Raw genomic sequence first — 57,671 nt, 5'->3', positions numbered from 1 at the left:
GGTGTACCAGACATAATAATATCATTATCCATCAACGTTAAAAAGGTCGCAATCTCATCAAGAATCTGCGCTGGTTTATAGATCATCACATCAACACCACCTTCTTGAACTAACACACCATTTAACCAGAGTTGCATAGAGAGTTTTGCAATATCAGAAGTTTCTATACCTACAAACGAACTCATAACAGCGGCACCATCAAATGCTTTAGAACGCTCCCACGGAAGCCCTTTTACTTTTAACTCACTTTGCAAAGCTCGGTTAGTTAAATCCAATCCAAAACCTACCCCTGCAATCACACCATGACGTATCATAAAGCAGATTTCTCCTTCATAATGTAAAGGTGTTTGTGGAAGTGTTAGCAGTTCCAAACTCAGTGCAGAATTAGGTTTTATAAATAAAACCATTGAAGTAGGCATTTCATTTTTTAGCTCATAAATATGCTCCACATAATTACGTCCCACACAGACTATTTTAGTAGGAGTGACACGCTCTTCATTAAAAAAAACTTTTTTCATTTCAATCTTTCATTAATGCATAAAATTCATTTTTAACATCTATGGTTGACTCTATCGTATAATCAACTCCTTTAAAATTAAACGAGAGCGAATAAGCATGTAAAAGAAGCCGTGAACTCAATGTCTTTTCATACTGTTCTTCTGCACTCATGCTTCCATCCAAATAACGCTCAGCATCTTCTTCTTCTACCCCATAAATCATATCACCCACAATGGGATGTTTCACGTGGAACAAATGAACACGAATTTGGTGTTGTCTTCCGGTATAGGGAAAAGCTTGTACCAGTGTCGCATCTTTATCTTCAAAATAGTGCAGGGGAATCACTTTGGTTTGAGACGGTTTGCCTCTCTCATCCACATGAACTTTCAGACGAATTTGACTCGTTTCCACATCACGCTTCAATTTTTCATCAATCAAAAGTTCCTCTTTCAGATGCCCTTTCACCAATGCGATATAACTCTTTTGAACTTTACGTGTTGCAAAAATCTCTTTAAGCGCAATTTCTGATTGCTTATGTTTTCCCACCAAAACCAACCCACTTGTACTTTTATCAATGCGATGCGCCGCATTGGCATCTTTACCATAAAGCGATTTAATCTCATCATTAAGCGTGTAACCATCGCTTCGCTTTCTTGGATGGATCATCACGCCACTAGGTTTATCAAACACCGCAAAATCTTCTGTTTCAAAAATAGGACGCAACCCTTTAGAATCTCCCTCAAACACAACCACACCAATCTTTCCAGAAATCAAAGTTGATTTGCGCATGAGCTGTTCATCTTCAACAAAGACCCGTCGCTTATCAATAATTTTTTGCGCTTCTTTCATACTGATACCAAATGTATCCATAAGAAATCGAAAAGCAGGAGTGGGTTTTTCAAGAAAAAAGTTTTTCAAAATATATGCCAAAATTCAACCCTTTTTTAGTCCGAAATTGTTAAAATTTACCATCGCATAAAACACGATTTTATGGATAAACTCTCAGTATTTTATCACAGAAAAATCACAAACAGATAAGGAAAAACTATGGTAGAGCGTTACGCTAGAGAAGAGATGAAAAAGCACTGGACGATTGAGGCAAAATACGATGCATGGCTCAAAGTTGAGAAAGCCGCCACGAAAGCATGGAATAAATTAGGATTGATTCCTGATAGCGATTGCGAAAAAATTGTAAATAATGCAAAATTTGATATTGCACGTATTGATGAGATTGAAAAAGTTACTCGTCACGATGTGATTGCTTTTTTAACCAGTGTGGCGGATAGTCTAGGTGAAGAGAGCAGATGGGTACACTATGGTATGACTAGTTCAGATTGTATTGATACTGCCGTTGCACTTCAAATGCGTGACTCTTTACATGTAATCATTGATGATGTCAAAATACTTATGGAATCTTTGAAAAAAAGAGCCATGGAACACAAAATGACCTTAATGGTTGGACGAAGCCACGGTATTCATGGAGAGCCTATTACCTTTGGTTTGGTGCTTGCTATTTGGTATGAAGAGATTAAACGAAGTTTGACCAATCTTGAAAATGTCATGGATGTTATCTCCGTAGGACAAATCAGTGGCGCCATGGGCAATATGGCACACTCTCCGATTGAACTAGAAGAGTTGGTCTGTGAAGAGTTAGGTCTCAAACCAGCCCCCGTTTCCAATCAAGTCATTCAACGAGACCGCTACGCTGCTTTGATGAATGCGTTAGCGCTTTTGGCCTCAAGTTGTGAAAAGATTGCCGTAGCCGTTCGTCACTACCAACGCACCGAAGTGTATGAGTGCGAAGAGTTTTTTGAGCAAGGTCAAAAAGGAAGCTCTGCAATGCCTCACAAACGCAATCCCGTCCTCAGTGAAAACATAACAGGACTCTGCCGTATGATTCGCTCTTACGCCATCCCAGCAATGGAGAATGTGGCATTGTGGCATGAGAGAGACATCAGCCATAGTTCTGTTGAACGTTTTATCTTACCCGATGGATTTATTACCACCGATTTCATGTTACACAGACTCAACAGCGTTATCTCAAAACTTGTGGTCTACCCAGAAAATATGATGAAAAATCTTAACCTTACAGGTGGACTTGTCTTTTCTCAACGCATTTTACTTGAACTTCCTCTTAAAGGTGTTTCTCGTGAAGATGCTTATAAAATCGTTCAACGCAATGCCATGAAAGTCTGGGCAGATTTACAGCAAGGCAAACCAGCCCTCAATGAAAACAAAGAGAGCTTATACCTTCAAAACCTTTTAAGCGATGAGGACTTAAGAGCCAAACTTAGCGAAGAAGAAATTAGAGAGTGTTTTGACTATATGTATTACACTAAAAATATTGATAAAATATTTGGAAGGGTCTTTCTATAATGCTTACCGTACAAAAGCGTAATGGTCGCATAGAACCACTTGATATCTCAAAAATTCAAAAATATACCAGCTCCGCCATTAAAGGGCTGGATAATGTCTCTCAGAGTGAACTCGAAGTTGATGCGAAAATTCAATTTCGCGATAAAATCACTACCGAAGAGATTCAAAAAACGCTGATTAAAACAGCGGTTGATAAAATCGACATTGACCGACCCAACTGGACCTTTGTTGCCGCACGACTCTTTTTATACGACCTTTACCATAAAGTAAGTGGCTTTACAGGTTATGGCAGTTTTAAAGAGTATTTTGAGCGATGTGAAAAAGAGGGACGCATTGCCTTAGGATTAAAAGAAAAGTATGACCTTGCAGATTTGGAAGCCTACATTCAACCTGAACGTGACCTTCAATTTAACTATCTTGGCATTAAAACCCTTCATGACCGTTATTTGATTAAAAACAAAGAGGGAAAGCCTATTGAGTTGCCACAACATATGTTTATGGCGATTTCGATGTTCTTGGCACAAAATGAACTCAACTCACAAGATTGGGCAAAGAAATTTTACGATGTCATCAGTAAATTTGAAGTGATGCTAGCTACACCTACACTTTCTAATGCAAGGACAACACGTCATCAATTAAGCTCTTGCTACATTGGAAGTACGCCCGATAACATCGAAGGAATTTTTGACTCCTATAAAGAGATGTCACTTTTAAGTAAATTTGGTGGAGGCATTGGTTGGGATTGGAATTTAGTTCGTTCCATGGGTGGTATGATAGATGGGCATAAAAATGCCGCAGGTGGCGTTATACCGTTTCTTAAAATCACCAATGACATTGCCGTTGCGGTTGATCAACTAGGCACACGCAAAGGGGCTATCGCTGTTTATTTAGAGCCATGGCATATGGACATCTCTGACTTTTTGGACTTGAAGAAAAATTCAGGAGAAGAGAGACGTAGAGCCCATGAGCTTTTCCCAGCGCTTTGGATTAATGATCTCTTTATGAAGCGTGTAGAGAGTAATGCTATGTGGACACTTTTTGACCCAGCCCAAACGCCTGATTTATGTGAAGTCTATGGTGAAGAGTTTGAGCGACGTTATAGTGCCTACGAGCATGATGAGAGCGTAACAAAAGAGTATATTCTTGCTAAAGAGTTGTGGAAAAAGATATTAACCAGCTATTTTGAGAGTGGAAGTCCTTTCTTGTGCTTTAAAGACAGTGCCAATAAAGTCAATCCAAACGACCATGCAGGCATTATTCGAAGTTCTAACTTGTGTACCGAAATTTTTCAAAATACACAGCCTAATCACTACAAAATCAAAATTGTTTTTAACGATCAAACATTCATCACCTATGAAGAGAGAGACTTGGTCAAAGTAGACAGTGGCATTACCAAAGAGGCTAAAAAAATAACGGCATTGGATAGTATTGATGGCAAAGATATTTTTATTGTTGAAAAAGAGATGATTGAGGGAAAAACGGCTGTGTGTAATCTTGCCAGTGTCAATCTCTCTAAAATTCACACCAAAGAAGATATAGAGCGAGTCCTTCCGATTGCTATTCGAATGCTCGATAATGTCATTGACTTAAACTTCTATCCTCATGCAAAAGTCAAACACACGAACCTTAAATCCCGTGCCGTTGGTCTAGGCGTCATGGGCGAAGCGCAAATGCTCGCTGAAAAAGGGATTGAGTGGGGAAGCTATGAGCACTTTAGCAAAATTGATGAAGTGATGGAAGCAATTAGTTACAACGCCATTTTAGCCTCCTCAAATCTTGCCATTGAAAAAGGGGTTTACCCAGAATTTAGTGGTTCAAAGTGGAGTAAAGGCATTTTTCCTATTGACACAGCCAATGAAGAAGCAAAAAAACTGGTTGATAGGGGCGGGCTTTTTGGTTACATGTATGACTGGGAAAGTTTAAGAGAAAAAGTGAAAAATAATGGTATGCGTAATGGCTATCTGATGGCGATTGCACCGACAAGTTCCATCTCCATTTTAGTAGGAACGACCCAAACCATTGAGCCTGTTTATAAACGCAAATGGTTTGAAGAAAATCTCTCAGGAATGATTCCTGTGGTTGCACCAAATCTCAATCCAAATACATGGACATTTTACACACCTGCGTATGAACTCGACCAAAGAATTTTAGTCAAAGCAGGCGCCATTCGTCAAAAATGGATCGATCAAGGACAGAGCCTTAATATTTTCATCACACTCGATAAAGCCAGTGGTAAATACCTCAATGATATTTACATGCTTGCGTGGAAACTAGGTATTAAATCGACCTATTATCTCCGTTCACAATCGCCTGAAAACAAACTTGAAGCGATTGATCGTAGCATTGAATGTGAGGGATGTCAATAACTATTCACACACACCATACCTTAAAAAGTATGGTGTGATTCTTTACATGTAAAGGGCAAACATGAAAACGATCGGACTCATTGGTGGCATGAGTTGGGAATCAACACTCAGTTATTACACACTGCTCAATGAAGGTATAAAAGAGCGTTTAGGTGGGCTTCATAGCGCTAAAGTTGTCTTATACTCAGTTGATTTTGCACCTATTGCTCAGTTTCAAAAAGAGGGAAAATGGGAAGAAACAGCTCAGATTATTAAAGAAGCTGCTATTTCACTTGAACGTGCAGGTGTCGATATAATACTCCTTTGCACCAATACGATGCATAAAATTTTACCTCTTGTAACACCCTTCATTCAAACCCCTTTTTTGCATATCGCAGAAGCAACAGCCCATGCGCTAAATGAAAATGGTGCGAAAAAAAGTATCTTATTGGGCACAAAATTTACCATGCAAGAAACGTTTTATACAGACATTTTAAATCAACACTCCATTGAGATTATCATCCCAGATAAAAACGCTATTGAAACCATCAATCGCATTATCTTTGATGAGCTGTGTATCGGTAAAATAGAAACGGCTTCAAGAGACTCTTTTATTGAAATTATTCATGCGCTAAAACGTCAAAACGATGAAATTGATTCTGTCATTTTAGGATGCACCGAAATTGGTCTTTTACTCAATCAAGAAAGCTCTCATTTACCGCTGTTTGATACAACTCTTTTACATGTAAAAGAGGCACTAAAATACGTATTAAGCGAAAAATAAATAAAATATAAAAATTAGTTTAATACTTTTATATTTTATAAGAAAAAATTGATTTAATAATTGAAAAAATGGCTGTTAAATCAATTAATAAATTTTTAAAAAAATGCTCCATTTTAGAGCTGTGACATATTCGTTTCACCTTAATTATTAAGTTTCTTTAAATTTTAGTCTGACTATAATCAAGTTTACTTTTAAATCTAGGATAATCATGCTAACCAAAGTACTTAAACGCGATGGCACAACAGAAGAATTTCAACCTTACAAAATTGAAGATGCAATTAAAAAAGCTTTCAAAAGTGAAGGGGTGATGTACGACGAAAGTATCTACACAGAGATTCTAAAACGTATCGAAAAGAAACGTGTTGCAGCCGTTGAAGACTTTCAAGATATGATTGAACAAGAACTTTATAAAGCTCGATATTTTGATGTTATGCGCTCTTTTATTCTCTATCGTCACACGCACAAAATGCAACGAGAGCACATTTATGGACTCAGTGAAGATACCACCTATATCAATTCGACTCAAACCATTGAAGAGTACATCGGTAAAAGCGACTGGAGAATTAAAGCTAACTCAAACACAGGCTACTCCAATGCAGGTTTAGTGAACAATACGGCAGGAAAAGTCATCGCTAACTACTGGCTCGATAAAATTTACTCCAAAGAAGAGGGGTTGGCACACCGAAATGGGGATTACCATATTCACGATTTGGACTGTTTAACTGCTTATTGTGCCGGATGGAGTTTGCGTGTCCTTTTAGATGAAGGCTTTAATGGCGTTCGTGGTCGTGTAGAGAGTCGTCCTCCCCAACACTTTCGTGAAGCCCTTGGTCAGATGGCAAACTTTTTAGGTATTTTACAAAGTGAATGGGCGGGAGCTCAAGCGTTTAGCTCATTTGATACCTACCTAGCACCTTACGTTTTTAAAGATAAAATCTCCTACAAAGAGATTAAAAAGGCCATTCGAAGTTTTATTTATAATCTTAACGTTCCTGCACGCTGGGGACAAAGTCCTTTTACCAATATTACGATTGATTGGACGGTTCCTAACGACTTGGCTGACCAGATTCCAACATCAAGTCAACGCCATCTTTTTAAAGGCATCAACGATGCGGAGCTTTTAGAAGAAGCACAAAAACGAGGTATTCATTCACTTGAAGCAATGACATACAAACACTTTCAACCAGAGATGAATCTTATCAACAAAGCTTACTATGAAGTGATGACCGAGGGTGATAAAACGGGGCAACCTTTTACATTCCCAATTCCTACGGTTAACATTACTGAAGATTTTGATTGGGATGGAGAAAATACCGATTTATTGTTTGAAAACACTGCAAAAATTGGCTCCTCTTATTTTCAAAACTTTATTGGAAGCCAATATGTGAGAGATGCCGAGGGGAAATTGGTGGAGAATCCAAAAGCCTATAAACCAGGACATGTTAGAAGCATGTGTTGTCGTTTACAGCTTGATCTAAGAGAGCTTTTAAAACGTGGTGGTGGACTTTTTGGAAGTGCTGAAATGACGGGAAGTATTGGTGTTGTGACACTCAATATGGCACGCCTTGGGTATTTATACAAAGGTAATAAAAAAGAATTGATGGAACAATTTGAATACCTCATGGATTTAGCAAAGTCGACGTTAGAGAAGAAACGTGTATTTGTACAAGAGATGTACAACCGTGGACTTTATCCTTACACCGCACGTTACCTACCTGGATTTAACAGCCATTTTTCAACCATTGGGGTTAACGGAATCAATGAGATGATTCGTAATTTTACCGATGATAAACATAATATTGCGGATGAATATGGAATGGAATTTGCTCATGAAATCTTAGAATTTATGCGCAATAAAATGGTCGCGTATCAAGAAGAGACAGGTAACCTTTATAATCTTGAAGCAACACCAGCGGAGGGAACGACGTATCGTTTTGCAAAAGAAGATAACAAGCGTTATCCTGAGATTATTCAAGCAGGTTCGGGCAAGAATGTCTATTATACCAACTCTTCACAACTACCTGCTAATTTTACAGATGACCCTTTTGAAGCCTTAGATTTACAAGATGACCTCCAATGTTCTTACACAGGAGGAACGGTACTGCATCTTTATATGAAAGAGCGAATTAGCTCATTTGAAGCGTGCAAAAAGTTAGTCAAAAATGTCATCACGAACTATCGTATGCCATACCTTACGATCACACCTGTGTTTTCAGTCTGTGAAAAACATGGCTACATCAGTGGTGAGCACGAATTTTGCCCTAAATGCGATGAAGAATTGATTGAACAATTTAAAAAAGGAGAAGCCTCATGAGTCAAGCAGAGATTTTGGAACAGTTAAAAGAGAAACGTACAAAATGTATCGTTTACACCCGTGTTATGGGATACCACAGACCAGTGGAAAGTTTTAACGTAGGTAAAACAGGTGAACACAAAGAGCGTGTCCAATTTGTTGAAAAATGTTCTTGCCGATAAGGCAATCCACAGCATTACCAAATTTACAACGCTTGATTTTCCCGATCATCTAGCGTCTATTTTTTGGTTTGCAAAGTGCAATATGGCATGTCCTTATTGCTACAATCCTCAAATTGTACGAGGCAAGGGTGAAATCAGCCTTGCCTCGGCACTCGAATTTCTAGAAAGTCGTAAAGACCGCTTAGAAGGTGTTGTATTAAGCGGTGGTGAGTGTACACTTTATCCTCATCTTGAAAGCTTTTGTGAAGCGATTAAGCGACTCGGATATAAAATTAAAATTGATACAAATGGCACCAACCCTGCATTACTCAAACGTCTCATTGAGAGAACTTTAGTTGATTACATTGCCCTCGATTATAAGGCGCCCAAAAAGCACTATACTCGCATTACGCACCATCCACATTTTGAGGTTTTTGAAGAGAGTTTGCACTACCTGATTCAAAGCCATTTTCCTTTTGAAGCACGAACTACTCTGCACAGTGATTTATTGAGTGAAAATGACATCAATGCCATTATTGAAGATTTACATGTAAAAGGGTATCAAGGAATCTATTATCTCCAAAAATATTTACATGTAAACGAAACTCTAGGCGTTACAAAAGAGCAACAAAATCAGTTTGAAATGAGCAAACTAACCCCTTTACTCCCCATAGAATTAAGAAATTTTTGATACAATAATTTCTCACACGTCAAACCAGCAGAGCTCTTTTGACTGCACTTGCCGCTATGGCACTCAAGCTTGCCAACGCCATTGGCAGAATCCATTTTAAAACAAAAAATGATACAAGGAAACAGTCGTGGACCGCAAAAAAATCTATAATCCAAACTCTGATGAAAGCCTAAATGATCGTAAAGTCTTTGGTGGGAATCCCCATGGAATTTTAAACTTTACTAAAGCCAAATACACATGGGCACTTAAACTGTGGGATATGATGGAGGGCAATACCTGGTTTCCTAAAGAGGTAGATACCACCAAAGATGTCATTGACTACAACAAAAACCTTACTGATGCAGAAAAACGCATGTATGACCTTGTATGGTCTCAACTCATTAGCATGGACAGCTTTCAGACCAATAACCTAGCCGACAATATTAACCCCTATATCACTGCGCCTGAAATTAATGCGTGTCTCTCACGTCAAGCCTATGAAGAGGCAAACCATTCAAAATCCTATGCCGTTATGGTTGAAGCCATGTGTGATAACACCGACTTGATTTATGAAATGGAAAAACACGATGAAGTCTTGCGTCGTAAAAATGACTACATCTCCAGCGTCTATGAAGAACTTGCAGGGGACGTGACTGAAGAAAAACTGGTTTTAGCAATGTTTGCGAACCAAATCTTAGAAGGAATTTATTTTTACTCAGGATTTACGGCTATTTACGCCCTCGCACGTACAGGTAGAATGCTAGGGAGTGCACAAATGATTCGTTTTATTCAAAGAGATGAAATCACCCATTTGCTCCTCTTCCAAAACATGATTAATACCACCAAGAAAGAGCGCCCAGACCTCTTTACCGATGCGCTTAAAGCCAAAGTCTATGAGATGTTCCAAAAAGCAGGTGATTTGGAAATTGAGTGGGGAAAATACATTACCCAAAATCAAATTATGGGCTTCACCGATGATATTATAGAGACATATATTCACTATCTCGTGGATGACCGTTTAACCGCTGTGGGATTCGATAAACTCTACAATGCCTCACATCCAATTAAATGGGTCGATGATTTTTCAAAATTTAATGACCAAAAAACAAACTTTTTTGAAGGTAATGTCTCTAATTACAGTAAGGGAAGCCTCTCTTTTGATGACTTCTAATCCCATGCTCTGCGCCCTACAATTTGCCTACGAAGGGCGCCCCTTTAAAGAAAATTTTGATACCTTAAAAGAGCTCATCCTACAAACACCTAAAACAAGTATCGTTTTGGCACCAGAGCTTTGTTTAAGTGCCTACGCCTATGACAATCTTGATGCTGCCGCAAACTTTTCTGCCACGATTCTGCCTTATTTAGCAGAACTTTCTACATGTAAAACCATAGGACTCACGCTTGTTGAAAAAATAGAAGAACACTATGTCAATAACTTCAAACTCTTTCATCAAGGCACCCTCATCTATACCCGTTCCAAAGTTAAACTCTTTCCGCTGGGTAAGGAAGAGCACTATTTTCAAGCAGGAATGCCTGAGACTATCGAGCTAATTTCCCTCAATGGAATAAAAATTGCTGTACTTATTTGCTTTGAACTTCGCTTCCCTTCTTTATGGGAACAGATTAAAGGAGCAGATATTATTCTTGTTCCTGCTTATTGGGGAAAAGAGCGTAAAGCACATCTGAATATTCTTGTCAAAGCCTTAGCTATTGCGAATCAAGCTTATGTCGTATGTGCCAATAGCGCTGATGAAACCATGGCAAAAAACAGTGCGATTATCTCTCCTTTTGGTGAGAGCCTTAGCGATGATAGAAAAAGCCTTTTAATGCAGAGATTTGATACTCAAACCATCAAAAAAATGCGACGATATCTTAATGTAGGATTAGATACGAATGCCTCAATCGGCTCATTTTAAAGAAAAAATACGCTTTCAAAAAAATAAAAAGATGGCGGATGAAATTACCAAATTAATTCCACTCAGTAGTGATGTCTATGATGCTTTTTGCCAAAGCGAACGTGAACTTTTTGTTCCACAAGGCATGAGTTTACACGCCTATAAACTTGATGCTTTACCATTAGTTGCGAATCAATGGATTAGCTCCCCACTTACTGTTGCTAAGATGACAGAAGCACTTACATGTAAAGGAGCAGATAGCGTTTTGGAGATTGGATGTGGAAGTGGTTATCAAGCACTGATTTTAAGTAAACTCATTCGTCGTGTGTTTACGATTGAGCGGATTGATAGACTCTTAAAAGAGGCAAAAGAGCGCTTTAAAGCCTTAGGTGTTACCAACATTCATACCCGTTTTGATGATGGACAGAATGGTTGGAGAGAGTTTGCTCCCTACGATAGAATCCTTTTTTCAGCCTCAACGCCACATATTCCTGCTAAACTTTTTGAACAGCTCAAAATAGGAGGCATTTTAGTCGCCCCTATTGAAAAAGGGCAAAAGCAGATTATTACACGCTTTACAAAAACAGAAGAAGGTCTCATCTCTAAACCTTTAGAAGAGTGCCTTTTTGTTCCTGTAATTAACGGACGGGAGTTTTAAGAAGCACCTTAGTGCTTCTTAACGATTTGTTTTATCATCAACTGAGGCGTTACTAAACCCCGATAATCATTGCGGGAGAGGGTAAATAAGATATCAACCTTATCGCCTTGTTTCACTTTGGTATCGTAATTGAAAAAAAGTGCTTCAAGGGCATTACTTCCTTCTTGCAAAATCAGTTTTAAATGTTGTCCCTCTTTGCCAATAAGACGATCAACTTTCACGCCAATATTACGCAATAAAAAACTTGGTTTTGGATTTTTCTGCCCATAGGGTTCTTGATTTTCCAAAATCTCCAAAAGTTCAAAATCAATCTGATCTGCGCTAATTTCACCCAAAAGGTCATTATCGGCTTCTAACTCCTCTTGCGTTAAAACACTGGCTGCTTCCACCAATTTCTCTTTGAAATAAGGTAAATGATGCACTTCAATGGAGACACCAGCTGCCCCCTTATGACCACCATAGCCAATTAAAAATTTCTCTTGTGCCCGAATCAGTTCCAAGATATTCACACCCCCAACACCTCTAGCGCTTCCTTTGGCCTTGTCATCTCGAATCGAAAAAACAATCGCAGGTTTTTTGAAGCGTTTGGAGAGCCTTGAAGCAACAATCCCCACAATGCCTTCATGCCACTCTTCACCCCACACCACAATGATATTTTCATCCTCCCTGACAAAAGGAAGCGTGGCTTCAAATAAAAGACGCTCTTCTTCTTTTCTCGCCTCATTTAAAGAGACAATATAATCCAAAAGCTTGAGTGCTTCATCGACATTTTTGGACTTAATAAACTCATAAGAGAACCTTGCATCTTCCATTCGTCCAGAGCTATTAATCAGTGGAGCGATTAAAAAAGAGATATCATCACTCTCAAAAGTAGCTTTGCCATAATACTGCCTAATTGCCTCAAAAGCAGGGCGTTTAGAGCGATTGAGCTCTATGATACCTTTTTTGACCATCACACGGTTCATTCCCACAAGTTCCATCATATCCGCCATAATGGCAATGCAGAGCAAGTCTAAAAACGAGGAGAGGTCATACTCAATGCCCAACTCTTCTTTCAAAGCCGCAACCAAATACCATGCTACTTGCGCGCCACAAATCTCACAATGAGGAAAACAACAATCCTCTTGCTTAGGATTAACAATCGCATAGGCTTCAGGTAAAACTTCTGGAACATTGTGATGATCCGTAATAATCAGATCAATCCCTTGTTCTTTACAGATTTGGGCTGCTTCAAGCGCTGAAATGCCATTATCCACGGTGATAATCACTTGAGCATCTAATTTGGCAACAATCTCAGGATTAAGACCGTATCCATCCGTAAAACGATTGGGAATCACTAACGAATAATTTACATGTAAATCATCAAAAAACTGGCTTAAGATAACTGAGGAGATGACACCATCGACATCATAATCCCCAACAATCGCAATGCGCTCACCCTTTTGCATGGCGTGCACAATGCGCTTAGAAGCTTTGGCAATATCTTTTAAAGAAGAGGGCTTTGGAATCTCATTTAAACGTGTGCAATCATCATTTTCAAATCGACTTTGTAAAATCCGCCTAATCTCTTCTTTGCTCAGCAACCTAGCCATTTTGACGTTGAATCAACGCCGCTTTAGCAAACGCTAAAATGGTCTTATTTGGATTCGTAAGACGTGAAGTAAATTCAGGGTGAAACTGAACCCCTAAAAACCATGGATGCCCTTTAAGTTCAACCGCTTCAATCAACCCCTCACTCTCTCCACTCACGATCAAGCCCTCTTTTTCAAACGCTTCACGGTAAGCAGGATTGGCTTCATAACGATGACGATGACGCTCACGGATTGTCTTTTCACCCGCATAAACATCTCGAAGCAAAGAACCCTCTTTCGTTTCACACGCATAGCCACCCAAACGCATCGTTCCACCCAATGGACTTTGGAACGTACGCAGTTGTTTTTGACCACTCGCATCCATAAATGAGTCAATCAAATAGATAATAGGATTTTTACATGTAGGATTAAATTCTGCCGAATTAGCATCTTCAATGTGTAAAACGTTACGTGCAAATTCAATCATCGCAAGTTGCATTCCGAGGCAGATTCCAAGATAAGGGATTTTGTGCTCTCTCGCATAACGAATGGCTTGCATTTTACCCACGACTCCACGCTCACCAAAGCCACCTGCAACCAAAATACCATCCACTTCAGAGAGAATATCCTCACATCCTTTATCTTCAATGACCTCAGAATCTACCCAGCGAATTTTCACTTTCGCATTGAGGTGTGCACCTGCGTGAATCAAAGACTCTGTTAATGATTTGTACGACTCTTTTAAATCAATGTATTTACCCACAAAGGCGATTAAAAGCTCATCACGAGGCGCAATCACACGCTTCACCAACACATCCCAATCATCCATATGTGGGGTTAAAACGCCCAAATCTAAGGCTTCTGAAATCGGGGTTAAAATATTTTCTTTTAAGAAGTTAAGGGGTACTTGATAGATGGTGGTCGCATCCAAACATTCAATGACAGAATTTCGCTCAACACCGCATGAAAAAGCAAGTTTATTGCGTAACTCTCTAGGAAGAGGGTATTCAGAACGGCAAATGAGCATATCAGGTGTAATACCAATACGACGAAGCTCTTGAACAGAGTGTTGTGTTGGTTTGGTTTTAAGCTCACCCGCTGCTTTAATAAAAGGCACTAAAGTGAGGTGAATATTCATCGCTCTTCGCTTACCTACTTCACTTTTTAAAGAGCGAATCGCCTCTAAAAAGGGAAGCCCTTCGATGTCACCTACGGTTCCACCAATTTCCACGATTAAAATATCTTTACCTTTACCTGCCTCTTTAATACGGTTAGCAATCTCATCAACGATATGTGGAATCACCTGAATGGTTTTACCCAAATAGTCCCCACGTCGCTCTTTTTCAATAACAGCAGAGTAAACACGTCCTGTGGTAAAGTTATTGGCTTGTGTTAAATTTTCATCTAAGAAACGCTCATAATGCCCCAAATCAAGGTCGGTTTCTGCGCCATCGTCCGTGACAAAAACCTCACCATGCTCCAAAGGACTCATGGTACCAGGATCAACGTTAATGTAAGGATCAGCTTTGAGGATGCTGACTTTAAAGCCAACATTTTTTAAAAGAGTAGAGATGCTAGCCGCTGCGATACCCTTGCCAAGGGAGCTTAAAACACCACCTGTAACAAATATATATTTCGTTTCCTGATTGGACATAATCTTTCCGCCTGTCTGTTATTTTTTTGGAAAGATTATATCTCAACTAAGATAATAAAGGGTTTATCTGCTTAGTTTGCTTTGTTGTAAAAGTAGTTTGTCGCTTCCACAAATCCTTCAATAGAACCACAATCAAAACGTCTTCCATTGAATTTATAGGCGATCACTTTGCCTTGTCGAGCGAGTTCTAAAAGAGCATCGGTAATTTGAATTTCTCCGCCTTTGCCTGGCTTTGTATTTTCAATGACTTCAAAAATATCAGGTGTTAAAATATAACGTCCAATAATCGCTAGATTTGTTGGGGCATCTTTAGGATCAGGTTTTTCAACCATGTTAGAAACACGTAAAACCGACTCATTTCCATCGACGATTCTGCCATCAATCACACCGTATTTATTGGTCTCTTCTTTGGGTACTTCTTCAATGGCAACGACACAACAACGGTATTTTTCATACACTTCAACCATCTGTTTAAGCACAGGATCTTCATCTTGATTGTCACAAAGGTCATCGGCCAAAATAACCGCAAATGGCTCATCACCAATCAACGTTTTACCCGTTAAAATAGCGTGTCCCAACCCCTTCATCTCAATCTGTCTGGTATAACTAAACGTACAATTATCAATGAGATTTCGAATTTCGGTCAAGTAACTCTCTTTTGAGGTTCCTCGAATCTGATGCTCAAGCTCATAGCTTACGTCAAAATGGTCTTCAATCGCTCTTTTACCACGGCCCGTAACAATCGCCATCGTATCAATACCCGCACTTACGGCTTCTTCCACACCGTATTGAATAAGAGGTTTAGTTAAAACAGGTAACATCTCTTTGGGCATCGCTTTGGTTGCAGGAAGAAAACGTGTTCCATACCCTGCGGCTGGGAAAAGACACTTTTTCACGGATTTTAAATTATTGATTTTATTGTATTTCGAGATACTTGACACGTATCACTCCTAAAAATTAAATATGCGATTTTATCGTAATTTTGCTCTTGAAGAGCTTATTCTTTCTCTTCCATCATTTCACGCATCTTTCGCTCCATGCGTTTTTCAAATGCTTCATTGGAAGGGCTTTCTTCTGAAGCAAACTTGACTTTTCCATAAAGAACACACCCTTTGTGTCCAGGGTCGCACTCTTTTTTGATGATATCACAGACTCCCTCAACATCACGAGGACACGTCCAACCCCCTTGATTCATCTGCTTTCCTTTTACATGTAATGTTTAACCAAGACGCTTACACCACCCACAATAAACTGCACCGCAATAGCACCCACAATAAGTCCCATCAAACGACTGACAATTTTTTGCCCTGTAATACCAAGGTATTTGCGAATATAAATACTGTTTTTAAACGCCAAATAAACACTCAAAGCCACAATCAAATACGCCATAATCAACGCAGCGATAGAGATGAAACCTTCACTGTGCCCTCTTAAAATAATAATCGTCGCAAAAATCCCAGGACCAAAGGTAATAGGCACACCTAAAGGAATGACTGAAAATTCGTCATTTTTAATCGCTTCTTCTCGCTCTTCTTCCGTCTGATTTTTTGATTCCATAGAACCTTGAACCATTTTAATCGCCGTAAACAATAAAATAATCCCACCCATCACCTTGAGTGAATCAATCTCAATACTAAATAAATTGAGTAAAAAATTGCCACTAATCAACACCACAAAAAACGCAACAATAATCGTAAGTGTTGCCTTCCTAGCAATTTTATCAATATGCTCTTTCGTCGTACTTTGAGGCAAAAGTGAGAGCATAATCGCACTCACTCCCAAAGGATCGACAATCGCCATCATGGTGATGGTATGCTGTAACAGTAAATTAAAAAACTCTGTCATTAAATATCAGTCTTTAACACAGCGCCATTGCTTGCGTTAGTGACTAATTGGCGATACTGTTTCAGCCAACTGCCTTCAATCTTTTTCACATGGGGTTTAAATGTTGCTCTTCGTTTGGCTAACTCATTTTCATCAATCAGCGCCTCAATCGTATACGCATCCACATCAATTTGAATCGTATCACCATCGTGCAACAATCCAATCAAACCGCCCTCAGCCGCCTCTGGACTCACATGCCCAATGCTCAAACCTCTGGTTGCGCCAGAAAAACGTCCATCCGTAATCAACGCAACATCCGCTCCCAATCCCATACCCATAATCAAACTTGTAGGAGAGAGCATCTCTTGCATACCAGGACCTCCACGAGGACCTTCGTAGCGAATCACCACCACATCACCTTTTTTGACTTTTCCACCAATAATGCCAGAAATCGCCTCTTGTTGTGAATCAAAACAGACAGCTTTGCCCACAAACTGACGTGAACCTGTAATCCCCGCTGTTTTAATCACACATCCCTCTAACGCTAAATTACCAAATAAAATCGCAAGTCCACCCACTTTTGAGTACGGGTTTTCTAAGGTATGAATAATCGTCGTATCTTTAATTTCCGCATGCGCAATACGCTCACCCATGCTCTCACCCGTTACCGTTAAATTATCTAAAAACAAAACCCCATTGTCTCTACGGCTCACCTCTTTCATCACCGCACTCACACCACCCGCACGGTTAATGTCTTCCATATGTACCGTTGAAAGTGATGGTGAAATTTTGGCAATATGTGAAATATTTTTACTGATTTCGTTAATATCTTTTATATCAAAATCCACACCTGCCTCTTTGGCAATCGCTAACATATGTAAAACGGTGTTAGAACTTCCGCCCATCGCCATATCAATCGCAAAAGCATTGCGTACCGCTTTTTCATTTAAAATATTACGAATGTTAAATCGCTCATCTAAAGCAATTTCACACACACGCTTTGCCGCAGCACGAATAAGAACCTCACGCGCAGGCGTTAATGCGGGAATGGTTCCATTACCTGGAAGTGCTATACCCATCGCTTCCATCAGTGTATTCATACTATTGGCGGTAAACATACCTGAACATGAACCCCCACTTGGACACGCATTGCACTCAATATCAGTCAACTCCGCCTCACTCATTTCACCCATTTCAAATTTACCCACCGCTTCAAACGCTGTTGCTAAGTCAATGGGATTCCCCTCTTTGGTGTAACCCTTTTTCATAGGACCACCACTGACAAATACGGTTGGAACATTGACACGAAGTGCCCCCATAATCATACCTGGTACAATTTTATCGCAGTTAGGAATACAAATCATCGCATCAAGCTTATGCGCATTCATTACCGTTTCAATAGAATTGGCAATCAACTCTCGACTTGGTAAGGAATAAAGCATACCATCATGCCCCATCGCAATACCATCATCCACGCCAATGGTATTAAACTCAAAGGGCACACAGCCGTTTTTACGAATCTCATCTTTTATAATCACCCCATACTCATGCAAGAAAAAGTGACCAGGAATAATATCGATATACGAATTTGCCACACCAATAAATGGCTTACTAAAATCCTCATCCTTCAACCCCGTTGCTCGAAACAAACTTCGATGAGGCGCTCTGTTATACCCTTTTTTCACCTGATCACTACGCATCATTTTATCCTTAAAAAATTTTCAGAATTATAGCAAAACGACTCTAAAAAACATTACATGTAAAAGAATTTCTCAAAATAGCTTTACATTTTAAAAAAAAATTGATATACTCTCATCTCTTTTTTAAGATGCGGGAATAGCTCAGTGGTAGAGCACGACCTTGCCAAGGTCGGGGTCGCGAGTTCGAACCTCGTTTCCCGCTCCATACGTTATAAAAAAAGAAAAGCGTCGCCCGGATGGCGAAATTGGTAGACGCAAGGGACTTAAAATCCCTCGGGAGTTTTTCCTGTGCCGGTTCAAATCCGGCTCCGGGCACCACCACTTTATATGGATTCGGCGGCGATATAGCCAAGCGGTAAGGCATGGGCCTGCAAAGCCTTGATCCCCGGTTCAAATCCGGGTGTCGCCTCCACCTTAATAATGAATCAATACTTTATATCTGTCGGGAGATGGCAGAGCGGCTTAATGCGGCGGTCTTGAAAACCGTTGAGGGTAATACCTCCGGGGGTTCAAATCCCTCTCTCCCGGCCACTACTCCTTAAGCTCCTTCAAAACTCCCATTTTATCGATGTTATAACGCAATTTAAGAAAAATCAAAAAAGCTTCTTTCCAACAAAACCTATCTAGAAATTCAATATTTTTCTTAAAGAACCTATTACGATCCATTCAATAACTAATTAATCTATTGACCTTTATGTACCATTTTTGATACAATTTTACTATGAAAAAAATCACTTCGATATTTGTATGAAACAAATAACGGAAATAAACCCGTTAGAGAATGGTTGTTATCTCTTACCAAAGATGATCGAAAAATCATTGGTGAAGATATTAAAACTGTAGAGTATGGATGGCCAATAGGTATGCCTACATGTAAGGGTCTCGGTAAAAAGCTTTTTGAAGTGAGAAGCAATATATCAGACAAAAGAATTGCAAGAGTTATATTCGCTGTTATCGACGAATACATGGTACTGCTGCATGCGTTTATTAAAAAAACGCAAAAGACAGAAAAAAGCGATCTTGATTTAGCTTTAAGTAGATTAAAGGATATAAAATGAAATTACAACCAAATATGAAAAGTGATTTTGATGAATTTTTGAGAGAAGAAGGTATCTATGAGGAAGTAAATGATGCTGCTATTAAAAGAATCATTGCTTATCAATTAGAACAAGAAATGAAAGTTCAAAAAATTTCTAAAACAAAACTGGCACAAATGATGCACACAAGCAGGGCTGCGGTTGATCGGTTATTAAGCCCCTCAAATGAATCATTAACACTTACAACATTAATTTCAGCTAGCCAAGCTCTAGGCAAAAAACTAACGATTGCTCTTGTTTAAAAGATAGGGGAATTCCCCTATCTTAAAGCTATACCCGTACCTCCCGATAATATTTGTCGATATTCTCACTTTGAACATAGTTCGCTTTTTTACTTGGTAACTCCGCTCTTGGCGACACCGGCCACTTCTTCAAAAACAATCCCTTACATTATCTCTTTTCTAAAAAGAATCTCTAGAATCTTCATCATTCATAATTTCTACTTTAATGGACTTAAATGCTGCAGTAAGAGTGAAAACATCACTTCTATCTCCAAAGAGGCGATTAATACCTGCTTTTCCGTGATGAAAGGTGCAAAACAGTGTTTTGGGTTTTATTTTATCCGTAAATTTAATGCTAATAGGTGCGCTTTGTCCAAAGGCGGTTTTTAGCATGACTCGATCACTGGTAAAATCTTTTGCGTCATCCTCATGCACGAACAAAACAGTCTCATCGTAGCGTTTATGGAGTTTGTCACAGCGACTCGTTTGTGAAGCGTTATTGTACTGAGCTAAGGTTCTGCCTGTGGTGAGGTAGTAGCCTGTCAGGTTTTTTTCTACCAACTCCTGTACCATACCTCGAAGCTCGTACTGGTGGTAGTGAAACTCGCCATAGCCATCTTCGGTTCTAAAGTCTAACTGATGCAAAATAGGCGTATCCTCCGTGTGAACTGGCCATTGTAGCCCACGAATACGGTGACGCTCTAGTCTGTTATAACTCGCCCCCGAAAAGCGTCTGTATGCCACTTCACGCACTTCATCCCAAATCTGCTTTGAGTTTTCATAGGTATAATTTCCGCCTAATTTATTCTCCACAAGCTTAATCACTTCCCAATCATCTGGCAAATCAGACGTGACAAGCGGTTGAGAGAGGTGAAGTCGTCGCATGGCATTGACATACACGCCTGTTTTTTCATAGGCAGATTTCACCCCAATGACAATATCCGCACGTTTGGCAATATCGGTCATAAAAAGCTCTTGCACCATTAAAAACTCTACCTGATCAAGGGCGTGGTTGACTTTGTTGCTATTGGGGTGCACATGGGTGAGATCTTCGCCCATATTAATCACCGCTTTAATACGTCCATCGAGCATTTCATCCACCAATTGAGGGGTCATTAAACCTATCTCTTTAGGCGTTTGATAATCAGGGTCATAGTAAGGAAGCATCCCCATATCACACGCACCTTGAACATTGTTTTGACCACGCAAAGGCATCAGTCCTGCCCCTGGTTTTCCGATGTTGCCTGTCATCAAAGCTAAATGCGTAATTGCCATAACGGCGTATGAGCCATCAATATGCTCGGTCACGCCTAAACCCCAAAAAATCATCGACTTTTTAAGGGCATATTCACGAGCGACTTTAGGAATCAGTTTACTTAAGCTTTCATATCCCTCAAGTTTCTCAAAGTAGGCTGGATTGGCATACGGGTCGTTTAAAATTTTCTCTTTAAAGCTTTCAAAGCCTTTGGTACGATCTGCTAAAAAATGCTCATTGTAAAGCTCTTCGGTAATAATCACATACGCCATCATGTTTAAAACAAGTAGATTGGCTTCATGAGGGATAATGCCTTTGTATTTGGCAAAGCGGTGTAGGGTAATTTCTCGTACATCAAACACGGCTAGATTGTCATGTTTGCCTGCCACATCCACAATACGATTGGCAATAATCGGATGGGCTTCGGTGGTATTTGAGCCAAACACGATCATAAACTCAGCATTGTAAATATCATTGTACGGATTGGTCGCAGCCCCTTCACCAATGGTGGTGCGCATCCCTTTTAGGCTGGGTGCATGGCAAATGCGTGCGCAGTTATCGACATGCGGAGAACCTAGCGTTTGACGGGTGAACTTTTGAAGCAGATAAGAGCTTTCACACGAAGTTCTAGCCCCACCAATGGAGCAGATACTTTTTGAGCCATACTTTTTTTGAATCTCTTGGAGTTTCATCGCAGCCGCCGTGGTGGCACCCTCTAAGCTTACCTCACTCCACGTCTCATCTAAAGGCTTTACATGTAAAGCAATCGCATCGTAGATTTTAGGGTTATCTTCCAAAAACCGTTTGCGAATGCGTGGGGTTTTTAGACGATCATGCGCATCTAAAAAAGCGTAACCGTATTTGCCCTTGACACACAAATTTCCTTGAGACACAACACCCTCAGGATGCGCTGAAATATCAATGATTTTATTCTCTTTCACACTCGCACTGATGTCACACCCTACGCCACAATAGGTACAAACGCTATCAATCACATCCACATGTTCCATCTATTCGCCTTTGGTATAGTAAAAGTCCCCGTGTACAGACTCATTTTTCATCTTTTTAATGGCAGATGCTTTAAGTGCTTCATACCGTATTTCATCAATTTTTTGCTCAGCCATCAGAGCGTTTTTATCGCTTTTGGTAGCTTCCGCATTTAAAACAGCACACTCTTTTTTGGTCAATCTTTTCTTTAAAATCAGCCCCAACTCGGCATCGGTTTTACTTAACGCTCGCTTATCGCCCATGACCATGGTGATAATTTTTCGTGCCTCTAATACTTCCAATTTCATCTTACCCTCTCTTAGTTATTACGCGTATTATAGCCTAACGAAACTTTTGCTATACTCCATTTAGTAGAGTTCTTAACAGAACTCTACACACGTTTTCAAAGCAAAGCTTTAAAAACTACGTTAACACTAGGTTTTCTTCGGCAGAAAGCCCACGCACTTTTGGTGCTTATTTTATTCGTTTATTTTTAAAGGCTCAACATGATTATTTACATTCACGGATTTGGCTCAAGCGGGGAGGCGAGTAAGGCGAAGTTGCTTCGTGCGTATTGCCAAGAAAATAACATTCGTTTTATTGCGCCATCCTTGCCGACTATCCCTGACCTTGCTATTAAAACACTCAGTGAACTTATCGAATCCTACATGGAGCACGAGCCTGTGCATCTCATTGGAGCATCACTGGGTGGCTACTACGCACTCTATTTGGGCGATAAATACAATCTCAAAGCCGTACTGATTAACCCAGCGGTGAATGCGCCTGAGACCTTAGAGCGTGCCTTAAATCATGGGGTGAACTACTACGATAACTCAAGCTATGAGTGGAATGAAGGACACTTAGAGATGTTGGAGAGTTATGAAATCGAAGAGCCAAACCTTGAAAATCTTCTCGTTTTACTTCAAAAAGGCGATGAGGTCTTAGACTACGAAGAAGCGCTAGAGGTTTTAGAGGGGTCGAAGATGATTGTTGAAGAGGGTGGCACTCATAGCTTTGAGGGACTTGAGCGCCATATGCAGAGCATTAAACGCTTTTTGGGCGTCGCTTTAAAACTCTAATATTATTGAGCATCTTCACCGCAAAAAGTGTCAAAATCGTTCCTAAAATAATAAACCCATCAAGTTTTTCACCCAGAAAAATGGCACTTAAAATGATGGCTGAAAAAGGAACCAAAAAAATAAACGAACTCACCTCTGCCGCACCTAGTTTTTCAATGCCTAAGAAGTAGATGGTATTGGTAAACGTGGAGGCGGCAAGGGAGATGAGCGCTATATTGAGCCAAAAGATACCATCAAACGTCTCAAATGCCATCGAACGCACATCCACAAAAAAGAGCCAATCCAAAGCCACCGTGATAATGTACATGTAAAAGGTAAACACAATGGGTGAAATCTTTGTGGATTTGGAACTGATAATGGTCAAAATCGCCCATAAAATCGCTGCGAGTAGAAAGTAGAGGTTTTGTATGACAAAGATACGCTCCGTATCAAAACTCCAAATATGCATCATTGTGAGTACCCCAATCGCTCCAATAAAGAGGGCTAGAGCATCTTTTTTACTCACTTTTTTACTGCCTAAAAGCGCTAAAAAAACAAAGGTCAAAATAGGAATCAGTGTGGTGACCATCGCACCACCTAGGGAGGCTGTGCCAAATTTTGTTCCCAAATAGTAGTATTTGTTATAGAAAATGAGCGTGATGGAAACAAGGGTTACTAAGCCCAAACTTTTAAGGTCGATTTTAAACGAGTGTTTTAACCAGATAATGATAGGAACCATCGTAAGTGCGGTAATGCCAAAACGCATAAAAATCATCTCATACGCACTGATATAGTCTCCTAAAACTTTCACATTCACCCATGAACCACCCCATGCAATCATGCCAAAAAAGAGTAAAAGATAAAAAATATTTTTGTTGTTCATGATTTAATAGCGTGAAAACTTCACAGCTTGCGCTTTAGCTTCGATGCCACTCCAACGATTGTAAGAGACACCCACTTTTTCATAACGCACAAAAATAAGCGCATCAGCGCCTTTTTTCAAGCCTTCTTCTTTGAGTTTGGCTTCGGCTTCTTCTTTGGTGGGTTCTTTTCCCCAAGGATTGAGTTTCGTGAGGCTTACTTCTATTTCGCCTAAACTGGTATACGGACGCTCTGTTATATCAAGTTCGTACATCAATAAAGGATTGGCAGGGGCTATTTTCATCTCTTTGACCACAGCTACTGTTGGCTCCGGTGCTTTTTGACTCCAAAATGTGTAATTCAAACTCATGCTACACCCTGAAAAAAGAGCAGCAAAAAGAATAAGAGATAGTGTGTGTTTCATCCAAAAACTCCTTTAAAAGAAAGGCAAAGTGTACCATTTTTAACATTACATGTAAAAATTTGCTCTATAATACCTTAGACGAAGGAGGCAAGATGAAAAATGTAATCCTAAGCATCGCAAAACAAGCCATTAGTGATGGCTTAAAACAAACCAACACCCTCGATAAAAAACTTCTTTTAGAAAAATATCCTGAACTTTCAAACCCTAAAGCAACCTTTGTTACCCTCACTCTGCATGGAGCACTGCGTGGGTGTATTGGCTCATTGGTTGCCCATCGCTCACTTTTAGATGATCTCATTTACAATGCCAAAGCGGCTGCGTTTGATGACCCACGCTTTTATCCTTTAAGTGCGCAAGAGTTTTTACATGTAAAGATAGAAGTCTCTCTTCTAAGTGAGCCTGAAGTGATTGAATACAGCACAACTGAGGATTTAAAGTCGAAAGTCATTATAGGAAGTGATGGTATTATTTTAGAGTATGGAGCCCACAAAGCCACTTTTTTACCTCAAGTATGGGAACAGTTGCCAACGTTTGAGCACTTTTTTTCTCATCTATGTTACAAAGCGGGCATGGACTCAGATTGTTTAGATGTGCACCCAAAAATTTCACGATACAGGGTTGAAAAAATAGCGTAAGCTTTACATGTAAAAGGAGAACACGTGGATGAAAACACGAAAATCTGCTGTCGCTGGCATGTTTTATCCAGAAAGTTGCCACGATATTAAAGCCTTTATCACTCACTTTGAGAGTCAAATCAAAGAGCCAACATGTACGATTGTACCCAAAGCGCTCATTGTTCCTCATGCAGGGTACGTTTACAGCGGGTACACAGCCAACCTCGCTTACCACTACACCGCTTCTAAACGCTCTGATATTCACTGTGTGGTCGTTATAGGCCCTAGTCATCGCATCTATCTTGAAGGGGCTTCCATTGCTCTTTATGAGAGCTATCATACCCCATGCGGGGAGATTGCGATTGATTTAGAGTATTCCCATGCACTGCAAAAACGCTTTTCATTTCTTAGCTTTCATCCTAGTGCGCATGAAGAACACTCCACTGAGGTGCAAATGCCTTTTATTCGCCACTATTTCAAACATGTCAAAGTCGTTGAAATCGTCTATGGCGACATCACCCATGGGGAACTTTCCAATCTGATGGATGAGGTACTAAAAGAAGAGGGGAGACTACTGGTGGTGAGTACTGATTTGAGCCATTTTCATAGTGAAGAAGAAGCAAATGAGCTGGACAATCACTGCATTCAAGCCATCCAAAATCTCGACCTTCCTGCCCTCTCAAACGGATGTGAAGCCTGTGGCATTACGGGGATTAAAGCACTGGTACATGTAGCAGAAAAGCATCACCTAAAACCCCACTTTTTAGATTACCGCACCAGTTTTGATCGCAGTGGCGATGCGAGTCGTGTGGTCGGATATACGTCGTTTGTGCTGGGGTAGAAATAAATATACATTTGTTTCTAACATTTTTGCTAAAATATCCATCATTTAACAAGAAAGCCCTATCACATGAGAATAGATAAAATAGAAATAGAAAATTTTAAATTGTTTGATAAAGTAGAATTTAGCTTCAATGAACATTTCAATCTCATTATTGGTATCAACGGAAGCGGTAAAAGCTCACTTTTACGAGCACTTGCTGTTGCGCTTGGTGGCTGGGCGAATGCATATATTAAAGACGATAGAAACTTACGTCCTATAGAAAAAAATGAGATCAGAGAAATTCAAAAAGATGGACGATTTGATAAAACTAAAGATACTCTAATCAAAACTTACGGTGAAGCACGAGTTATAAATAGATATTCTAATGACCGTAAGGCCAATGTAGAATGGACGAGGAGAAGACAAGAAAATCAAGAGACAAGCTTAAGTGGTTCAATTCAATATGAAAACCCAGCAGACGGAACTTTTTCTACGTGGTATTCGCTTAATTTTAATACTCTTGGCTCTGATATCTTAAATTATGTAGATAAAGGACGAACTTTCGATTTGCCATTAATAGCTGTTTATGAATGTGATAGATTGTGGCTCGCAAAAAATCAACTCAATATTGAAGCTTCTGCTAAAGCACAATACTCACGTTTTGATCCTTATGTCGATTGTTTCCATACCGGGGCAAATCATGAAGCGATAGGCGAATGGCTTTTAAAACATGAATTGGCATCTCTTCAGCTAAAAGAAGAAACCCCTGTTTTACTATCTATCAAAAATGCTGTCAGAAACGCTCTTGAAAACTGTACCGATATAAGTTTTGATTTTGAAGAAGGTCGTGTTATTGTCGATTTTGAAGACAAGTCTATTCCTTTTGAGCACCTTAGTGATGGGCAAAGAACCATTTTAGGATTGTTTTGTGACATTGCAAGAAGAGCTGCTATTTTAAATCCTCATTTTGGTGGAGAAGCAAGTGAAAACACTTCTGGCGTTGTACTTATTGATGAGCTAGATTTACATTTACATCCCAAATGGCAAATGAAAATTATCGGTGATTTACAAAAAGTATTTCCTAATATTCAATTTATTTGTACGACTCATAGCCCAATTCTCTTAAGAAGCATTGAAAAAGAAAAAATTATTGTTTTAGAAGATGGCAAACAGTCTCAATCAGAGATTTTTTCTAAAGGTCGAGACATTAATTCAATTTTATATGATTTTATGGGTGTTCCCAAAAGAACACAAGAGTATGAAGATAAAGTAGATAATCTTTTTGGCTTTTTAGATGATGAGAATATAGAAAGAGCAGAAGAATTATTAACCGAACTTAAAAAAGATTACGGTGAGCGCGATGCTATTGTGATTGAAGCGCAAACGATGTTAGATGTGTTGAAACCGTAATGAAATTTATTGAAAAACAAAGGAATAGCGTAGGCTATAGAAGACTTCTTGAACTACAAAAAATTCCTGATAGCACCTATGATGATGTCAGTAATAATGTTTCAAAAAATGACTTTATCCGCAATGAAGTTCTCACTTCTTTACTAGAAGAGCAAGGCTATCTTTGCGCTTATTGCATGCAAAAAATAAGTTTATCCAATGCTTCTATTGAGCATATTATAGGGCAAAACTACGTAAAAGACAGTGTTGAATTAGGAAAGCAACATCAAATAAATTACGATAATTTTTTAGCTGTCTGTGAAGGTAAAAGTTGCAAAGGTAACCTGCATTGCGATAAAAGTAGAGCAGCGTATCAAAAAGAAAGACAGTTATTTGCAAATCCCCTTGAAAATCGCATTATGCAAAATATTAGATTCAACTCAAAAGGTTTGATTTACTACAAGGATTTCATTAAAATTGAAACGATAGAAACACTTAACAATCACGCTGATTTATACGAAGATTCCAACATTCGATATGACATTCACAAAGTTTTAAACCTTAATTGCCAAAATCTTAAAGCACGACGAGAAGCGATTATAAATGCTTTAAAGAGATTAACAAATAATTGGACTAAAAAAGGCAGAATTGAAACTGAACTTTCTAAATATCAAAGAAAACAAAGTGATGGATACATTGAATTTTGTCAAGTTGCGATTTATTTTTTAAATAAAAACCGATAACGCTCCCTTTTCAATTGTCTCTTTTTTATTTATACCAAATCTTTTTCTATCTTACTTACTCAACTTTCATGTACCCCAAATCGCTTTCGTTTCGCAGACGTTTTTCAATGCTCTCATAATAAGAAGGGGCAAGAGAAGGAATGTTTAAAATCGCTTCAAGGGTTTTTGCGTGTAAGTTAGGCTCTTTGAATGCTTCATTTGCCTCCCAAATTGAGATGGCGTCACCTCTGCCTCTTTGCACACTCACGCTCTCTCCTGCTTGCAGTTCTCCTTCACGCAAAACAGTGTAGTACCAACCGCTCAAACCACTCGTGAAAATTTCGTGGGTGAAGGTAGGATGATTCCATCGGCGTGAGATTTTCCAGCAAGGTTTTCGAGGTTGCGAAACCTGTAAAATAGCAGAACCAATGGTGTGAATATCGCCCAACATCACACTGCTTTCATGCAAACCGCTTAGGGTTAGATTTTCTCCTAAAGCACCATACGGCAACGAGGGAAGGGCTAGAAACTCTGCCCAATGCGGATAGTTTTCATAACTGTTCGCAAAGAGAGCCTTATGAATGCCTCCATGATGAAGCCTATCAGCCACTTCATCACCCTCCAATCCCATAAAACCCACATGCACTTTTCCCTCACAAGGCTCTTTCAAAAACCCGCTCTGCCACGCTTTTTCAAAAAAAGTTGTTTTGTTAGCATCGCCATAGTGTTGCACACGCCCTGTTTGTAAAGAGATGACTTTGGCTTCCATATACACTCCTCAGCTGTCAATGGGTATTTTACATGTAAAGAGGTGGTTTGTACCATGATATACGTCATGCGCTCTTTACATGTAAAGCACTCAAGCCTTACGAAACGCTTTTAAATTCGTACTCTATGCGGTGTTCATCCAAGCAGTGCATGGCAGTTTCTATCTCTTCGCCCTCGATATACACTGCCATACCACAATCACTGGAAAACTCTCTAGGTGTGGGGACTAACGAGACTTTATACGCTTCTATTTCACCTAAAAGTTCATGGGCATATAAGGCACTTGAAGTGGTAAAAAGTAAAAAATACCCTCTCACTGCGCTATCTCCCTCATCGCTAAAATGACGCTTTCTATCTCTTCATCGGTGGTGAAAAAAGAGGGTGAGAAGCGAATGGTTCCACCATATGGCAGTGTACCAATGCTTTTATGCGTTGCAGGCGAGCAGTGCAGACCCACTCTGGTTAAAATGCCATACTGATTATTGAGCGTTTGTGCGATACGTGAAAGGCTCTGCGCTTTAGGATACCATGACAACACACCTGTGGTGGCATACGCTTCATGCACATCACATACCACCACAGAATCTAAAGCTTTGAGTGCCTCTTTAAGCTGTGTTCTATGACGTATCTCATGGGCATACATCGCCTCATACCCTATGCTTTCTCTCCATTTTAGTGCGGCTAAAAGCCCTGCAATGGCTGGCATATTGGGTGTGCCACTCTCGTATTTATCAGGAAGCAAATCAGGCTGTATCTCCTCTTCGCTCCTGCTTCCAGTTCCGCCTTGCATAAAACTCTCTAGTACATCCATGCGTGAAGAAAGCGAAAAGAAGCCAAGCCCCATGGGCGCATAAAGCCCTTTGTGCGCTGAGGCACAGAGCATATCAATGCCATCTCTTTGCATATCTATATCAATGAGTCCCGCACTTTGCGAAGCATCCACGAGCAAATAAGCTCCTGCTTCACGTGCTAACGTAGCAAAAAAATCCAAAGGCATGAGCGCACCCGTGACATTATTCCCGTGCACACAGGCAATGAGTTTCACCCCATGCGAAAGCTCTTTGGCTACTTTTTTATCAAGTTTACATGTAAAGTCTGAGGGAATAAAGCGAAGTTTAATGCCTCTGGTTTTCTCCAACATACGAAGAGGGCGCATCAAGGCATTGTGTTCCAAAGAGGTGGTTAAAACCACATCTCCCTCTTTTAAAAGCCCGTACAAACAGGTGTTAATTGCCATAGTGGCATTCATGGTAAAAAAGGTACGCAAAAAATCCTTCTGCCCGATAAGCTTTGAGAGCGCTTTACGACACTGAAACATCACGGTGGCAGATTCGATGGAGAGGGTGTGCGCACTGCGTCCTGGATTGGCTCCTATCTGGGTCATAAAAGAGACCATTGCCTCCGTGACACACGGAGGTTTTGGAAAGGTAGTCGCAGCGTTATCGAGGTAAATCATTGAGCGTTTAATGTAAACTCTGTGGTGCCATCATCCAATGTTTTCACATCCACGCTGTAATTCGCATTGCGTGCAAAACGGGTCACATTCTCAGTCGCGGTGCCACAATCGGCTAAGACTTTGAGGCTTTTTACCCCTCTATCCATCGCTTGTTTGACTTCTAACACAGGGGAGGGGCATGAAAGCCCTCGTACATCAATGGTTTCCATAACTTATCTCCTCTCTTTGGCAAAAATGCCTAAAATAATACAAAAAATTAATCCCGCAAAAACCATAAACGGAGCGTTCGCACCAATACCAGCAGGGGAACTCGCTAAAGCAAAATTGTGCGCAACGCCTGCTCCCACAATAAGCCCCATAATAAACACACCCGCATCGCTATCACCCTCGCCACTTAAAACCAACTGACGACCAGGACAACCGCCGACTAATGTCAATGCTAAACCTGAGAGTACCATGCCTAAAAAGTTCCATAAGGCATCGTTATGTGCAATGGGCTGTTTCTCAAATCCCGCATGAAACTGACCCAAAAGCATGTTGGTGATAAACGCTAAAAGGACAAACGCTACCAAGCCTTGTAAAATGTGCGTCTCTTTAAGAAGCACGGTATCTCGCACAGCCGCAATGGTACAAAAACGACTTTTTTGAAAGACAAAACCTAATAAAAGGCCAACACCCAAAGAGATCAGCAACGGTGCATACATGGATCCAGGGCCTTTGGTTGAAAATTTCACAGGCGTTGCTTCGCCATACATTCCCCAAAGAAGCAAAGCTAAAAGCACCACACCAAAAAGAGGCATGATGTAACCCACCAAAGGATGCGCAGGGCGGTTACGTCCAAGAGAGAACCCTTTTTTGAAAAAGTAAATGCCCATTAAAATTCCTACGATTAATCCACCAAATCCCGCCAATGCTGTCCAATCCCCTGCGGAGAGACGTAAAAACATACGCCACGGGCATCCTAGAAAAACCAAAGCGCCTATCATCGCAAAAACGCCTAAGAAAAAGCGAGCTAAAGGTGCAGAACCCGCACGAGGCTTAAACTCTTTAAACAAAAAAGAAGAGACAAATGCTCCTAAAATAAGCCCAATAATTTCAGGACGAATGTACTGCACAATCGCCGCACTGTGAAATCCAAGCGCTCCTGAAATATCACGCAAAAAGCACGCCGCACACATACCCATGTTACCAGGATTACCAAATTTTGCCAATAAGGGTGCGGCAACACCAAAAATGACACCAGCCACGATAGGCCAATACGCCAATTTTCTAACCATACAAAAACCTTGAAAAATGAATTTTACATTGAAGTAATAACGTTTGCTAAACCTTAGCACTGTTTAAGAAGTTTGAAGGGCATATCTTATACTCTTTTTGCTGATTAAACATTAAAAGATGTGACGTTTTTACGTTTTACATGTAAAGCGTACTAAAGGGTACGCTTTACGAGAAGGAGTGACGCTCCAGCTTTTTCGTCTCTCTAAAAAGAAAGAAACTACGCCCAGCACTAAAGAGAATAAACGCCAACCATAAGCCGTGATTATCAAAGTAGGGGATAAAACTAAAATAGGCAACAACAAAGATAAAGAGAGAAAAGACCATCGAATCACGCACGGGCTTCGTGTAGGTGGCACCCGTAAAAACACCATAATAGACCAGTCCAATTCCCACACAAAAAGGAAAAATCGCCAGCCAAAGGGTGTACTCCAAACAAAGTGTTTGCACCGAAGCGATATCTGTAAAAAGCGCAATCATAGGCTTCTCAAAAAGAACTATCATCAAAGCCACTAGCATACTTAATCCAAAAACCATCACATTAGAAATCCGAAATACTTCATGGTACTGCTCTTTGTTTTTAGCCCCCACGGCACGCCCCGCAAAGATGCTTGAGGCATTGGCAAGTCCATCGAACAGATAAGAGATAATATACTGAATCTGAAACAAAATAGCATTTGCCGCCAAAATTTCCACTCCAAAACGGTTGCCTCGTGCGACAAACATATTGGTCATGGCTAGCAAACAGACGGTGCGAATCATCAAGTCGCCATTGACACTCATAATTTTTTTAAGCTCACCTTTGTGCAGAAGCTCCTCTTTAAAATGAACAATACGCTTAAAGGTGATGATTTTTGAGATAAACCAAAGCCCTAAAACAAACGCATACCCTTGAGCAATCAAGGTTGCATACGCCACACCCGCTACGCCAAAATCACAATAAAAGACAAACACCACATCGAGGATAATGTTAATAAGATTGGTTGAAATCTGAAGCCACATCGTCTCTTTAATGCGCTTTTGCCCCATAATCCAACCCAAATTCACATACCCAATCAAAACAAAAGGAGCACCCCAAATCAAAATCTCAAAGTAGGTCTGTGTACTCTCCAAAACTCTACTTTCAGGCTCATAAATGGCAAACGCCCCCTCTAAAATAGGCTGATGCAAACCAATAAAAATCACGCTAATGCACAGCGCAATAAAAAGAGGCCTAAAATAAGCAAAATAGATCTGCTTTTCACTTTGAGAGCCCAGCGCTTGTGCGGAAAATCCCGATGTTCCCACACGCAAAAAACCAAACAACCAATAAAGCGTGTTCAAAATGGCTGTACCAATGGCAACACCACCCACAAAAGCAGGCTCACCCAAACGCCCAATCACCGCCGTATCCACCGCACCCAAAAGAGGCTGTGTCACAGTCGAAATGACAAAGGGAATGGCGATACTTAAATACTCTTTATAACCCACAAAAAAACCTTAACAAAAATTTGGAATTTCAAGTGCTTCAACAGCCCCTAAAAGACTTTTGGAATAGGGGTGTGAAATATGCTTTAAATCTTCGATTTTATCGACACTTTCAACACATTCGCCCTCTTTAAAAAAAATCACCCTATCGCACAGATAAGTCACACACATCACATCGTGCGTAATGAACAAATAGGAGAGGTTATGCTTCTTTTTGAGCGCTTTTAAAAGCTCCAAAATCTGCAACTGCACCGAAACATCCAGTGAACTCACCGCTTCATCGAGCAAAATAAACTTAGGCTTTGTCGCAATGGCTCTGGCGATGCAGACCCTTTGAAGCTGACCGCCACTAAGCTCATGCGCATAACGCTCTAAAAACGACGTATCCAGTCCTACCTCTTCAAGGAGCGAAACAATGTAACCACGTTTCTCTTTGGCACAGGCAATACTTTCACCCAAGGCTTCTGCGATGACCTCTTTGATGCGAAAGCGAGGATTGATGGAGCTGGTATAGTCTTGAAACACAACGCTCATCTCTTTTTCATACGCTCTTTTTTCGCTCTTACCCTCAAAAGAGATGCTACCTTTATCGGCTTTTTCAATCCCTAAAATAATTTTTCCAAGGGTACTTTTACCACTTCCAGACTCACCAATCAACCCAACGCATTCGCCTCTTTTTACATGTAAAGAGACTCCTTTTAAAACCGCTTTGTGCTTTTTTTTAAAAAGCCCGTGCGATTCATAGTACCCTTTCACAACTCCTTGCACGTCTAACATACACACTCCTTCACACACGCTCTAAACGCCTCAATGAGCTTAAGACGTGTGGAGATAAGCTCCTTAGTCGGGGCTTCTTTTGGGGAAAAGATAATCTCTTTTGCCAAACCTTTCTCCACAATCACCCCTTGATGCATCACCATCATGGCATCGGATATTTGGCTTAAAATGCTCAAATCATGGGAGATAAAAATCATGCTGGTGTGGTAGAGTTCACGTACTTTTTTCAGCTCACGAATCACCTCGACTTGATTGACCACATCAATCGCCGTGGTTGGCTCATCGGCAATAATGACAGAGGGATTCAGCGCAATACAAAGCGCTATCATAATGCGTTGCAACATACCCCCGCTAAGCTGATGCGGGTACTTCTTTAAAATCGCCTCGCCATCACTGAGGTTCATCTTCTCAAACGACTCTAATATCAGGCTCAAAAGCGCTTTTTTCTCTTTTACATGTAAATGACTTTGCAGGGTTTCTAAGAGCTGATTTTCCATGTTAAAGAGAGGATTAAATGCCGTCATGGGGTTTTGAATAATCATACATATCTCTTTACCCCGAATCAGTGTTCGCTCTTTAGGCGACATTTTTAAAATATCTTTGCCATTAAACCACACTTCACCCTCAACGTGAAAACGCTCATCCAACAACCCCATCACCGCTTTACATGTAATACTTTTTCCACTGCCAGACTCACCTAAAATGCCTAAACAGTGATTTTTCTCTAAGGTAAAAGTAACATCACGCACCAAAGGGTGCAAGCCTTGTTTCGTGCGCACACTCACGCACAGGTTTTTCACCTCGAGTATCATTTGTTAGCTCCTCTTACATCTAGCATATCTCGCAGAGCATCGCCTAAAATGTTAAAACTCGCCACCACCACCAAAATGGCAAGCCCTGGGGCTATCATTTGCGAAGGATTGGACATGAGGACATTTTTAGCTTCACTGAGCATCGCACCCCATTCAGGAAAAGGCGGCTGAATCCCTAAGCCCAAAAAGGAGAGTGTTGAGATGTTAATGATAACCCAACCCATATCAAGCGTGGCTAAAACGACAATTTCAGAGCTAATGTTAGGAAGCAGATGCCGTGCGATAATAAACCTATCGCTCTTGCCAATCGTCTTAGCAAAAAGCACATAGTTTTTATAGTTATAGCCTGCCACCATCCCTCGAATCATTCTCGCATACCACGTCCACTTAATAACAATGTTCGCAATAATGATATTTTCAATGCCCACACCCAAAACACCCACAATGGCTAAAATCATCACTTGACTGGGAAAAGAGAGCATCACATCGCAAAAGCGCATCATCATCTCATCGACCACACCTTTGTAATAGCCCGAAATCACCCCTATGACAACGCCAATGCCAATGGTACATACCATCGTGAGCATCGCCAAAAAGACGGTGTTGCGAATCCCAAAGACCAAACGTGAGTAGATACACCGCCCCAAATGATCTGTCCCCAAAGGATACTCCCACGACATCCCCGCAAATTTAAAGGCAATGTTCTGCTCTAGCGGGTCATACAAGCTAAAAAAAGGAGCAAAAACTCCCATCATCACCACCGTTGCCAAAATCGACAGCGCTAAAATCGCTAATTTATCACTCAACAGTCGCTTCATGCCTTACATGCTCCGTCTCTGTTTAGGGTCTAAATAGGTTTGTACAATGTCCACAAAGAGGTTACAAAAGACAAACAACAGCCCCATCATTAAAATGTAGGCTTGAATAATCGGATAATCTCGGTTAAAAATTGCGCTAATACACAACCTTCCAATACCTGGTATCGCAAAGATATTCTCAATGACAAAGGTTCCTGCAATAAGTTGCACCACGCTCATACCAAGGGCATTCATGGTTGATTGCAAAGAGTTGGTAAAAAGGTGCTTAAGAACAATAACCCCCTCGCTAATACCTCGAACCCTCGCATAAAAGAGGTAGTTCTCTTGCATGTTTTCTAACATGGAGTTACGAATGAGACGAATGTAGGTTGAAACATAGGTCATGGAGAGCGTGATGGCAGGTAAGATGTAGTGCGCAAAACTGGTGGCGCCACTGGTGGGTAAAAGATTAAAATGAATGGCAAAGACCCACATCAAAATAAGACCAAGCCAATAATTAGGGATAGCGGTAAATAAAAACATAAAAACGCGCGTTACTTTGTCTGTGATGGAGTCTTTAAACACCGCACTTAAAATACCAATGGGAAAACTCACCACAATCACGATAACAAACGAGAAAAATGCCAGTTTGAGTGTCGCAGGAAGACTTCTTGCTATCTCATCAAAGACCAAACGGTTGTGGTTGATGTAAGAGCTTCCAAAATCCAAACGCAAACAGTCATACAGCCAATTCACATAGCGCACCAAAAAAGGATCATTCAAGCCTAAACTCTCTCGCATGGAAGCCACCGCTTCATGGGTAGGAATAATTTCATTCACCCGAAGCGCTACTTCAGCAGGATCGGAGGGGATAAAACTAATCAAAACAAACGCAATAAACGAGATAGCTAACATCATAGGGAGGGTGAAGAATAGACGCTTTAAAATATAATTTCTCATTCACTTCCTTGCTTTACATGTAAAAACCCCTGTACGCTAAAACGCACAGGGTTTAGGGAGCGGTTATTTAACACGCATTCGCTCAAAAGGAACTTCATACTTCGAGACATCAAAGCCGACATTTTCAAGCTTTTGGTTGAAAATCGCACGGTTTCTCTCGTAGGTTAATGGCAAATAGACCGCTTCATCGTGAAGTCTGGTTAAGACAAAACGGTAGTGTTCTTGACGTTTAATCTCATCCGTACTCTCAAGCGCATGTAAAATGGTCTCATCAATTAAGGCTTTATCTTTAAGTCCTTGTTGCGCCAAATAATCCCCGTAAACGACTTTTCGCATACCCGCTAAGAAAGATTGTGGATCGTATGGCATCCCCCATGAGATGTTAAACACCATCTGAAACGATCCTGCTTTCATACGGTCACGATTGGCTTGTTCTTCTTCACCCACGATGTTGAGGTTCATACCAATTTTGGTAAATTCTCCTTGTAAAAACTCGGCAATGGTTTTATCGGTGACATTGTTGCTGTTGTAATTTAAAGTAATAGCTAATTCACGTCCTTCTTTTTGGCGGTATTTTTTACCTTCAACTTTCATCCAACCAGAAGCTTCTAAAAGCGCTTCCGCTTTGGCTTTATCAAATGCATAGGGAGTTAATCCAATGTTCGCATAAGGGGTATTTTTAGAGAGCAACAAATCAGCTGGACTTTCAATGCCCGCAAAAATCGCTTTAGAAATCGTCTCTTTATCGGTTGCGTGCTGAATCGCTTTACGAACATTCACATCACCCGTGATGGCATCGGTGGTATTAAGCAAAATCATACGGGTTGAGAGAGGCTCGGAGATAGCACTACTAAAGCCTTTAAGATTTGCAAATTTGTTGTAGGCGGCTGAATCGACCATATTGACACCAAAAACAAGATCAATCTCGCCTTTTTCAAGCGCCATCAAACGGGTTTGATTATCAGGAATCACTTTAACAATGACTTTTTGAAGCTCTGGTTTTTTGCCCCAATAATTAGGATTGAGCTCAAACACCGCATACTCATCTTTATGGTTCTCTTTTAAGACGTAACGCCCCGTTCCACTAAGAGCACTCACGCCATCTTTGGTTGTCCCATTAATAAACGCCTTTGGAGAGATAAAACGAAACGGGCGAATCACGCCAAGTTCTACTAAAAGTGGGTAATAAGGAGCATCGAGTTTAAGGGTCAGCTCATACTCACCACTGGCTTGTACCGCTTCGCCACCTTTTTGATTAATTGCGTCCATCAAACGTACAGACTCTAACCATCCGTGGCGTTTAATGTTGCTTAAAATCGCATCGAAATTGGCTTTGGCAGCTTTGGCGTTAAACTTTTCGCCATCTGAAAATGAGACATCTTCACGCAGTTTAAACACATAGGTTTTTCCCTCATCTGAAATCTTCCATTCAGTCGCTAACCACGGCTCAATTTTACCGTCACTAGCAATATGTACCAACGATTCAAACAACATATTTTGAGCGTACAACTCACCACTGTACAAATGCGGATTTAAATCCCTAATATCTCTAAAATTGGCAAATGTAACTACCTGCTCACTCTTTTTTGGCGCTTCTGCTTTTGGCTCTTCTTTGGGTGAAGAGAAGTAAAAGCCCACACCAATGACCACTAACGCTAAAATCGCTAAACCGATTTTTTTCATGCAAACCCTTTCGTCAAAACTATTTTTTTGATAACAAAAATCAAATAGAATCCTAACATAAAAATGATTATCAAGTCAAACGTAATAATTATTGATAATAAAAAAATAAAAACCAAGAAAAATTAAGCTCTTCAAATGTATTATTTGATTTTTATTATCAATATTTTAGGAGAATATATGAAATTTTCACGTTTAAGTTTAGTGGCTATGGCGGCACTTGCTACGCTTTCAAACAACGCTTTTGCAGCAGACAATCTTGAAGATGCGTTTAAAAACGGTAAAGTAGCAGGGGAGATTCGTGCCTACTATTTTAGCAAAGATATCCCCAATGACCACAAAGGGCATGAAGATATTTTTGCCACAGGTTTAATGCTTAACTACGTCACCGATAGCTTTATGGGATTTAGAGCAGGTGCTACGTTTCAATCGAGCGCAACGCCGTTCGTGGATGATGATGGCAAAACGATGTTTAAAAAAGATATGTGGGCGCAAGGGGCACAACTCTCTGAAGCCTATCTTGCGTATGCTTTAGGTAAAACCGATGTCAAAGTAGGGCGTATGTATATGGGAACACCGCTCATTGCAGGCAGTGGCTCACGCCTCATTCGTGAGTCCTTTGAGGGAGCGCTTATTACCAACAAAGATATTCCTGATACCACTTTAGGTGCAGTTTACATCGACAAATTTCAAGCACGTACCAACCGAGATGGCGACATTGGCGAGTTTGAAGATTATTACGATGGAATGTACTCTCTTTATGCGATTAACAAATCTATTGCGGGACTCACCCTCACAGGTGCATGGGCATACATGAACGATGACAACACGCTAAATTCTAACCTCAATATTTACAACCTTGAAGCCCTCTATGCCAATAAAATAGGTGTATTTGGTTATAACCTAGGCGCTCAATACTGGTTCAATGACTATGGCTCTGTCAGTGCAGGCGAAGATGACTCTATCGCTGGCTATGGTCTAAAAGCGGGGGCAAGTTATGCAGACCTTAGTGGTTATATTGCTTACTCTAAAATCTCCGATGATGATAACACCCCAATGGGTCAATTACTCCATGGTGCGGGCAATGGTACAGACCTTATCTATACAGCTTCCATCATCGGTTCATACAGTTACTATGCTGATATGAAAGCCTATGCAGCAGGTTTGGATTACAAAATCAATCCTTCCGCCCATATTGGTACGGTGTATGTTACAACCACACACGATGCCAATTTTGCAGCCGACGCTGACGTCTCTTACACAGGTTTTTACGCCTCTTACAGCTTTAATGGAGCACTTAAAGGCTTAAGTGTTGTCGCACAATACGAAACGATTGGTCAAGACGCCGATGGCGACCAATTCCGCTTTAAAGGCTCTTATAAATTCTAAGTACCTTTCTAGGCACAGGAGTGACTTTTTTCACTCCTCTGAGAGATTTTACATGTAAGCTTAAAAACAAATGCGATATAATCACTCAACTTTTTTAAGGCTTACATGTCAATGATAAATAACGAAATTTTCTACCTTTTTGCCATCATCTCAGTGGGATACATCTTAGGCAATATTAAAATTAAAGGCTTCTCTTTAGACGTAACTGCCATGCTGATTGTCGCACTCATTGCGGGGCATTATGGTATGGTTATTTCTGATGCGTTTCAGTACTTTGGTTTGGCGATTTTTATCTACGCCGTGGGACTTCAGTCAGGTCCTGGTTTTTTTGACACCATCAAAAATGAAGGACTCAAATTTAACCTTATCGCTGTGGTGCTTTTGCTGATGCTTTTTGCTATTATTTTTACCTGCGGATATATCTTTAAGATGCCTCGCACCATTACTGATGGTATTTTTGCAGGAGCATTGACCTCTGTTCCAGCCCTCGCTGCCGCCCTTGAGATTAAAAATACCGCAACCACTTCAGTGATGTTTGGTTTGGTCTATCCTTTTGGTATTGTGGTGACCGTTTTGTTTATGCGTTTTTTACCCGTGCTCTTTCGTGTGGATTTACAAAAAGAGGTTGAGGCGTATGAAGCAGCACAAAAAACTCGTTTTCCTGACATTCACACCCGAAATTTTCGCATTACCAATGAAAATTTTAAAACCAGTGAGATTAAAAAATCCAAAATCGAAGCGATGACTGCTACGGTTATTGAGCGGATGAGTTTAGATGGCACCGTAGAACACGATGACGATGATGCTATCTTGCATTTTGGCGATGTCATCCGTGTGGCAGGAACCGATGAGCAACTGGCCAACTTAAGCATTGTATTAGGACAAGAGATAGGGGAAGAACATGTCTTTAAAGACGATATGGCAGTGCTTAGGCTTCTTACCACCAACAAAGAAATTGTAGGTAAAAAAATAGGTATGATTAAAGAGCTAAAGTCTTTGCGTACGGTGATCACGAAAGTGAGACGTGCGGGTATTGACATTCCCTCTTATCCAAACTTAACCTTACGCCTTGGCGATAAACTCTATGTCGTTGCCCCTGAAATGTACGTTGAAAAAGTAACCAAATTCATTGGTAATGATTTATTAAAATACCCAGCCGCAGACTTTTTACCCATCTCCTTAGGGGTTGTTTTGGGTATTTTGCTGGGAAGCATTCCCTTCTTTATTCCAGGAGTAGGCGCCATTAAACTCAGCTTCGTTGGGGGCATTTTAATTACAGCGTTGGTGTTAGGACGTTTGGGGCGTGTAGGACCGATTGTGTGGAACCTTTCACCGCACTCAACCACGCTTCTAAAGACACTCGGACAGCTCATCTTTATCGCAACCCTAGGAACCAATGCGGGAAAATACCTGCTCGAATCTTTGCACAATAACGGCTTTTTACCCATCGCCATTGCGTTGGGTGCGCTTGTCGTTTCACTGGGGCTTGTTGCCTTTACATGTAAAGTCATTTTAAAGATGAATTTCATCGATATTTTGGGTGTTCTCTCAGGGGCTATGACCTCTACACCTTCTTTAACGATGGCAAACAATATGACCAAAACGGACTACCCTTCCATCGCCTATGCGGCGGTTTATCCTCTAGGACTGGTTTTGGTCATCGTCCTTGCACAATTAGGCATGAAGATAATGTAAATGCAGATGCAAATTCTTACGCATAATCATTGGCTAAACAACTATGTTTTAAACAAGGAGTTTAGCTTGAAAGCTGGGATTTCATCCAATGCCTACCGTTACTGGAAAAATGTCGAAGCGGCAAAATTTGATGATGCGAGGGTGGTTTTTTTACGCAAAGAGAGCATTTTGCCTCGTTATAAAGCCATTCTCAAAGAGTGCACCGACCTTACAGGCATGGTACAATCCCAAGCCTTCTGCAAATACACAGGACTTGCTCCCTCTCATCTTATCGAGAAAAACAACTCATGCATCTATAAAGCCCTAGACATTATAGATGTCTGCGATGTCAAGTTTGTCAATCTCAAAAAATTTTATGACGACTTAAATCTAAACTATAATTACCACATTTATATCGAAAAATGCAAATATTTTGGACCCTCTCCCTTTGAAAAAAAAATTCAACTCAGCCATGGTATTTGCGTGGGATATTATTAAACTTCTTTGCTATAATCACGCATTAGACTTCTTTCATAACCCTTGAAAAGATGAAGAGTTTGTTTAGAGTGCGTTAATTTTTAAAACTCAAAATTGAGTCATAGCCGCGTAGCTATGGCGATGTTTTTAGTTTTAAAAAGTGATGTGCTATAAGCGATACTCTTTTTTCAATGGGTTATGAAAGAAGTCTATTATTTTAGTAAGGAGAATCCCATGTTTGGTGGAAAACGTATCGCCGAATTAGAACGTGAAAATGAGGCACTTAAAATTGCCCTTAACGACAAAGAAAAAGAGCTAGAATCCCTACGTTACACACAAACCCAAACCTCATTCCGTGAAGAGGTCAAAACCGACACAACCAAAGAAGCTTTACTCTCAATGTTACTCGTCAGTTATGAAGATGGTATGAACTTTCTTCAAAATACCATTGAAGAGAGTTTGACAATGCTCGGTGAAATTAACACCCTCAACGATGCTTCCACAAAAGGCGGTCAAAATGTCGAGAAACAGACCAGTGACATTGTGTGCTCTTTGGAAAAAATTCAAGTCCTCACGCAAGATTTTACCCGTGATGTGGAAAATCTCTCCTCCAGCGTTTCAGCTATTTCGGACATTATCAATCTTATTAAAGACATTTCTGACCAAACCAATCTTTTAGCCCTTAATGCCGCTATTGAAGCCGCACGTGCGGGTGAACATGGAAGGGGCTTTGCCGTAGTTGCTGATGAGGTTCGAAAACTCGCAGAACGCACCCAAAAAGCGACTCTTGAAGTCGAATCCAACATTAGCATTCTCAAACAAAATGCCAACTCCATGGCAGATACCAGCGAAACCTTCCAAAAAGAGTCACAAAGCTCTATGGCAACGCTCAACGCTTTTTCAACCGAAATTCACACCATGCTCGCAAATGCCACAAGCATTACCAATAAATGTGACAATGTTACCAATGAAATTTCTATTAGCAATGGAAAAATTGACCATATCTTACTCAAACTCAAAGGCTACAATGCCGCTTTAGAGCATAAACGAAGTGACATTATGGCACACACAGCCTGCCGTTTTGGAAAATGGTTTGGCACCATTAATCACCGCTTAAATCCAACGACTATCAATGAAGTCAATGACCATCATATGAAAGTACACGATGGGCTGAAAAAAGCGATTGATATTTTCGCAACAGGTGGCAATGAACAAGAGGGAATTCAAACCTTTAGAATGGTCGAAAATTCCAGTAAAGTGGGTTTTGAAAAACTTATTGAAGGTTTTAAAGCGATTCGCAAATCCTAATGCAAATGGATTAATGGTTTTACATGTAAAGACCATTAATCCTCAAATAAGCACAAAATAGTTATACTTCCACTCTTCAATTATAGAGAGGTGTCCGAGCGGTTGAAGGAGCACGCCTGGAACGCGTGTGTGGGGCAACTCACCGAGGGTTCGAATCCCTTCCTCTCTGCCAGTCATTCTTCTTACTGCATCTCACTCTTTAGTTTTCCATATTTATCACATGCAATAGAGAGTCCTTGCTCACATGCTTTTTGATACAGTGTGAGTGCCTTGTTTAAATCTTTTTGAACCCCTTGTCCGTTGCGGTACATGACGCCTAAATTGTAGCAACTTTTTTCATACCCCTCGTTGCAGGTTTTTTCAAATAACTCAAAGGCTTTAGCATAATTTTGCTGAACCCCTTGCCCTTTATAGTACATCAACGCCACGCTATAACACCCTCTAGTATGCCCACTTTCACACGTTTTATAAAACAGGGTAAAGGCTTTTATAGCATCTTTGGAGACACCCTCGCCATCTTCAAACATCACGCCTAAATTGTAACACGCATCCAACATGCCCCCTTCACAAGCACGATTTAAAAATTCAATGGCTTTCGTATCATTTTTATAAACACCCAAACCCACATCGTACATATTGGCAAGGTTATAGCACGCTTCAGCATTTCCATTGGCGCATGAAGCCTCAAAATATTCTGCCGCTTTTACAAAATCCTGACGCTCGTATGCACCAAGTCCTTCCATCAAATCATCTGCATACGAAAAACTAAATCCTAACACCATACATATAAACGCACAAACTATCTTTCGCATTACTGCTCCTTTATTTATATGTTCCTGTATAAATGACTTCATCAAATAACAACTCTTCTAACAACTCAGGAAAAAGGCGCATACTCATAAAAAGTGCCATAGTGTTTGCTATCGACAAAGGCATATACGCTTTTGAAATTTCCTCTTCTAAGTACGACAAATCCTCTTTACTGTAATGCCGAATCGAGTAGATAAAATCTTTGACTACTTCTTTTGAAGCCTTATTGGAAGCGCTTTGCTGATAGTTTACATGTAAAGATTCTAAATTCCAAATAGAAGAGGCAAAGAGTTTTTGTATCGTAGGATTCGAGATAAACGCATCAAAGGCTTTTTTCACATCAAAATCAAACATCAACGAAGGCGTTCCATCTCCTATAAAGTAAACACTCTCTTTTTCAAGACTTCCTTTATAAATATTTTTCTCTCTAAAACGGTGTTGAATAAAAAGCGCTCGCTTGCCAATACGCTTTGAAACAACCTCACTACTATGAAGTTTTTTCCACACAAGAGGCTCGTACGAATGTGACGAATGATGCCCTTTTAACAGCAACGCTTCAATACGTTTTTGATAAACAACGTCTACGTTTTCATTGCGTACGTTTGAAGGCTCTGAACACCCTACAAAAATCACAAGCAAGGCAAAAATCATACCTACAGCTTTCATATGAAAATCTCCTTTTCGTGCATTATACACCCACGAAGCTATAAAGTTTTTACATGTAAAATAGAATTCTTGAAAAGATAGGCTTTGTCGTGCTATACTAAATAAAAGATTAAGAAAGAGAGTATCGTATGATCAATCTTCAAAAAGTACACATGTTGCCCGCTCGTGAACAAGTGGCTTCTATGTTGCGATCCTCCATTCTTTCAGGTGGTATTGCCCCAGGGCAATCCATCACGCTTGATAGCGTAGGAGAGCAAGTGGGTATGTCACGCACGCCTGTACGTGAGGCATTTCAGATTTTAGCGGCTGAGGGACTTTTGGAGTTACGCCAAAATCGGTGTGCGATTGTGAAAGGTATATCGGTTGAAGCCATTAAAGATCATTATGAGATGCGCATTTTACTTGAGACTGAAGCCCTTAAACGTGCGTGTGAACGCATGAACGAGGAGACGCTTAAAGCCATTAAAAAAGTGAATGAACAAGGCAGACGTGCCAAAGAAAATGGGGATACTGAGGCCTACAATCTCGCCAACCAAGCCTTTCACATGACCATTTGGGAGGCAGCGGACAGCGAAAAACTCAAATATTTTCTCTCCTTACTTTGGAATGGTCTTTCCATGAATCGTTTAGTAACCGCACAAGAGTATGCGACTATCTCATTTGGCGACCATGAAAAAATCATAGAACAATTAGAGAAAAAAGAGTATGAAGGTGCGTGTGAAACGATGCGTCAGCATATCATTTACAGCATGAATAGCACCCTTAAAAACTACAAAGATGCTTAAACATTGAGGTGCCAAACCTGCACCTCACACTCTTTTTACCTGAAATTCCCTAAACTCTTAAATCTTTCTTTTTACATGTAACATTTCATATTAACAGCACATTTAAATTTTTTACCTATAATTTTAAAAGATTAATGTAAAGAGTTTTTAATGCCCCATACACTGACAGAACGGCAGATTGTTCTCATCCTTGCCTCCCTTTCTGCGATTACACCCCTTGCGATTGATATGTACTTACCTGCATTTCCTGCCATTGCGCTTGACCTTCACAGTGCGATTCCCCATGTTGAGTTTAGTCTTAGCCTCTACTTTTTTGGTATGGCAATGGGTCAGCTTTTTGGAGGACCTATCTCAGATGCTTATGGCAGACGCCCGATGATTCTTATAGGATTAAGCGTTTTTGCACTCAGCAGTTTTATGCTCTCTATTGCCAATAGTATCGAAATGTTTTGGATTTTACGTGCGCTTCAATCCTTTGGTGGAGGAGTTGCAACGGTCAATGTTTCGGCTATTGTACGTGATAAATTTGACGGCAAAGAGAGTGCTCGTATTTTTTCGATGATTTCAATGATTATGCTCATGGCACCACTTTTAGCACCTACATTAGGTTCTGCCATTTTAAAACTTTTAGATTGGGAAGCGATTTTTATTGGGTTGGGAAGTTACACCCTTATCACGCTAGGAGTTTATCTCTTTTGCTTTCCAAAAACCAAACAAATCCGCACTAAAATAACACCCATTCAAAACTATAAAACCGTTTTAAGTCATAAATTGGCAATGGTTTTTGTTATTTCTCAAATTTTGTGTACATCGGGAATGTATACCTTTATTACCTCTTCTTCCTTTATCTATATGGAACATTTTCAACTCTCTGCGGCACAATTTGCACTCTTTTTTTCAAGTAATGTCACAATGATGATGTTTTTTGGATGGCTTAACGCTTCACTGGTCAAAAGAAGAGAACCACTCTCTTTACTGCGTTTTGGTATGAGTGTACAAGCCCTTTTAGGTATTTTGCTCTTTACATTCCAAGATGGCTCGCTCTATCTTATTTTTCCACTCATTGGACTTTACATTGGCATTTTAGGCTTTATCTTTTCAAATTCCATTGCCTTAACCTTAGAATTTTTTCCCACCATTAGCGCTTCTGCCAATGCCATCATAGGCGTTTTACAGTACAGTGTGGGTGCTCTCATGGGATTTGTTGCCAGCTCTTTTCATGATGGAACCCTTTTTCCCATTACCACGGTTATGATGAGTGTAAGCTTGTGTGGGATTATTTTACTCCTTACAGGAAGCAGAGGCTATGCGCCTCGCCACCATATTAAAAGTGCCTAAAAGAAGGTGTACTTTTTGTAAATTTCAAAAGTGAGAGTGCTTTTTTAGGTGAATTTCCAAAAATTTTATACACATTTTTTAGCTCAATCTTGACCTCTTTCATTGTTATTCCTAAGGTAAAATTAAGTTAAGAGAGATTTTTCTCTCTTTTTCACCTTAACAAAAAAGACTTATATGAAACTTAATTTTTTAGATATTCTTAAAATTGTCTTAAGTTTAGAAGAGGCTAAAAGGCTTAGGAGCCACCACAGGGTAGTGCTTTAGAAAGTTTTAAGCGTTCGAGGAAAAAAATCATTTTTTTGAATTTAAGAGTTTGAGAATTTTTTTATCCACCGTAGAAAGCGCTAAATGTTCTATCTCTTTACATGTAAAATAGTTTTCTATCGTTACATGTAAAGAGGGTTTAAAAACATCCAGTTCCAATTTAAAATGGCTGTACGTATGTTCTACTTTTCCTAAAAAAATACCCTCTGGTTTTTCATCGACCTGTATAAATCCCCAAAGCCCATGAAGCAATTTCTCTTTTCGTTGAATCAGTCCTAACTTTCCCTCACGCTCACACACCAAAGCAAAGCGTTTTTTGGTAGGCACTTTGGCTTTTTTGACAGGTTGTGGATAAAGTTGAGGCGCATGTTTACCTTTACATGTAAAAGCTAAAGGACAGGCGTCACACTGCGGATTTTTGGGTGTACAAACAAGCGCACCAATGTCCATCATCGCTTGATTATGCTCATAGGGATATTTTACATGTAAAAGTTCCCACGCCCTTTCCCAAAGCACTTTTTCATCTTTTACGCTTATCGCAAAATAACGACACAAAACCCGCTTGACATTGGCATCTAAAATAGGAAGTGGCTCATGATACGCAAAGGCACAAATGGCGTGTGCCGTACTTTTGCCAATGCCCTTAAGTCCACCTAACTCTTCAGGACTACGAGGCAAAATACCTTTACATGTAAAAGCGGTATGATGAAGATTTTTCGCCCTTGTGTAGTACCCAAGCCCCTCCCACATTTTTAAAACATCATCCAAAGGAGCCTCAGCAACACTTTTTAACGTGGGAAAGCGTTCTAAGAAAGGAAAATAAAAGCGCTCCAGCACGGTTTTAACCTGTGTTTGTTGAAGCATAATTTCACTGAGGTAAATTTTATACGCATCACTGGTTTGCCGCCACGGTAAGTCATGACGACCATTTTCTTGATACCATACATAAATGGCATCTTTGACACTTAATGCAATGCCCATTTTATGGGTGTTTTTCCATGTTCAATCAGATAAGCGTTGCTTTTTGAAAAGGGCTTTGAGCCAAAAAAACCACGATAACTTGAAAGCGGTGAAGGGTGAGGTGCTTTTAAAATGAGATGTTTTTTGCTATCAATGAGCGAAGCTTTCGCTCCAGCAGGTGCTCCCCACAAAATAAAGACGACATGCTCTTTTTCATCGCTCAAAGTCTTAATCACCGTATCGGTAAACGTCTCCCATCCACGTCCTTTGTGCGAATTGGCTTCACTTGAGCGTACTGTTAAAACGGCGTTGATTAAAAAAACACCTTGGTCTGCCCATGAAGTGAGTGTCCCATTTTTAGGAATGTCACACCCTATATCATCTCGTAACTCTTTGAAAATATTTTGCAAAGAGGGTGGATGAGGCACACCCTCTTGCACTGAAAAGGAGAGCCCGTGTGCTTGTCCTGCTCCATGGTAAGGGTCTTGCCCTAAAATGACCACTTTGACACGCTCAAAGGGAGTATGATTGAACGCTGCAAAGATATTGGCTCCGCTGGGATAAATCGTATGGTGCTTTTTTTCTTCCATTAAGAAGGTTTTAAGTGCTTCAAAATAGGGTTTTTGAAACTCATCAAACAGAACTTTTTTCCAACTCTCTTCAATTTTTGGCTCTATCATCAATATCCTCTACTTTTTTTAAGCATTTTTAGGTAAAATACGCTTCGCCTTCTTCTAGACCTGTGCAATGTCTTTTAAGAGCATCGCTTCAGGGTGGGAACACAGCAGAGCACTTTTATTAGGTGTGTGCCGCAGTCATCTGGAAGAGGGTTTTTACAAAAGCTATTTTTACACGCTTCTTTAGCAAAGCCAAAAAAGCTACGTTGCACTAGGCACAAAACAAGAGCTAAGCTCGATGTTTCTATGAAAAGCTAGCCTCATACGAGGCAGAACTTATTTTATACTCCAAAATACTCTTCTAACTCCACAGCCAATCCATAAAAATCAGCCTTTCCAATTTTCCCTTTTTCTTTGAGCTTCTTTAAAATGTGCTCTTTGCCTTGAATCAACTCTTTAGACTTCACCCCATGCGAAATGGAAAGGGTTGCCTCAATAAAGGCGGCCAAATTATCACAATTTTTAAGCGCTTTTCCATCAATGGCATTAAATTTATCTTCATTATACAAAGAAACATCTTCCACCGCTTCGATTTCTTGCTCATAAATCCGATTTAAAAACTCATTTTTTTGATGATCCCCATAAAGTCCAAGCAGGTATTTAAACTCTTTTAAAAGCCCCTCAGGAAGATAAGGCAATATTTCCTCTTCAATCATCTTAATTTCAAATTCACTGATAATATCATCCAACCCACTCACCGAATACTTAACAGGGGAGATTATGTCACGGGTCAGCGCTTCAGGAAAATCGTGAAAAAGGGCACAAAAGAAGTTATTCACCAGCCTTTGATCACACGCTTTGATAAAAAGCGAGTAAAAATAGCCCAAAATGGCGACAATCAGCATATGTCCCAACACCGAAGTTTCAGGAATACGAGGCGTTTGCGCCCAGCGTTTTTGAAAACGAAGGCGTCCGCTTAAATCAACAATTTTAGAGATTTTTTTATTCATCGCCATTTTGCGTACACTAATGAGTTCGTAATAATCCTCAATCTCTTCTTCCACCGCCTCTTTTACACGGTCAATATTGCTTAAAAATTGACTGGTCTGATAGACAATGGAAAACTCCCAACGGGTTGCCATATACGAAGCCGCTTTGAGGATAAAACGCTCTTTTTTATACATAGAATTATCATTAATATACGTTTCAAAACGCTGATAAAACGCCCCACCTTCAATTTCACTCAATGAATCATAAAGCTGTGAAAGTACCCATGAATTGATCTCTTTCTCTTTTTTTTGAAGCGCTTTTCGAAAAACATCAGGGCGAATATCGGTCACCACAACACGACGTAAAAATTCAAAAATTCCCGCTTCAATCAAGGAGCGCATATTGACACTGCCCTCAGGTTCCATTTTGGCAATAAAATAAGCGATAATAAACTTATGCGCTTGTTTATCCAGCTCCACCAATTCCACCATGCGTGGGTAATCATTCCAACGCTGAATGGAAGCAGCTCCAAAGAACTGCTCGATGAGTTTTGGGTTTAACATGACGTTTCGTTTCTAACCAATTTTGAGTCAATTTCAATGACCGTATGCACATTGCCTCGTGGATTAAAATCAGCAACCACTTTAAGCCATTTGGGTTTGAGTTTTTTATCTAAAAGGTCATAAATTTCATTGGCAGAATTTTCATGGCTGATGTTGCGATTCATAAAGCTATTGATGTAGAGTTTAATTGCTTTAAGCTCCACCACTAGTTCATTAGGAATATAGTCAATATAAATTGTCGCAAAATCAGGATAGCCACTGCGTGGGCACAAACAACAAAATTCTGGTAATGTGAGTTTAATCACATAGTTTTTTTTATGCTGATTAGGCCAAATTTCCAAATCTTTTTCCACATCAAATTCTGTAATAATTTTTTCACCATACTTCATCGTTAAATTCCTTTATACTTTTGGGTTTAGAGATACAAAAACCTTGAATAAAATCAGGCTCACAAGCTTTAATCAGCTTCAATGTACTCTCTTTATCCACGAATTTTACCATAGTTTGCACCTGAAGACTTTTAGCAAGGTCAATATAAGATTTTAAGAGTTTTTGGTATTTGACATCTTCAATTTTTTTGGTAAATTCAATGTCAAATTTAATCAAATCAATGGGCAAATATTTGAGGTATTCAAATCCACAATTATTACCTCCAAAATTTCCCAATGCTATTTTAAATCCCACTTCTTGATAACTCTCAATAATCTCTTTAAAACGCTGTATCTCTTCATAACTCTTTTCTTCTACAATTTCAAGAATAAAACGATTAGGATGCAACTCTTTTTGTTTAAAAAGGTTTAAAAGATAGTGTTTAAATTTACTATTTCGAAGAGTAACAGGTGAAATTTCAAGGCTAAGTAGAAACTCTTTTTTAGGTAAAAAAGGATCAATTTTTGCAAGTAATGAAGCAATAATCTGTTCATCTAAAGCACGTTCTAAACCCATACGATTCGCAATATTTTGGATATTTCCTTTGGTAAAAATACCATAATCTTCTGTATAAATACGTGTTAAAACCTCAAAGAGTGTTGTTTTTTCTTCTTTTACATGTAAAGCAGGTTGATACTTAAAAGCAATACCATCATGGCGAAAGGCATGGCTAAGATTTTTTTTAAAGGTGTGCAGTTGAATGTGAGGTAAAACTTCTTTATCAACTTGATTTTTTTCAATTAACATAAAAAGTCTCTCAATTACATAGGGAACATTGGTCTCATACTGTGCTTCTAAGAGCGAAAATGAGAGTTTAACTTCAATATTTTGTAAACCATTGTTTTGAATACGTTTGGTAAAAATCGTAAAAAGATGTTTAAATTCTTGGGAAGAAGCATTCACTAAAAATAAAAAACTATCATGGCTATACCTACCAATAGCAATATTTTTATAGCGATACTCTTCTAAAAAAAGTTCTAATTGTTTGATTAAAGCTCGCAAAATCAAATCCCCATTGGCAATGCCATAACGCTCATTAATATCGTTTAAATTGTTTACATGTAAAAGAATAATCAACGATTTTGGGTCTTTATTTTTTTTGATTTTTAAGAGGATTTCATTGCGTGTGAATGTTTTAGTAATCGGATCAATTAAAGTGGTTTGAAACCCATAATAAATCAAATAAACCGTGTAATAAACATAAATAGGAATCAACAAAATCAACAAAAAAAAGTTGATTGAAGTGTAGGGAAAAAGAGAAAATGAATGAAAAAAAATGCCAATAAGAAGCAGGAGAGGAAAAACGATTTTTAATGCTGTAATAAATCGGCTCTCCCGCTCCTTTTTCTCAGAATAGAGCATTAAACATCCAAATGTTTAACATCTTTAGCATGGTCTTGAATGTATTGACGGCGCGGTTCAACTTCATCGCCCATAAAGAGTGTAAAGGTATCACTTGCAATTTCCGCATCTTCAACTTTTACTTGTAAAAGTCTTCGATTTTCAGGGTTCATCGTTGTTTCCCAAAGTTGTTCAGGGTTCATCTCACCTAGACCTTTATAACGTTGAATATACGCACCTTTTTTAGCACTTTTTTCAATTTCATCCAACACATCAATCGGATCACGTCCATCAAAAACATCAAAATCACGTTCTTGAATTTTGGTAAAAATATAACGTGCCTCTTCATAAAGTGGATTGGTATAAAAACTCTCATCTAAGAGTAACTCTTCAAGTCCATCCTTAGTTTGAATAAAAAGATGAATGCTCTCTTCATTAACATAATGATTTAAAATGTTATATCCTAAATTTTGAATATAACTCTGAATGGAACCAAAAAGCTCTTGAGAAGAAAGCCCAATCAAATCAGGATTTTCAATTAAATAACGCACCACTTCAATCATTGAAAAACGTTTTTCAAGCTCTTTTAAAATGCCTCTGTACGCCGAAATAATTTTAAAGAAATCAATTAAGTCATTGGTACCAATTCCTTCAATATCGATGCTATCCATGCCTGATTCAATTAAAAAAGCATTCATTTCAGTATCGTCTTTAAGGTAAATCTCTTTTTTACCTTTTTTATAACGATAGAGTGGCGGTTGCGCTAGATAAACATAACCATTATCCACAATCGGACGTAAAAAACGGAAAAGAAACGTTAAAAGAAGGGTTTGAATATGGCTTCCATCAACATCCGCATCGGTCATAATAATGAGTTTATGGTAACGCAGTTTCTCTTCGTTAAATTCATCCCCAATACCGCATCCTAGGGCTGTAATCATATTTTTAATTTCATCAGATTTTAAAATCTTATCTAAACGACTTTTTTCAACATTGAGAATTTTACCTTTAAGAGGTAAAATCGCTTGAAAAACTCTATCACGACCCTGTTTTGCAGAACCACCCGCACTATCGCCCTCAACAAGATAAAGTTCACAGACAGAAGGGTCTTTACTTTGACAATCCGCCAACTTTCCAGGCAGTGTTCCAATACTCATAGCATCTTTTCTACGGGTTAGATCACGTGCATTTTTAGCGGCTTCTCTCCCTCTTGCTGCCATAAGTGCTTTGTTCATAATGGCTTTAGCTTCGATAGGATTTTCTTCAAAATATTTTACTAACTGTTCATACACCAACTTTTGAACAATAGGTTTTACATAAGAACTACCTAATTTACCCTTTGTTTGACCCTCAAATTGAGGCTCAGGGACTTTAACAGAGACAATGGCTATCAAACCCTCACGAACATCATCTCCTGTGATTTTTGAGTCTTTTTCACGAACGCCTGCATTTAAAGAGATGTAATTGGTAATGGCACGTGTTAGACCCGCACGAAAACCACTTTCATGCGTTCCACCATCAATCGTTTTAATGTTATTAACAAATGAGTAAAGAATTTCACTGTAGGTTGAGTTATACATCATGGCAATATCAATTTCAACATCCTCAACACTCGCAGTATAATGCACTGCTTCAGCAACTTTTTCTTTTTTATTTAAATCTAAAACAAACTGTTTAATACCACCTTCAAAATGATACAATTCAGTACGTCCATCACGTTGGTCTTTAAGTTCAATCGTAATTTTTGGATTGAGATAGGCTAGTTCACGAAAACGTGTGGCTAAAATTTCAAATTGAAATTCTGTGGTTTCAAAAATAGTTGCATCAGGCCAGAACTCTATGATTGTACCTGTACGATTGGTAGTTTTTACAACATCTAAAGGTGTTACAGGAATACCACATGCAAATTCTTGACGATGTTCATTGCCTTCACGTTTAATTGTAGCGACGAGTTTTGATGAAAGGGCATTAACAACAGAAACACCCACACCATGTAAACCACCTGAAACTTTATAGGTATCTTTATCAAATTTTCCACCCGCATGAAGAACCGTTAAAACAACCGTTGCCGCTGACATATTTTCACCCTCATGCCAACCAACAGGAATTCCTCTTCCGTTATCGGTAATAATTGCTGAACCTTCACGTGTTAATTCTACTTTAATATTTGTACAATAGCCTGCCATTGCCTCATCGATAGAGTTATCAACAACTTCGTAAATTAAGTGGTGTAAACCATTGATATTCGTATCACCAATATACATACCAGGTCGTTTTCGAACGGCTTCAAGGCCCTTTAGAACTTTAATATTGTCTGCACCGTAATTGCTCATAATGTCTCCGCTTTTTATTTGTCGTTAGTTTTAAATCATAATAGGCATAACAATGGTCATAAAATTTTCACTCTCTAAAGTAAAAGGTAAACCACTGTCATTAAAACCTAAAGTAAAGTTGCTGTTTTCAATGTTGGATAAAAAATCTAAAAGATAACGGCTATTGACCGCTAAATAAATTTCATTTTGTAACCCTGTTTCAAAATCAACTTCTGTTTTTGCTTCAATATTGTCATCATTGAGGCTCTCAAAAATAATTTTTTCTGCTTTAAATGTAATTTTAATTTCAGGTGAAATAATAGAAATCTGTTTAATGGACTCTATCATAAATTCTCGTGTTAATAAAATTGTATAGTTTTTGTTTTTAGGAATAATTCGTGCGTAATCTGGAAATTTTCCATTAATCAGTTTTGTATAAAATGTAAAGTGATTAGATTGTGCAATGAGTGTATTTTCATCATAAAAAATTTCAATATCATCAAAAAAGAGTTTTTGAATTTCACTGATTGCTTTTTTAGGAATAATAAATGAAAAATTTTCTGTTGTCTCTTGTTGAAGTGTGACAATCGCTAAACGTTTTGTATCGGTTGCAACAAGATTAATGGTGTTATCTTTAATATCAATTAATGAACCATTGAGTTCAAATTTTGGATTATTGGTGTCAATAGCAGGGGCTATCTTTTTAATAGAACGTACTAGGGTTGTACTATTAATATTAAATTTTGGTTTATTCTCAATGGTAGGAAACAAAGGAAAATCATTAGGATTTAACATAGGAAGTTTAAATTTTGAACTATTTTGTTTAATATATAAATAATCATTAATCGTTTCTAAAATAATTTCATCATCTTTTAGACTTTTAACAATATCTAATAATTTTTTACCATTGGCTGTTCCATCTCCAAAAGAAGCTATTTTAATTTCAGAGGTATGATAGGTTAAGCCAATTTCATAATCCGTTGCTTTAAGAACAAAATGTTCATTTTCTATTGCTAAAAAAACATGCGATGTAATTTGACTTAAATCTTTTTTTTCTAGGTAGGGTTGAACATTGAGTAGCATTGTTTCTAAAATGCTTTTTTTGATTGAAACTTTCATAAAATCCCCTTTTAGTTATTTAATTAAAATAGTTGAAGTAGTAGGTTAGGTTGAATTCGTGAAAACATCAACATTATACCTAAAACTAGGGCTAAAACCAGTGAAAAAAGAGAAAGTACTTTTTCACATTTGGTCACATTTTTGATTAAAACTTTTTATTTTTCTTTGGTTAAAATTTTATTTTTTAAATCTTCTACTTTGAGTTTAAATGATTCATTGGTCTCAATAAGCTCATTAATTTTTTTAATATTATGAGAGACTGCGGTATGATCTTTCATTCCAAAGTAGGATGCTAGTGAAGGCATGGAATTAGGTGTTAGTGTTCGTGCTAAATAAATGCCAATACGTCTAGCTTCTACGATATTTTTGCTACGTTTGGTTGATTTAATTTCACTGGGTTTGATATTTAAATCTTTAGCAATAATTTGAATAATATCCTCAAGGCTAATATTTTCTTTACGTTCTTTAATCTGTTCACGCATAACATTTTTAGCAAATTCAAGGGTAATGTCTTGACGCATTAATAAGGCATAGGCATTGAGGTTAATAATAGCACTCTCAATTTCACGAATATTATCACCCATATTTGAGGCAATATAATTGACAATATCACTATTAAGATTAATACCATCGAGTTCACACTTCTTTTTAATGATAGCAATCTTCGTTTCAAGTTCAGGCAAACCAACATCAGCAATTAAACCCCATTCAAAACGGCTTTTAAGTCTATCTTCTAAGCCATTAATCATTTTAGGTGGTTTATCGGAAGTTAAAACAATTTGTTTACCCGCTGAGTGAAGTTCATTAAAGGTATGAAAAAATTCTTCTTGTGTTTGAATTTTATTGGATAAAAATTGGGTATCGTCAATGAGTAAAACATCACAACTACGGTATTTTTCTCTAAATCTTTCCATAGATTGGTTGCGAAGATTATAGGTAAAATCATTCATAAATTGCTCAATAGTCGCATAAATGACAATTTTTCCCTTGCTTTGAGCGTAGTTTCCAATAGCATGAATCAAGTGTGTTTTTCCAAGTCCAGTTGGTCCATAAATAAAAACAGGGTTATACATCACACCTGGTTTTTCTGCAACGGATTTTGCAGCGGTATAGGCATATTGGTTAGAACTTCCCACCACAAAGCTATTAAAGGTGTAAGAAGGGTTTAAAATGGTGTTTTTTGTACTTTTAATGGATTCTAAAATTTCAGTAGAACTTGATTTTGTTTTAGTACTTTTGAGGTGTTCTTTGAGCACAATTTTTATTTCAGGTTTTTTTCCTGTTTTCAGTTCAAAAAGATGTGCTAGTTTTTCAGCGTATTTTGTTTTTACCCAGTTGGCAATTAAAATATTGGGTGCTACAAAAATCATTTGGTCTGAGTTAGAAGCTTTTTCATTGAATTTGAGTTGTTTAATATAGCGATCATATTCTAAAGAAGAAATCTCTTCTTTTAAAAGTTCGAGGATATTATCGGCTAACAAACAGACTCCTTAAAAAATTTTCACCCTGTGAATAACCTGTGAATAAGTTTGTTTTATTTTAGCTAAACTATTATTAGTTAGACGTTAAAGCGGTTCTTTGTATAATGTGAAAAAAGTTATTCACCCTGTGAAATAACCTGTGAATAAAGGAAAAAAGTGACGATATTAGGCATCGATCCAGGTACGCGAAATTGTGGTTATTCGATTTTAAGAAAGGAAAAAAATAGACTGGTTTTAGTCGAAGCAGGACTCATTAAAATCAAAGAAAAAATTTTGCAACATCAGATTATGGAATTAGTAGAAGGACTTGATGTACTCTTTAAACACCATGAAATTGATGAGGTTGCTATTGAAGATATTTTTTATGCGTATAACCCTCAAACAGTACTTAAATTAGCCCAGTTTCGTGGCGCTTTAAGCCTTAAAATTTTACAAGTTAAAGGGAATTTTAGTGAATATACTCCCCTTCAGGTCAAAAAGGCAGTCACAGGCAATGGAAAAGCTGCTAAAGAGCAAGTTGCTTTTATGGTAAAAAAAATTTTAGGTATTAAACAAGAGATAAAGCCTTTGGACATTACGGATGCCATAGCTATTGCTATCACACATGCCCAAAGGATAAAAGTGGATTAAGAAGGCTCTTTAATACTAAACAAATAAGTATGTTCTTCTGGAAGGGCATTATAAAGTGCATGGGCTAGATTTTGAATTTCCCAAAGCGCACTTTTATCGCTCCTGAGGGTTAGAAAATTTTGGAGGCTTCTGGCATTAATCGTCCATGTGAGTTCTGTCTTATAACTCTCTGGAAGGCAGTATTTGGCTTTATCGTTGCTAATACCTTCAACAAGCACCAAACGAAGGTTTTCAAGTGCTTTAATGCTCATTTCATCAACCATCTCAACACCTGTTAAAACAAGGTACTTTTCAGCACGCTTCACATCTTTACATGTAAAGCTCTCTTCATGTTTTAATTCTTTAAGGGTATAGCGTGTGGATTTAACGGAGAGTGATGCCATACGGTGACGGGAGAGTTCTTGAAGCAAGGCACGAGAAATACCTTCAATGTAAAAGTTATAAACCAAATGTTCTAAGGTTGAAGCGTGTTTAAATTTATTGCCTACGCGGTCAATAAGCTCTTTATCTTTTTCGCCACCCTCATCGCTTTTATCAAAACTTTGCCAACACGTGCGAATGGCATCAGCGCAAACGAGAAGGGGAGTGTAGTGATTGAGTGTTACATTCATGTCAATGAGTCCCTTATTTTTTTGGGACTCATTTT

At 39.2% G+C, this 57,671-nt stretch carries 57 protein-coding genes, 5 tRNA genes and 1 other RNA gene (1 of these 63 running past the window's edge); 29 read left to right on the top strand and 34 right to left on the bottom strand.

The genetic code is table 11. The annotated features are described in order from the left end of the window. Positions 1-518, bottom strand: the 5' portion of a protein-coding gene (locus SDEL_RS00315) for a fumarylacetoacetate hydrolase family protein (RefSeq protein ID WP_012855861.1). 97 nt of this gene lie to the left of the window's left edge; only the first 518 of its 615 coding nucleotides appear in the window; it begins with the start codon at positions 516-518; its stop codon lies beyond the left edge, outside the window. Position 519: 1 nt separating this feature from the next. Next, positions 520-1,428 carry an RluA family pseudouridine synthase gene (locus tag SDEL_RS00310; protein WP_012855860.1) on the bottom strand — a complete coding sequence of 303 codons (909 nt, stop codon included), beginning with the start codon at positions 1,426-1,428 and terminating at the stop codon, positions 520-522. Between the two features lie 117 nt (positions 1,429-1,545). Here SDEL_RS00310 and purB point away from each other — a divergent pair, with 117 nt between their 5' ends. From purB to SDEL_RS00265, 9 genes are all read left to right on the top strand, one after another. Beyond that, positions 1,546-2,874, top strand: coding sequence for an adenylosuccinate lyase (purB, locus tag SDEL_RS00305; protein ID WP_012855859.1), 1,329 nt, complete (start codon positions 1,546-1,548; stop codon positions 2,872-2,874). Continuing rightward, the gene (locus tag SDEL_RS00300; protein ID WP_012855858.1) at positions 2,874-5,240 is read left to right on the top strand and encodes a ribonucleoside-diphosphate reductase subunit alpha; all 2,367 of its coding nucleotides are present in this window, start codon (positions 2,874-2,876) and stop codon (positions 5,238-5,240) included. The genes purB and SDEL_RS00300 overlap by 1 nt, the downstream gene beginning before the upstream one ends. Before the next feature lie 61 nt (positions 5,241-5,301). Continuing rightward, positions 5,302-6,003, top strand: a complete 702-nt coding sequence (locus tag SDEL_RS00295) for an aspartate/glutamate racemase family protein (RefSeq protein ID WP_012855857.1) — start codon at positions 5,302-5,304, stop codon at positions 6,001-6,003. 208 nt (positions 6,004-6,211) lie between these two features. Continuing rightward, the gene (locus SDEL_RS00290; RefSeq protein WP_012855856.1) at positions 6,212-8,317 is read left to right on the top strand and encodes a ribonucleoside triphosphate reductase; all 2,106 of its coding nucleotides are present in this window, start codon (positions 6,212-6,214) and stop codon (positions 8,315-8,317) included. Continuing rightward, positions 8,314-8,478, top strand: coding sequence for an anaerobic ribonucleoside-triphosphate reductase (gene nrdD, locus SDEL_RS12305; RefSeq protein ID WP_012855855.1), 165 nt, complete (start codon positions 8,314-8,316; stop codon positions 8,476-8,478). Before SDEL_RS00290 ends, nrdD begins: the two co-directional genes overlap by 4 nt. Next, complete coding sequence (locus SDEL_RS00280; RefSeq protein WP_425352951.1) at positions 8,444-9,148, top strand: anaerobic ribonucleoside-triphosphate reductase activating protein; 705 nt, start codon at positions 8,444-8,446, stop codon at positions 9,146-9,148. Before nrdD ends, SDEL_RS00280 begins: the two co-directional genes overlap by 35 nt. 127 nt (positions 9,149-9,275) lie before the next feature. After that, a complete protein-coding gene (locus SDEL_RS00275; protein ID WP_012855853.1) occupies positions 9,276-10,298 on the top strand; it encodes a ribonucleotide-diphosphate reductase subunit beta in 1,023 nt (340 codons plus the stop codon). Further along, a complete protein-coding gene (locus tag SDEL_RS00270) occupies positions 10,288-11,043 on the top strand; it encodes a carbon-nitrogen hydrolase family protein (RefSeq protein ID WP_041666199.1) in 756 nt (251 codons plus the stop codon). Before SDEL_RS00275 ends, SDEL_RS00270 begins: the two co-directional genes overlap by 11 nt. Beyond that, positions 11,021-11,680, top strand: a complete 660-nt coding sequence (locus SDEL_RS00265) for a protein-L-isoaspartate(D-aspartate) O-methyltransferase (RefSeq protein WP_012855851.1) — start codon at positions 11,021-11,023, stop codon at positions 11,678-11,680. The genes SDEL_RS00270 and SDEL_RS00265 overlap by 23 nt, the downstream gene beginning before the upstream one ends. Positions 11,681-11,688: 8 nt before the next feature. On the opposite strand, the gene recJ is transcribed toward SDEL_RS00265, so the two are convergent. From recJ to ilvD, 6 genes are all read right to left on the bottom strand, one after another. Then, entirely contained in the window at positions 11,689-13,272 is a 1,584-nt protein-coding gene (recJ, locus tag SDEL_RS00260) for a single-stranded-DNA-specific exonuclease RecJ (RefSeq protein WP_012855850.1), read from the bottom strand. Continuing rightward, on the bottom strand, positions 13,265-14,905 hold the full coding sequence (locus SDEL_RS00255) for a CTP synthase (protein ID WP_012855849.1): 1,641 nt from the start codon (positions 14,903-14,905) through the stop codon (positions 13,265-13,267). Before SDEL_RS00255 ends, recJ begins: the two co-directional genes overlap by 8 nt. 71 nt (positions 14,906-14,976) lie before the next feature. Next, positions 14,977-15,846, bottom strand: a complete 870-nt coding sequence (gene galU / locus SDEL_RS00250; protein ID WP_012855848.1) for a UTP--glucose-1-phosphate uridylyltransferase GalU — start codon at positions 15,844-15,846, stop codon at positions 14,977-14,979. A gap of 56 nt (positions 15,847-15,902) precedes the next feature. Further along, positions 15,903-16,100 carry a hypothetical protein gene (locus SDEL_RS00245; protein WP_012855847.1) on the bottom strand — a complete coding sequence of 66 codons (198 nt, stop codon included), beginning with the start codon at positions 16,098-16,100 and terminating at the stop codon, positions 15,903-15,905. Positions 16,101-16,111: 11 nt separating this feature from the next. Continuing rightward, positions 16,112-16,750 carry a MarC family protein gene (locus SDEL_RS00240; RefSeq protein WP_012855846.1) on the bottom strand — a complete coding sequence of 213 codons (639 nt, stop codon included), beginning with the start codon at positions 16,748-16,750 and terminating at the stop codon, positions 16,112-16,114. Then, entirely contained in the window at positions 16,750-18,429 is a 1,680-nt protein-coding gene (gene ilvD, locus SDEL_RS00235) for a dihydroxy-acid dehydratase (protein WP_012855845.1), read from the bottom strand. Before ilvD ends, SDEL_RS00240 begins: the two co-directional genes overlap by 1 nt. Before the next feature lie 130 nt (positions 18,430-18,559). Here ilvD and SDEL_RS00230 point away from each other — a divergent pair. From SDEL_RS00230 to SDEL_RS00205, 6 genes are all read left to right on the top strand, one after another. Continuing rightward, positions 18,560-18,634, top strand: a tRNA-Gly gene (locus SDEL_RS00230). A 25-nt stretch (positions 18,635-18,659) separates the two neighbouring features. After that, positions 18,660-18,747, top strand: a tRNA-Leu gene (locus SDEL_RS00225). 20 nt (positions 18,748-18,767) lie between these two features. Next, a tRNA-Cys gene (locus tag SDEL_RS00220) sits at positions 18,768-18,841 on the top strand. Between the two features lie 31 nt (positions 18,842-18,872). Next, a tRNA-Ser gene (locus SDEL_RS00215) sits at positions 18,873-18,960 on the top strand. Between the two features lie 212 nt (positions 18,961-19,172). Next, a complete protein-coding gene (locus SDEL_RS00210; RefSeq protein WP_041666198.1) occupies positions 19,173-19,487 on the top strand; it encodes a type II toxin-antitoxin system RelE/ParE family toxin in 315 nt (104 codons plus the stop codon). Then, complete coding sequence (locus tag SDEL_RS00205) at positions 19,484-19,768, top strand: XRE family transcriptional regulator (protein ID WP_012855844.1); 285 nt, start codon at positions 19,484-19,486, stop codon at positions 19,766-19,768. The genes SDEL_RS00210 and SDEL_RS00205 overlap by 4 nt, the downstream gene beginning before the upstream one ends. 159 nt (positions 19,769-19,927) lie before the next feature. On the opposite strand, the gene SDEL_RS00200 is transcribed toward SDEL_RS00205, so the two are convergent. Next, on the bottom strand, positions 19,928-22,012 hold the full coding sequence (locus SDEL_RS00200) for a molybdopterin oxidoreductase family protein (protein WP_012855843.1): 2,085 nt from the start codon (positions 22,010-22,012) through the stop codon (positions 19,928-19,930). Further along, on the bottom strand, positions 22,013-22,297 hold the full coding sequence (locus tag SDEL_RS00195) for a hypothetical protein (RefSeq protein ID WP_012855842.1): 285 nt from the start codon (positions 22,295-22,297) through the stop codon (positions 22,013-22,015). Positions 22,298-22,495: 198 nt separating this feature from the next. On the opposite strand from SDEL_RS00195, the gene SDEL_RS00190 reads away from it, so the two are divergent. Then, positions 22,496-23,068, top strand: a complete 573-nt coding sequence (locus SDEL_RS00190; RefSeq protein ID WP_012855841.1) for a YqiA/YcfP family alpha/beta fold hydrolase — start codon at positions 22,496-22,498, stop codon at positions 23,066-23,068. On the opposite strand, the gene SDEL_RS00185 is transcribed toward SDEL_RS00190, so the two are convergent. Beyond that, positions 23,034-23,930 carry a DMT family transporter gene (locus SDEL_RS00185; protein WP_012855840.1) on the bottom strand — a complete coding sequence of 299 codons (897 nt, stop codon included), beginning with the start codon at positions 23,928-23,930 and terminating at the stop codon, positions 23,034-23,036. The two genes, SDEL_RS00190 and SDEL_RS00185, sit on opposite strands and share 35 nt — an antisense overlap. A gap of 3 nt (positions 23,931-23,933) precedes the next feature. Beyond that, positions 23,934-24,332, bottom strand: coding sequence for a hypothetical protein (locus tag SDEL_RS00180; protein ID WP_012855839.1), 399 nt, complete (start codon positions 24,330-24,332; stop codon positions 23,934-23,936). Positions 24,333-24,424: 92 nt separating this feature from the next. On the opposite strand from SDEL_RS00180, the gene amrA reads away from it, so the two are divergent. The 4 genes from amrA (at position 24,425) to SDEL_RS00160 (ending at position 27,901) form a co-directional block, all read left to right on the top strand. Further along, positions 24,425-24,967, top strand: a complete 543-nt coding sequence (gene amrA, locus SDEL_RS00175; protein ID WP_012855838.1) for an AmmeMemoRadiSam system protein A — start codon at positions 24,425-24,427, stop codon at positions 24,965-24,967. 28 nt (positions 24,968-24,995) lie between these two features. Next, positions 24,996-25,787, top strand: a complete 792-nt coding sequence (amrB, locus tag SDEL_RS00170) for an AmmeMemoRadiSam system protein B (protein WP_012855837.1) — start codon at positions 24,996-24,998, stop codon at positions 25,785-25,787. Between the two features lie 69 nt (positions 25,788-25,856). Then, the gene (locus SDEL_RS00165) at positions 25,857-27,179 is read left to right on the top strand and encodes an AAA family ATPase (protein WP_012855836.1); all 1,323 of its coding nucleotides are present in this window, start codon (positions 25,857-25,859) and stop codon (positions 27,177-27,179) included. Continuing rightward, positions 27,179-27,901: an HNH endonuclease family protein gene (locus tag SDEL_RS00160; protein ID WP_012855835.1), complete on the top strand. Its 723-nt coding sequence runs from the start codon at positions 27,179-27,181 to the stop codon at positions 27,899-27,901. Before SDEL_RS00165 ends, SDEL_RS00160 begins: the two co-directional genes overlap by 1 nt. A 55-nt stretch (positions 27,902-27,956) precedes the next feature. Here the strand turns inward: SDEL_RS00160 and SDEL_RS00155 are convergent, their stop codons facing one another. From SDEL_RS00155 to nikA, 11 genes are all read right to left on the bottom strand, one after another. Next, positions 27,957-28,649 (bottom strand): MOSC domain-containing protein, encoded by a 693-nt coding sequence (locus tag SDEL_RS00155; protein WP_012855834.1) that lies wholly within the window; start codon positions 28,647-28,649, stop codon positions 27,957-27,959. A 97-nt stretch (positions 28,650-28,746) separates the two neighbouring features. After that, entirely contained in the window at positions 28,747-28,965 is a 219-nt protein-coding gene (locus SDEL_RS00150; RefSeq protein WP_012855833.1) for a putative Se/S carrier protein, read from the bottom strand. Further along, on the bottom strand, positions 28,962-30,104 hold the full coding sequence (locus SDEL_RS00145; protein WP_012855832.1) for an aminotransferase class V-fold PLP-dependent enzyme: 1,143 nt from the start codon (positions 30,102-30,104) through the stop codon (positions 28,962-28,964). The genes SDEL_RS00150 and SDEL_RS00145 overlap by 4 nt, the downstream gene beginning before the upstream one ends. Beyond that, positions 30,101-30,313 (bottom strand): sulfurtransferase TusA family protein, encoded by a 213-nt coding sequence (locus SDEL_RS00140; RefSeq protein ID WP_012855831.1) that lies wholly within the window; start codon positions 30,311-30,313, stop codon positions 30,101-30,103. The genes SDEL_RS00145 and SDEL_RS00140 overlap by 4 nt, the downstream gene beginning before the upstream one ends. Positions 30,314-30,316: 3 nt before the next feature. After that, positions 30,317-31,381, bottom strand: coding sequence for a YedE family putative selenium transporter (yedE, locus tag SDEL_RS00135; RefSeq protein ID WP_012855830.1), 1,065 nt, complete (start codon positions 31,379-31,381; stop codon positions 30,317-30,319). A 166-nt stretch (positions 31,382-31,547) separates the two neighbouring features. Then, entirely contained in the window at positions 31,548-32,849 is a 1,302-nt protein-coding gene (locus tag SDEL_RS00130; protein WP_012855829.1) for an MATE family efflux transporter, read from the bottom strand. A gap of 9 nt (positions 32,850-32,858) precedes the next feature. Then, the gene (locus tag SDEL_RS00125) at positions 32,859-33,623 is read right to left on the bottom strand and encodes an ABC transporter ATP-binding protein (RefSeq protein WP_012855828.1); all 765 of its coding nucleotides are present in this window, start codon (positions 33,621-33,623) and stop codon (positions 32,859-32,861) included. Further along, positions 33,617-34,435, bottom strand: a complete 819-nt coding sequence (locus SDEL_RS00120) for an ABC transporter ATP-binding protein (protein ID WP_012855827.1) — start codon at positions 34,433-34,435, stop codon at positions 33,617-33,619. Before SDEL_RS00120 ends, SDEL_RS00125 begins: the two co-directional genes overlap by 7 nt. Next, positions 34,432-35,253, bottom strand: a complete 822-nt coding sequence (gene opp1C / locus SDEL_RS00115) for a nickel/cobalt ABC transporter permease (RefSeq protein ID WP_012855826.1) — start codon at positions 35,251-35,253, stop codon at positions 34,432-34,434. Before opp1C ends, SDEL_RS00120 begins: the two co-directional genes overlap by 4 nt. Positions 35,254-35,256: 3 nt before the next feature. After that, the gene (nikB, locus tag SDEL_RS00110; RefSeq protein WP_012855825.1) at positions 35,257-36,192 is read right to left on the bottom strand and encodes a nickel ABC transporter permease subunit NikB; all 936 of its coding nucleotides are present in this window, start codon (positions 36,190-36,192) and stop codon (positions 35,257-35,259) included. Between the two features lie 63 nt (positions 36,193-36,255). Beyond that, positions 36,256-37,875 (bottom strand): nickel ABC transporter substrate-binding protein, encoded by a 1,620-nt coding sequence (gene nikA, locus SDEL_RS00105; RefSeq protein WP_012855824.1) that lies wholly within the window; start codon positions 37,873-37,875, stop codon positions 36,256-36,258. A gap of 177 nt (positions 37,876-38,052) precedes the next feature. Here nikA and SDEL_RS00100 point away from each other — a divergent pair, with 177 nt between their 5' ends. From SDEL_RS00100 to SDEL_RS00080, 5 genes are all read left to right on the top strand, one after another. After that, positions 38,053-39,261, top strand: coding sequence for an OprD family outer membrane porin (locus SDEL_RS00100; protein ID WP_012855823.1), 1,209 nt, complete (start codon positions 38,053-38,055; stop codon positions 39,259-39,261). Positions 39,262-39,372: 111 nt separating this feature from the next. Beyond that, complete coding sequence (locus SDEL_RS00095; protein WP_041666195.1) at positions 39,373-40,956, top strand: aspartate:alanine exchanger family transporter; 1,584 nt, start codon at positions 39,373-39,375, stop codon at positions 40,954-40,956. Then, positions 40,957-41,433 carry a cheVAW transcriptional regulator CheQ gene (gene cheQ / locus SDEL_RS00090; protein ID WP_012855821.1) on the top strand — a complete coding sequence of 159 codons (477 nt, stop codon included), beginning with the start codon at positions 40,957-40,959 and terminating at the stop codon, positions 41,431-41,433. A gap of 213 nt (positions 41,434-41,646) precedes the next feature. Beyond that, complete coding sequence (locus SDEL_RS12335; protein WP_012855820.1) at positions 41,647-42,720, top strand: methyl-accepting chemotaxis protein; 1,074 nt, start codon at positions 41,647-41,649, stop codon at positions 42,718-42,720. Positions 42,721-42,804: 84 nt separating this feature from the next. Next, positions 42,805-42,892 (top strand) — tRNA-Ser (locus SDEL_RS00080). 10 nt (positions 42,893-42,902) lie between these two features. Here SDEL_RS00080 and SDEL_RS00075 read toward each other — a convergent pair. Both SDEL_RS00075 and SDEL_RS00070 read right to left on the bottom strand, forming a co-directional pair. Then, a complete protein-coding gene (locus SDEL_RS00075) occupies positions 42,903-43,532 on the bottom strand; it encodes a tetratricopeptide repeat protein (protein WP_012855819.1) in 630 nt (209 codons plus the stop codon). Between the two features lie 10 nt (positions 43,533-43,542). Next, a complete protein-coding gene (locus tag SDEL_RS00070) occupies positions 43,543-44,196 on the bottom strand; it encodes a hypothetical protein (protein ID WP_012855818.1) in 654 nt (217 codons plus the stop codon). A gap of 128 nt (positions 44,197-44,324) precedes the next feature. On the opposite strand from SDEL_RS00070, the gene SDEL_RS00065 reads away from it, so the two are divergent. Both SDEL_RS00065 and SDEL_RS00060 read left to right on the top strand, forming a co-directional pair. Continuing rightward, on the top strand, positions 44,325-44,981 hold the full coding sequence (locus SDEL_RS00065) for a GntR family transcriptional regulator (RefSeq protein ID WP_012855817.1): 657 nt from the start codon (positions 44,325-44,327) through the stop codon (positions 44,979-44,981). A 150-nt stretch (positions 44,982-45,131) separates the two neighbouring features. Continuing rightward, a complete protein-coding gene (locus SDEL_RS00060; RefSeq protein WP_012855816.1) occupies positions 45,132-46,319 on the top strand; it encodes a multidrug effflux MFS transporter in 1,188 nt (395 codons plus the stop codon). Positions 46,320-46,610: 291 nt separating this feature from the next. Here the strand turns inward: SDEL_RS00060 and mutY are convergent, their stop codons facing one another. Together mutY and SDEL_RS00050 are read right to left on the bottom strand one after the other, a co-directional pair. Continuing rightward, on the bottom strand, positions 46,611-47,564 hold the full coding sequence (gene mutY, locus SDEL_RS00055; RefSeq protein ID WP_012855814.1) for an A/G-specific adenine glycosylase: 954 nt from the start codon (positions 47,562-47,564) through the stop codon (positions 46,611-46,613). Beyond that, positions 47,549-48,223: a uracil-DNA glycosylase gene (locus tag SDEL_RS00050; protein WP_012855813.1), complete on the bottom strand. Its 675-nt coding sequence runs from the start codon at positions 48,221-48,223 to the stop codon at positions 47,549-47,551. Before SDEL_RS00050 ends, mutY begins: the two co-directional genes overlap by 16 nt. 51 nt (positions 48,224-48,274) lie before the next feature. Between SDEL_RS00050 and ffs the strand changes: the two genes are divergently transcribed. Further along, positions 48,275-48,372: signal recognition particle sRNA small type (gene ffs / locus SDEL_RS11740), an RNA gene on the top strand. Between the two features lie 129 nt (positions 48,373-48,501). Here the strand turns inward: ffs and SDEL_RS00045 are convergent. From SDEL_RS00045 to dnaA, 6 genes are all read right to left on the bottom strand, one after another. Further along, entirely contained in the window at positions 48,502-49,713 is a 1,212-nt protein-coding gene (locus SDEL_RS00045) for an HD domain-containing protein (protein ID WP_012855812.1), read from the bottom strand. Further along, the gene (gene queF, locus SDEL_RS00040) at positions 49,707-50,102 is read right to left on the bottom strand and encodes a preQ(1) synthase (protein WP_012855811.1); all 396 of its coding nucleotides are present in this window, start codon (positions 50,100-50,102) and stop codon (positions 49,707-49,709) included. Before queF ends, SDEL_RS00045 begins: the two co-directional genes overlap by 7 nt. Next, positions 50,089-51,504: a GGDEF domain-containing protein gene (locus SDEL_RS00035; protein ID WP_012855810.1), complete on the bottom strand. Its 1,416-nt coding sequence runs from the start codon at positions 51,502-51,504 to the stop codon at positions 50,089-50,091. The genes queF and SDEL_RS00035 overlap by 14 nt, the downstream gene beginning before the upstream one ends. Then, positions 51,504-53,816, bottom strand: a complete 2,313-nt coding sequence (gyrB, locus tag SDEL_RS00030; protein ID WP_012855809.1) for a DNA topoisomerase (ATP-hydrolyzing) subunit B — start codon at positions 53,814-53,816, stop codon at positions 51,504-51,506. The genes SDEL_RS00035 and gyrB overlap by 1 nt, the downstream gene beginning before the upstream one ends. Positions 53,817-53,846: 30 nt before the next feature. Then, positions 53,847-54,914, bottom strand: coding sequence for a DNA polymerase III subunit beta (gene dnaN, locus SDEL_RS00025; RefSeq protein WP_012855808.1), 1,068 nt, complete (start codon positions 54,912-54,914; stop codon positions 53,847-53,849). A 155-nt stretch (positions 54,915-55,069) separates the two neighbouring features. Beyond that, positions 55,070-56,395, bottom strand: a complete 1,326-nt coding sequence (gene dnaA / locus SDEL_RS00020; RefSeq protein ID WP_012855807.1) for a chromosomal replication initiator protein DnaA — start codon at positions 56,393-56,395, stop codon at positions 55,070-55,072. A 156-nt stretch (positions 56,396-56,551) separates the two neighbouring features. On the opposite strand from dnaA, the gene ruvC reads away from it, so the two are divergent. Next, complete coding sequence (ruvC, locus tag SDEL_RS00015; RefSeq protein ID WP_012855806.1) at positions 56,552-57,025, top strand: crossover junction endodeoxyribonuclease RuvC; 474 nt, start codon at positions 56,552-56,554, stop codon at positions 57,023-57,025. On the opposite strand, the gene thyX is transcribed toward ruvC, so the two are convergent. Then, positions 57,022-57,636: an FAD-dependent thymidylate synthase gene (gene thyX, locus SDEL_RS00010; protein ID WP_012855805.1), complete on the bottom strand. Its 615-nt coding sequence runs from the start codon at positions 57,634-57,636 to the stop codon at positions 57,022-57,024. The genes ruvC and thyX overlap by 4 nt on opposite strands. Positions 57,637-57,671 lie beyond the last annotated feature (35 nt).

This window comes from Sulfurospirillum deleyianum DSM 6946 (assembly GCF_000024885.1).
Lineage (GTDB): Bacteria > Campylobacterota > Campylobacteria > Campylobacterales > Sulfurospirillaceae > Sulfurospirillum > Sulfurospirillum deleyianum.
This window is presented reverse-complemented; position numbering and strand designations above follow the sequence as displayed.

Excerpts from the sequence above, each read along its gene's own strand:
- purB (WP_012855859.1), top strand. The coding sequence starts at position 1,546 with ATGGTAGAGCGTTACGCTAGAGAAGAGATGAAAAAGCACTGGACGATT.
- SDEL_RS00300 (WP_012855858.1), top strand. The coding sequence starts at position 2,874 with ATGCTTACCGTACAAAAGCGTAATGGTCGCATAGAACCACTTGATATC.
- SDEL_RS00295 (WP_012855857.1), top strand. The coding sequence starts at position 5,302 with ATGAAAACGATCGGACTCATTGGTGGCATGAGTTGGGAATCAACACTC.
- SDEL_RS00290 (WP_012855856.1), top strand. The coding sequence starts at position 6,212 with ATGCTAACCAAAGTACTTAAACGCGATGGCACAACAGAAGAATTTCAA.
- nrdD (WP_012855855.1), top strand. The coding sequence starts at position 8,314 with ATGAGTCAAGCAGAGATTTTGGAACAGTTAAAAGAGAAACGTACAAAA.
- SDEL_RS00270 (WP_041666199.1), top strand. The coding sequence starts at position 10,288 with ATGACTTCTAATCCCATGCTCTGCGCCCTACAATTTGCCTACGAAGGG.
- SDEL_RS00265 (WP_012855851.1), top strand. The coding sequence starts at position 11,021 with ATGCCTCAATCGGCTCATTTTAAAGAAAAAATACGCTTTCAAAAAAAT.
- recJ (WP_012855850.1), bottom strand. The coding sequence starts at position 13,272 with ATGGCTAGGTTGCTGAGCAAAGAAGAGATTAGGCGGATTTTACAAAGT.
- SDEL_RS00255 (WP_012855849.1), bottom strand. The coding sequence starts at position 14,905 with ATGTCCAATCAGGAAACGAAATATATATTTGTTACAGGTGGTGTTTTA.
- SDEL_RS00245 (WP_012855847.1), bottom strand. The coding sequence starts at position 16,100 with ATGAATCAAGGGGGTTGGACGTGTCCTCGTGATGTTGAGGGAGTCTGT.
- SDEL_RS00240 (WP_012855846.1), bottom strand. The coding sequence starts at position 16,750 with ATGACAGAGTTTTTTAATTTACTGTTACAGCATACCATCACCATGATG.
- ilvD (WP_012855845.1), bottom strand. The coding sequence starts at position 18,429 with ATGCGTAGTGATCAGGTGAAAAAAGGGTATAACAGAGCGCCTCATCGA.
- SDEL_RS00205 (WP_012855844.1), top strand. The coding sequence starts at position 19,484 with ATGAAATTACAACCAAATATGAAAAGTGATTTTGATGAATTTTTGAGA.
- SDEL_RS00200 (WP_012855843.1), bottom strand. The coding sequence starts at position 22,012 with ATGGAACATGTGGATGTGATTGATAGCGTTTGTACCTATTGTGGCGTA.
- SDEL_RS00195 (WP_012855842.1), bottom strand. The coding sequence starts at position 22,297 with ATGAAATTGGAAGTATTAGAGGCACGAAAAATTATCACCATGGTCATG.
- SDEL_RS00190 (WP_012855841.1), top strand. The coding sequence starts at position 22,496 with ATGATTATTTACATTCACGGATTTGGCTCAAGCGGGGAGGCGAGTAAG.
- SDEL_RS00185 (WP_012855840.1), bottom strand. The coding sequence starts at position 23,930 with ATGAACAACAAAAATATTTTTTATCTTTTACTCTTTTTTGGCATGATT.
- SDEL_RS00180 (WP_012855839.1), bottom strand. The coding sequence starts at position 24,332 with ATGAAACACACACTATCTCTTATTCTTTTTGCTGCTCTTTTTTCAGGG.
- amrA (WP_012855838.1), top strand. The coding sequence starts at position 24,425 with ATGAAAAATGTAATCCTAAGCATCGCAAAACAAGCCATTAGTGATGGC.
- amrB (WP_012855837.1), top strand. The coding sequence starts at position 24,996 with ATGAAAACACGAAAATCTGCTGTCGCTGGCATGTTTTATCCAGAAAGT.
- SDEL_RS00165 (WP_012855836.1), top strand. The coding sequence starts at position 25,857 with ATGAGAATAGATAAAATAGAAATAGAAAATTTTAAATTGTTTGATAAA.
- SDEL_RS00160 (WP_012855835.1), top strand. The coding sequence starts at position 27,179 with ATGAAATTTATTGAAAAACAAAGGAATAGCGTAGGCTATAGAAGACTT.
- SDEL_RS00155 (WP_012855834.1), bottom strand. The coding sequence starts at position 28,649 with ATGGAAGCCAAAGTCATCTCTTTACAAACAGGGCGTGTGCAACACTAT.
- SDEL_RS00145 (WP_012855832.1), bottom strand. The coding sequence starts at position 30,104 with ATGATTTACCTCGATAACGCTGCGACTACCTTTCCAAAACCTCCGTGT.
- SDEL_RS00140 (WP_012855831.1), bottom strand. The coding sequence starts at position 30,313 with ATGGAAACCATTGATGTACGAGGGCTTTCATGCCCCTCCCCTGTGTTA.
- yedE (WP_012855830.1), bottom strand. The coding sequence starts at position 31,381 with ATGGTTAGAAAATTGGCGTATTGGCCTATCGTGGCTGGTGTCATTTTT.
- SDEL_RS00125 (WP_012855828.1), bottom strand. The coding sequence starts at position 33,623 with ATGTTAGACGTGCAAGGAGTTGTGAAAGGGTACTATGAATCGCACGGG.
- SDEL_RS00120 (WP_012855827.1), bottom strand. The coding sequence starts at position 34,435 with ATGATACTCGAGGTGAAAAACCTGTGCGTGAGTGTGCGCACGAAACAA.
- opp1C (WP_012855826.1), bottom strand. The coding sequence starts at position 35,253 with ATGAAGCGACTGTTGAGTGATAAATTAGCGATTTTAGCGCTGTCGATT.
- nikB (WP_012855825.1), bottom strand. The coding sequence starts at position 36,192 with ATGAGAAATTATATTTTAAAGCGTCTATTCTTCACCCTCCCTATGATG.
- nikA (WP_012855824.1), bottom strand. The coding sequence starts at position 37,875 with ATGAAAAAAATCGGTTTAGCGATTTTAGCGTTAGTGGTCATTGGTGTG.
- SDEL_RS00100 (WP_012855823.1), top strand. The coding sequence starts at position 38,053 with ATGAAATTTTCACGTTTAAGTTTAGTGGCTATGGCGGCACTTGCTACG.
- SDEL_RS00095 (WP_041666195.1), top strand. The coding sequence starts at position 39,373 with ATGATAAATAACGAAATTTTCTACCTTTTTGCCATCATCTCAGTGGGA.
- cheQ (WP_012855821.1), top strand. The coding sequence starts at position 40,957 with ATGCAGATGCAAATTCTTACGCATAATCATTGGCTAAACAACTATGTT.
- SDEL_RS12335 (WP_012855820.1), top strand. The coding sequence starts at position 41,647 with ATGTTTGGTGGAAAACGTATCGCCGAATTAGAACGTGAAAATGAGGCA.
- SDEL_RS00075 (WP_012855819.1), bottom strand. The coding sequence starts at position 43,532 with ATGCGAAAGATAGTTTGTGCGTTTATATGTATGGTGTTAGGATTTAGT.
- SDEL_RS00070 (WP_012855818.1), bottom strand. The coding sequence starts at position 44,196 with ATGAAAGCTGTAGGTATGATTTTTGCCTTGCTTGTGATTTTTGTAGGG.
- SDEL_RS00065 (WP_012855817.1), top strand. The coding sequence starts at position 44,325 with ATGATCAATCTTCAAAAAGTACACATGTTGCCCGCTCGTGAACAAGTG.
- SDEL_RS00060 (WP_012855816.1), top strand. The coding sequence starts at position 45,132 with ATGCCCCATACACTGACAGAACGGCAGATTGTTCTCATCCTTGCCTCC.
- mutY (WP_012855814.1), bottom strand. The coding sequence starts at position 47,564 with ATGGGCATTGCATTAAGTGTCAAAGATGCCATTTATGTATGGTATCAA.
- SDEL_RS00050 (WP_012855813.1), bottom strand. The coding sequence starts at position 48,223 with ATGATAGAGCCAAAAATTGAAGAGAGTTGGAAAAAAGTTCTGTTTGAT.
- SDEL_RS00045 (WP_012855812.1), bottom strand. The coding sequence starts at position 49,713 with ATGTTAAACCCAAAACTCATCGAGCAGTTCTTTGGAGCTGCTTCCATT.
- queF (WP_012855811.1), bottom strand. The coding sequence starts at position 50,102 with ATGAAGTATGGTGAAAAAATTATTACAGAATTTGATGTGGAAAAAGAT.
- SDEL_RS00035 (WP_012855810.1), bottom strand. The coding sequence starts at position 51,504 with ATGCTCTATTCTGAGAAAAAGGAGCGGGAGAGCCGATTTATTACAGCA.
- gyrB (WP_012855809.1), bottom strand. The coding sequence starts at position 53,816 with ATGAGCAATTACGGTGCAGACAATATTAAAGTTCTAAAGGGCCTTGAA.
- dnaN (WP_012855808.1), bottom strand. The coding sequence starts at position 54,914 with ATGAAAGTTTCAATCAAAAAAAGCATTTTAGAAACAATGCTACTCAAT.
- thyX (WP_012855805.1), bottom strand. The coding sequence starts at position 57,636 with ATGAATGTAACACTCAATCACTACACTCCCCTTCTCGTTTGCGCTGAT.